Here is a 57,671-nt window from a genome sequence, read left to right as displayed (position 1 = left end):
GTGGAGAGTCTCGATAAAAGATTTGATATTAAATAAAGGCGTTCTCAATTCGTGAGAAACATTGCTGATAAAATTGCTTTTAGCCTCATTTAGTTCTACTTCGCGAGTAATGTCCTGCACTGTCATTGCAATGCCTTTGAGACTTTCTCGGTAATTTCCTGAACCTTGATGCTTGGAGGTTTGCTCGTAGAAAGTACACTCTACAGCTAGCGGGCGTTGTGGTTCGGTACAGGTATCTTCCTCATGGCGGATGCAGCTTTTGCACAGCGGTTCGGCACCGGGCGCTTTGTGCAGAATGACTGTAGTTAAAACAATGCGAATTGTACGGTTAACTGGTTCGCTCATCGAGATGCGAAATTCGCCGCCGTCGCGATCGCCCGCAGCTATTTCCTGCAAAGGTCTAGCCAACTCCTGCTGCACTTCCGAAGGCAAAATGTTGAGAACATTTACTCCGAGCGCATTTTTGCCTTCCCATCCAAAAATCCGCATCCCCGTCGGATTAACTAAAATCACCTGCAAATTTGCGTCTAATAAAAGCGCGCCATCAGCAATCGTTGATACCAAAGTTTCTAACTTAGCTTTTTCCGCTGTCAGTTCTTCAATATTTTGTTCTTCATAACTTTCGAGTTTCTGGGCCATTTCATTAAAACTGCCAATTAACTCGCCCAATTCTCCCCCTAAAGGCAGGTCAACTCGCTGCTTAAAATTCCCGCTGGCAATGTTTTTGACCCCGAAGACTAATTGTTTGATCGGCTGAGTAATTGTCAGGGCATTAAATACAGCTCCCAAAATTACCATTACCCAAATTGTCACAAATACTGCTAAAGTGACATCCCTAGTCAGATTTGAAGAGATAACTGCTGCGGGATTTGGGTTAATGCCGATCGCCAAAACTCCCAAATATTTGTCTTCATGAATTAACGGCACAAATACATCGGTAACTTCTCCATCTGGCGTCAAATGCTGCCGCACCAAAGGCAAAGAAGTTAAATTTCTCGCCTCAATATCGGCGACAAAATTATCGGGAAGTTTGATCTGGCGGCGCAGTGTCAGGGAAGTCTCCACCTCGGATTCCGAAAATGGTATCCCCAGGAAAATATCTCCCGCTTCGTCTGCGTAAAGCATATAGCGGACGCTGGAGGTGCTGCTGTAAAATTGGCGGGAAAAGCGGGCGACTTCGGAGCGATCGTTGTTGGCAATCAGCGGCGCCACATTTGCTGCCAACAGCAGGCCGAGGTCGCGGCCGTAACGAGTATCGTTAAGTCGGGCGTCTTGCTGGATAGTATTCACGGCCCAGAATGTCAGGCCACTCATAATTAACGACACTACGAGGGTAGCAGCGGCCATCAGGCGGGTCTGGAGGGTAAAATCCGACCACCAGCGGGCAATAATTTCTCCGATTTTGTTTAGTATGGCCAGCATTTCACCAGTTCACCCGTTCAATATTAAAAGCAAGATAAATTCAGTTGGCTTCAGATAAAATTTTCTGATGCGACTTGTCCGCTACCGCCACCGCAGAGATACCAAACTTCATTGTTACATTTCTACATTGAGATTGCTTGGCTTTCGGATGGCGGTCGATGTCGCAATTCCTAATTTTTATCGCCCAGAGCTCGGCGACCGATGTCCCGACGGCAGTAGACGCCTTCAAATTGGATGCAATCAACTGCTGCATAAGCTGTGGAGATAGCTTGTTCCAAAGTTTCTCCCGCTGCGGTGACGCCCAAAACCCGGCCGCCGTCGCTCACCAACTGCTGGTGCTTCAACTGGGTGCCGGCGTGAAAGACTTCTGCTCCTTTGGCTTCAGCTTCCTCGATACCTGTAATAACTTTGCCTTTTTGATAACTTCCAGGATAGCCCCCAGAAGCCAAAACTACGCAAACAGAGGCCCCCGACTTCCAGCGAATAGAAGATTCACCGAGACGCTGCTGACAGCAGGCGAGCACCAAATCTTCTAAAGGCGTTTCCAGCAGTGACAAAACCGCTTGAGTTTCGGGGTCTCCGAAACGGCAGTTGAATTCTAAGACTTTGGGTTCTCCGTCGGGGGTAATCATTAAACCTGCGTAGAGTACACCCCGGTAGTCGATTTTGCGTTTTTGCAGTGCGGAGAGGGTGGGTTCGAGAATTTCTTCTTGAATCCTTTCCATGAGTTCCGGGGTGACAATGGGCGCTGGGGCGTAGGCTCCCATACCGCCGGTGTTGGCTCCCTGGTCGCCTTCGCCGATCGCTTTGTGGTCTTGGGCCGGCAGCAAAGGTTCCACTGTGATGCCGTCGGTGAGGGCGAGAATCGAGACTTCTTGACCTGTTAAAAATTCTTCGACGACGACTCGGATGTTGTCGGTGCCGAATTCGCCTCGGAAAATGGTGTTGATGGCGCTGTGAGCCATTTTGACGGTGGTGGCAACGGTGACTCCTTTGCCTGATGCGAGTCCGTCTGCTTTAATGACTATTGGGGTTCCTTGTTCCAGAACGTATGCTTTGGCTGCTTCTGCGTCTGTAAATACGGCAGCTTTGGGTGTGGGGATGCCTGCTTCGAGCATCAGTTCTTTGGCCCAGGATTTGCTGGATTCAATTTGGGCGCCGGCTTTGGTGGGGCCGAAAATCATCATTTTTCGCTGTTGGAAATAGTCGGCGATGCCTAGCGATAGGGGCAATTCTGGGCCGACGATGACTAATCCGATGTTGTTGACCATCACAAAGCGTTCGATGCCTTGGAAGTCGTCGATGTTGAGCGACAGATTTTGACAGCCTGGGGTGGTAGCTGTGCCGCCGTTGCCCGGTACGCAGAATACTTGTTTAATCCGCGTAGATTCTAGCAGTTTTTTTGCGATCGCGTGTTCGCGACCTCCGTTTCCCACAACTAAAACTTTCACAGTATCCTCACCTATAAATTGTGTTCCCTGAATGTCTGATTTTCAGTGTTGGCGTCTGTCTATCTGCTTTTTGCAGTGCTGTCAATTATGCCATGCTTGGCGCTAGGGAATTGCTAGATGTGGCACTTTTCTGGAGGAGTGAGGTTCGACTGCGGTTTCTCAATGGCTGGGAGCGTGCAATAATTAAAGACTTTAGCCGTCCAATTTTTCTAGGTTCTGCCTCGATTTAATCCTGCAATTCAAACTATTTTTTGGCTTTTAACTCTGCAATTACTGTAATTGAACCAGGGCCAAATAGCGATAAGATAGGCAGGTTGACTCTGGGGAATTTTACTCACATGAAATCAAATAAAACCGCTGCTAGTTCGTCTGCCAAATTTAAGCGGGTGGGCGTTGTCGGTGGCGGCCAGCTAGCTTCGATGATGGGGGATGCTGCTAGGGGGATCGGTATTGAATTGGTAGTACAAACTCCCCATGCTACTGACCCGGCAGTTTCTGTTGCTGCTGGTGCTGTTTTGGCTGCTGTTGATGATGTTTTGGCTACGGCTCAATTGGCGGCTGGCTGCGATGTTATTACTTTTGAAAATGAGTTTGTGGATTTGGATGGTTTGCGGTCGCTAGAAGAGCAAGGTGTGTTATTTCAGCCGAGTTTGTCGTCGCTTTCTCCTTTGTTGGATAAGTACGTTCAGCGCTGTTATTTACAAGGTTTGGGTTTACCAACTCCGAGGTTTTGGGAATGGGATTGCAGCGCGGATTTGCCCCCAGAATTGTTTAAGGCGGTGACGATCGACTTTCCGGCAATTTCTGTTTCCGACAGCGTGCAGATTGCAGGAGACTCAGATGCTGGATCGATCGACTTTCCCTTTGTTGTCAAAGTTCGCCGCCACGGTTATGACGGCCAAGGTACTTTTATTGTTAAGGATCGGGGGAGTTTTGAGTCAATTCGTGCTAAACTCCAAGGTCAGTCTTTGCTAGTGGAAGAGTTTGTGCCGTTCGATCGCGAGTTGGCTGTGATTGCAGCTCGATCGGCAAATGGGGAAATTGCGATTTATCCGATCGTGGAAACTCAGCAACAAAATCAGGTTTGTCATCTGGTGATTGCGCCCGCTGATATTAGTTTAGAGGTGAAAAATGAAGCTTGTGCGATCGCCCGCACTCTCCTCAACAGTTTGCAAGCTGTCGGCGTATTCGGCATTGAATTATTTTTAACCGCCGATAATAAGCTGTTAGTCAATGAAATTGCACCCCGCACCCACAACTCGGGACATTTTACGATCGATGCTTGCGAAACTTCCCAATTTGAACAGCATTTGCGCGCAGTTTGTCAACTGCCTTTAGGTAATTCGGCTCTGAAATGTGCAGGCGCTGTCATGGTAAATTTGCTAGGCTACGAGTCTGCCCAGTCCGATTATTTAGCAAAAAGACAACAACTGGCACAAATTAGTGGTGCTTTTGTCCATTGGTATGGTAAGGAAGTATCGCGTCCGGGCCGCAAACTCGGTCACGTTACAGTTGTGCTCGACGCGGAGTTGGTGGCTCAGGGGCGATCGTCAGTAGAGGCGATCGCTCAAACCGTAGAATCCATCTGGTATGCAAGTTAAATTGCTCGAAGCTTGCCAAAATCGGGTTAGTTGGTATATATTTAATAAAGGTTCTACTGCGACGTTGGTGACTGCCAATAATGTTTTTTTGATCTATAACTCTTAACTCTCGGGAATCAAGATGTTTGGACAGCAGTAAACTGGGCTTGTACCCAGAAACTTTAAGTCCGAGCCAACGGTACCCACCTGGTAAAATACCAGGTCAAAAGCTGAGGTAAGACGGCGTTGCGGGGAACCATTAAAATTTGGATAGAGATAGGCGCTGTGAAATATGGCTAGCCTATTTTTTTTTGAGATAAGCTGTTGCATATTTAAACTATACAAGCATTACCCTTGTTTTTGATTTGGCGACCCCATTTAATTATTAATTGTCCTTCATTTAAGAGGATCTGCAATAAATACTCCAGCTCTTCAATAGATGTAAAAAGTCGATTTGCAATATATTTTATCGAAAAATAACGGATATGGAATGAGAATTAAATAACTTAGAATGCGTGATGGTTCTTGTGGGATGGGCGTCCCGCCCGCCCTGAATATACAATTTAAATGCGCCACAGCTTAGCAGTCTATTTGCAAATTTGAGATGTTCCCAATCATCTTGCGATCGCCCTATTAATAATTTCCACAAACTGATGCAGTAAAGCAGTCATTCTATTTTAGATTTGAGATTTTGGATTTTGGATTGAACCCACGGATAAATTCGGGGGCTTGAGGATTTTAGATTTTAGATTTTGGATTGATTCCACGGATAAATTACGTGGCGGGTACCACCTTTGAAATTCTTGGTCAACTCTCAGCAAAATCTCCGGCGTGGAATCGATCGCCCTTCCAATAAAAATATTTAACCAAGGTGGGCAAAAGCCCACCCTAATTCCTACTTCCCTACAGTGAAATACTCATTCTTAGCATACACGCTAATAATGCAATCTCCCAATTCAAAAAACATCCCCTCTTGCTCATCCTTAGAAAATTGCAAGTTGCCGTATTTAGAATTAATTTCCTCAGCAGTCGCCGCTTTTGCCTCCATTTCATCCGGGATAAGTCCGGTAGAACCGATATAGAAAACCAGCGGTGAAACTTTTTCCCTGTACGCTTTTTCAGCATAAGCTTCCAGTCGCTCATTCGCATTAGCTAAAGCAGCGACAAATTCGTCTCGCTTGACATCTTCTCCCTGCCATTTCGCTTGCAAAAGGCGCAGCAAACTATCTGCACCCACTTTGGCTAAAGTAGCGCTAACAATTCCGTTATCCTCCAACCCCAAAAACTCATCGAAAATCAGTTTCATCAAGTCGTCAACTTTGGTGATTTTTGTTCGGGATGACAGCGTTTTGTGGGCGAAGACAACAGGCTCATCTAATGTGATGTCAAATGTCGGTTTTGCTAGCTTTTCGCCCGTGTTTTTGTGGTAAACTTCATAAAGGCGATCGAGAAATTTGTTGGCCGAGTGCAACTTGCCGAAGTTGAGGATGTTTTTGCTGCCGATGTCGATTTTGTAGCTGACTCGCGAATCTACTGAACCGTTGGCGATCGCACTTTTTAAATCTGTGTATTCCGTCGTCGTCGGAAAGTTGATGTAAAGGCTTTTTGACAGATAATGCTGTTTCAATTCTTCCAATTGTTCCGCAGTGTAAGCCTCAGATTCCTCCTTCAAATGAGCCGAGAGAATGCTAGAGAGAATTTTGATTTCTGCTAGTTCCTCAAACACTCCGTCAAGGCTGCCGTAACGCCCGTCAAAAGGCACGAGGGGCAAAGTCTCTAACTTAATATCGTACTCGGAACGGAAGTCAAATTATTGCACGGGCGAACCGTCTTTTTCAAGGAGACCGCATTTTTTGAGCAAATCAAACACAGGTTTGCTGCTGATTTTGGTTCGCAGCGACTTAATATTAACTTCGCCGTCGCTGACAATGGTATAATTGTTGAAAGTATTGAGGTCTGTAACTAGAATTCCCGCCACTTCGGCGATTAAAGTTTCATCCTCAACTTTTACCAGCTTAGCTTTTCGGGTAATCAGCATATTGATGGTAGCGGTATTTTGATTGATGGCAAATGAACCCATTTGCACGTATTCGCCACCATCTAAGAATTCAGTTTTCAGCCAAGGCTTGACAAGGTTGCCGTTTTCGTCTCGCTTTTCTTCAATTCGCTTCAAACCTTTTCGCTGATAATTTTCTTGCAAGTGTTTCAAGTTGATGATGATGCTGTTGCTGTTTTCCTCCAATATCTTGATTAACTCCAGCAGGGAAATTTTATCGCTGACTTTTACCCGATCGCCAATTTCATGATTTTTCAACACATCAGGCGCAAAAACAGCCTCTTCCAAATCTTCCGTAAACTCGGCTATTTGGGCATTTGTCAAAGCTTTCGCGTGTTTTTCCGTCAAAGTAGCGTCGAAGGTGCTCGCCAGCGCATACTTAGCCGTATTTAAATTGCCGTCAGCGAGGTTAGCTTTCGCAAAAGCCAACACCGACCACGAATTTCAAAGGTGGTACCCGCCACGTGATTTATCCGTGGAATCAATCCCAAATCGAAAATCGAAAATCACTTATTGCCCCCGCATTTATCCCTGGGGTCAATCCAAAATCTAAAATCTAAAATCTAAAATCGAATGACTCATCAGTTTGAGCAACGGGAACATCTAATTTGTCATACTCATCTTTGGCGACTTTCTGATATTTGTAAAACAGTCCGCGATCGTCTGCTTTCAGCCCGCAGATTTTCAGCGTACTCGATGAACCGTTGATTTTCTTGCCACTTTTGGAAACAAAAACTTGATAATCATATTCCTTAATTAACGGTTCTTCCAGCGGCGGTGCAACGGAACTGCCTAACAGTTTTGTGCTGTCGTAAAGAGCATCATAAACCATTTTAACTTCGCCCGCGCGGATACAATTTCCCGATAATGTGTTAGCGATTTTGGAGAGAAGTTTGAAGTCAGCAGAGGCATAGGATATCGTGTTGGCAAACACATCCATGTCTTTGAGTTCTTCGCAAATTTCCCCTAGTTTTGCAGCTTCGGAATTGGCACTTGGGTCATTTGCATAGCCGTCGGTGTGCAAATTGATCGCTGTCATTTCTCCCGCTTTAACCAGAGATTTAGCGAGTTGCATCGACTGCGATATGCAGGTACTGCCAGCCGTGTGAATTTTTTGAATTTCTTTGATGTATGGAGAGTCAAACTTCAGCACTTCTTGAATGGGAATTCGCTGGAAATGACAAATTACGTCCCCATTGCTAGCGTAGGAAATGAGGCTGATAATTAGCTGGTAATTGTTGTATTCGTCTAAGGTCAAAAGCTTGATTAGGGTTTCTTTCAGCGGTTCTAAGTCATAATACATTGAGCCGGAACGATCGATGATGATGATGCTGTGAGCGACGGATTTTTCTGGGATATCGCCTGGTGTTCTCTCTAAATTAATGCGATCGACTAGATAGAATGCCTTTGCGTTTCCGGCAAAATTGTAGAGGGTAAATTTGGTGCGAGTATTGGAGGCTGCTTGGCTGCTGGAACTTTTGACTTGAGATGATTGTTTTGCTTGCCGTGCCATAGTTTTCACCTATGTTGACTTACTCATCAACTTAATCATGACACGCGCTTCTGTGGATGTCAAGGCCTGTCTGGAAAATTATCTGGGAGGCTGAATAAACATTAATATTGAGCGCTGCGGTGCAAGGGAAAACTGCGGCGGTAGGGTAAAGGTGGGCTTTTTTGGCAAAAGTAGTGGATCTGCGTAAATATTTAGTAAATATTTAGTAAATCATGCTTTATTTAGAAAATCCGCTGCTCAAACTTTATCTAAATCTAATCGGATGGGTGGCGTTGGGATTCATTCTCGGCCGCCTGCTACCAAGAAGCTATTCTACATATTTAGCGAAGTTTCTTTTCTTCTTTGGCACGCCATTGAGCATTGTTGCTTTTATCCGCAGCGCCAATTTGTCGGGCGCTATTTGGATGGCGCCGCTGATAGCTTGGGCGGCAATTCTAGCAGGTGGAGGACTCGCTGGGATTTTGATAAATTTCGGTGTTGGCGAGGAACGTTTCAAGACTCTTAATCCGATCGCCCAAAATAGCCCGGAACACACCAGCGCTTGGAGTTTGCCCACTCAAGGCAGCTTTTTATTGGCAACGATGCTGGGTAATACGGGTTTTTTAGGCATTCCCGTCACCTTGTCCTTATTAGGTTCGGAACACTTTGCCTGGGCGTTGTTTTACGACTTGCTAGGCACTACGATGGGAATGAATATACTGGGAGTTGCTATTGCTTCTCACTGCGGTAAAAGCGATCGCCGTCAGGGTTGGTTAACACCCCTGCAGGCAATCTTTCAGAATCCGGCACTGTGGGCTTTTGGTTTAGGATTTATCTCGCGCAGCTTGCCGCTGTCGGCACAAATCGCAGAATTGTTAACAACAGGCGCTTGGACTGTAATTACTTTAGCTTTAATTACGATCGGGATGCAGTTGAGCAAGTTGAATTCCTTGCACAACCTCAAACCAGTTTTGGCTTGTCTGGCGATTAAAATGCTGTTTATTCCCTTGGTAATTGGCACGGGATTAACGTTTTTTGGCATCGCGGGCGCGCCGCGACTCGTGCTAGTGCTGCAAATGGCGATGCCTCCTGCTTTTGGTACTACGTTGTTGGCAGAAGCTTTCAATCTCGATCGCGAATTAGCCGTAACAGCGATCGGTCTCGGCTGCGTTAGTTTATTATTCACTATTCCAATATGGATGAGGCTCTTTAATTTTTAATAAAAATAGGATTGGGTCAGTTTTAAAAGTGTATTTCAGTGATCCCCATCACAAATGTTGAGCGCTCTATGTCATATTAATTTAACAATCACTGGACTGGGAAACTGTATTGGCTTCTGCTAATGTGGAAATAGCCCGCTGAGGACGGGAAGAATCAAAGTATGGCAAGTATAAATTTTACATTGACAGGTTATCAAATTCTCGATCGCATTTACTCAGGAACTCGCACCCTAGTTTATCGAGCTTTCCGCACTAGCGATAAACAGCCCGTCGCCATCAAAGTCCTGCGGAATAATTATCCCAGCTTCAGCGAACTGGTGCAATTTCGTAATCAGTACACGATCGCCAAAAACCTCAACTTGCCCGGAATCATCGAAACCTACAGCTTGGAAACCTACCACAACAGCTATGCGTTGGTAATGGAAGACTTTGGGGGAATTTCTCTGAAGGAATGGAGGGAACAAGGAGAAACGGGGCCGACTCTGAATGAGTTTTTGCAAGTGGGAATCGACCTGAGCAATATATTAGATATACTCTACCGCCACCGGATAATTCACAAAGACATTAAACCCGCCAATATTTTAATTCATCCCCAAATAAAACAAGTCAAACTCATTGACTTTAGTATTGCATCTTTGCTACCAAGGGAAACTCAAACCCTGATGAATCCTAACCTGCTGGAAGGGACACTCGGCTATTTGTCTCCCGAACAAACGGGAAGGATGAATCGCGGCATTGACTACCGCAGTGACTTTTACTCTTTGGGCGTAACTTTTTACGAATTGCTGGCGGGACGATTGCCGTTTCAATCCAACGATGTGATGGAATTAGTACACTGTCATATTGCTAAGCAACCACCATCACTGCATCAAATCAATCCTGAAATCCCGCCCGTACTTTCGGAGATTGTCAGCAAATTAATGGGGAAAAATGCCGAAGACCGCTATCAGAGTGCGTTGGGGCTGAAATTCGATTTAGAATTTTGTTTGAAGCAACTTGAAGCAAACGGTAGGATAGAGAGTTTTACGATCGCGCTGAGGGATGTGGGCGATCGATTCACTATACCAGAAAAACTCTACGGTCGCGAAACAGAAGTAGAAACCCTACTCGAAGCCTTCGATCGCGTCAGTAGTGACCGAACTGAAATGATGCTAGTAGGTGGTTTTTCTGGAATTGGAAAAACGGCAGTTGTGAATGAAGTTCAAAAGCCAATTGTCCGCCAGCGCGGCTATTTTATCAAAGGTAAATTTGACCAATTTAATCGCAACATTCCTTTCTCAGCTTTTGTGCAAGCATTTCGAGACTTAATGGGACAATTGTTGAGCGAAAGTGACGAGGAGTTGAAAAAATGGCAAACTCAAATATTGCAAGCACTGGGTGATAACGGACAAGTCATTATTGAAGTAATTCCCGAACTCGAAAAAATTATTGGCCAACAATCACCCGCACTAGAATTATCAGGAACGGCGGCCCAAAATCGGTGGGATTTGCTGTTTCAAAATTTTATTAAGGTGTTCACAAAACCAGAACATCCCCTGGTGATGTTTTTGGATGACTTGCAGTGGGCCGATTCCGCCTCCCTGCGGTTAATGCAACTGCTGGTTTCCGAGTCAGCAACCGGCTATTTATTAGTAATTGGTGCCTACCGAGATAATGAAGTATTTGCAGCGCACCCGTTGATGCTGACACTGGATGCAGCCGTCAAAGCTGGGGCAACAGTGAATACTATTACGCTGGAACCGTTGACTTCAGAAAGTCTAAATCATTTGGTTGCTGATACGCTCAATTGCGATCCATCTTGGGCAAAACCTTTGGCGGATTTGGTGGCACAAAAAACCCAGGGAAATCCCTTTTTTGCAACACAGTTTCTCAAAGCACTGCATCAGGATGGGCTGATTGAGTTTGACCGGGTTGCTGGTTATTGGCAGTGCGATATTGTGCGAGTTCGGGAGGCAGCGCTGACGGATGATGTGGTCGAGTTTATGGCGTTGCAGTTGCAAAAATTGCCGCCAGCGACTCAGAATGTGTTGAAGTTGGCTGCTTGTGTTGGAAATCAGTTTGATTTGGGGACTTTGGCAGTTGTTTCCGAGCAATTGGAAACGGAAACGGCGGCGGATTTGTGGAAGGCTTTGCAAGAGGGGTTAATCCTGCCTGAAAGTGAAATATACAAGTTTTATATGGGGCGAGAAAGACGGGAGGAAACAGAAAATTCGGAGGTGGTGAATTACAAGTTTTTGCACGATCGCGTTCAGCAAGCCGCCTATTCTTTAATTCCCGAACAAGAGCGAGCGCGTGCTCACTATCAGATTGGACAATTGCTGATCCAGCAAATTTCACCCGCAGCTATAGAAGAGCAAATTTTTTCAGTCGTCAATCAGTTGAATTATGGTATTGCGCTGATTGAAGACCAAACAGAACGATCCCATCTGGCACAACTCAACCTCACGGCTTGCCGCAAAGCCAGATCCGCTACTGCTTATCAAGCTGCTCGCGATTATGCTGCGATCGGGCTAAATTTGCTTGGAGAGAGCGCTTGGCAACGACAGTACCAGATGACTTTGAACTTGTACGAAATAGCCGCAGAAGTGGCTTCACTCTGTGGCGAATTTGAGCAGATGAATCAGTGGATTGACACTGTGATTCATCATACCAGAACTCCCCTAGAGCGAGTGAGGGTTTACATCGTCAAAATTCAGGCATTATCGTCTCAGAACAAGTTTTTAGAAGCAATTGCTATCGGTTTGTTGAGTCTCAAAGAATTAGGAGTTGAATTGCCCGATAGCGCTACCTCAGAAGATATTCAGCAAGCAGTGCAGGAAGTTAATAGCTCGATCGGCGATCGACCTATTGAAGAGTTATTCGATCTGCCAGCGATGGTGGATGCCCAAAAGCTGGCTACCATGCAAGTGGCGGCAACTATGGTGTCAGTTTGTTATCTGGTTGGTTCGTCTTTGTTTGCGCTGGTGGCTGCCTTACAGGTAAATTTATCTATCCAATATGGCAACAGTCGTACTTCAGCTTTTAGCTATAGCTGCTATGGCATTTTTCTCAACAACTTTCTACAAAATGTGACGGTAGCCGCTCAATTTGGCCGATTAGCTTATCGTCTTGCCAGTGGCGCGGATGCCAAAAATATTCGCTCTGCAACTTTTTTTGCGATCGGAGTCTTTTTGTACCATCGCAAATCGCATTTGCGGGAAACCCTCCCCATTCTTCAGGCAGGCTATCAAGCCGGACTAGAAACAGGCCATCTAGAGTTTGTCGGGCATCATGGGCATGGATTTTGTCTAAATTCCTACTGCTGCGGTCAACCTTTGGCAGAACTTGAGCCCCAAATTCGGGCATACCGTCAGCAATTACTCGACCTCAACCAACTAGCGGCGGCAAATTATTGTTCGCTTTTTTTGGAAACAACGCTGTTTTTATTGGGTAATCCAAACAAGTTTGAGATTTCCTTTGAACAAAAGGGCGATGAGGAGAAGCTGGTTTCTGAGTCGCTTGCCACTAACGATTTGTACCGACTCTGCAGCTTCTATCTGTACAGGGCAACGTTGAGATTCCTGCTGGAAGACATTGCTCGGGCCTCCGTAGATATCGATCGAGCAAGACAGTATATAGCGGGAAGTGTAGGAAATACTTCCGAAGCTGGTTTATATTTCTATGACTCACTCATAGCCCTTGCCACTCCTGAGTCCGAGACGGAGTTAGAAACAGGGCTGTTTCCTTCTCACCAAAAACATGAATTTTGTAGGGGTAGTGCCCCCGTGCCTACCCCCGACCTAGACGATTCGATCGGCAGGTCAGACCAAGAGGGCCGGCACGGGGGCACGGCCCCTACGGATAATGAAACAGCCCTGGAGTTAGAAACTTCGTTGCAACGAGTTCAGGAAAATCAAAGGAAGTTGCAGCATTGGGCAGAACACGCCCCCATGAATTATTTGCATAAGTGGCAGTTGGTAGAAGCAGAGAAATACCGACTTGCCAGACAGAGGGCAGAAGCTATTGAAATGTACGATCGCGCTATTTCTGGAGCCAAAGAAAACGAATACATCCAAGAAGAAGCCCTCGCTAACGAACTAGCAGCTAAATTCTACCTCGACTGGGGCAAAGAAAAAGTGGCGCAAGCTTATATGCAAGAAGCCTACTACTGCTACGCTCGCTGGGGTGCGAAAGCCAAAATCGATGACTTAGAAAAACGCTATCCCCAACTTCTTGCTCCCATATTGCAGGCAAGAGAAAATCGTTTTGGAAGCAGCGAAACTCGCCTCCAAACAAGCAATAAATCGTCAATTTTACATCAAACTTGGCACACAACTCTATCTAGCAGTAGCAGTATTTACGAAGCCCTCGATTTCGCGACTATTCTCAAAGCCTCCCAAACTCTATCGAGTGAAATTCAATTAGAAAAATTGCTGGCTGGACTGATGTCTGTGGTGATGGAAAATGCCGGGGCAAAAAAAGCAGTTCTCCTGTTGCTTAAGGATGGGAATCTCGCGATCGAAGCTGTAGCCTCCTTCCATCAAGATGTCATCTCAATATCTGTACCGCTGTCAGCCAGCGACGAGGTTCCCGCTGCTGTGGTCAACTATGTTAAGCGGACTTGGAAAACTGTCGTTTTGGATAATGCAGCAGTACAAAACGATTTTATTGCCGATCAGTATTGGGTGCAGAAAAAGCCGAAAAGTGTGCTGTGCGCGCCAATTTTAAATCAGGGTAAATTACTTGGGTTGCTATATCTAGAAAATAACTTGACAATTGGTGCCTTTACAGAAGAGCGCACTGATGTCATTCAACTTTTGTGCGCCCAAGCGGCTATCTCTCTAGAAAATGCTCGATTGTACCAACAATCTCAAGCTTATGCACAAGAATTAGAGCGATCGCTCCTTGAGTTGCAGCAAGCACAGTTACAGATCGTGCAAAGCGAAAAAATGTCCACCTTGGGTAATCTCGTCACAGGAATAGCCCACGAAATCAATAATCCTGTGGGCTTTATTAGCGGCAATATTGAGGAAGCAACTACCACGATCAAAGATGTGATTGGTCACTTAAAATTATATCAAGAAAAACTGCCAAATCCCGGCGAGGAAATTGAAGAAGATGCTGAGAATATTGATTTAGAATATGCCTTAGAAGATTTGCCAAAGATGCTGTTGTCGATGAAAGTGGGGTGCGATCGCATTCGCGGCATTAGCACCAGCCTCCGCACCTTCTCCAGGGCCGATAAAGACTACAAAGTTCCCTTTAATATCCATGAGGGCATTGACAGTACCATCTTAATTTTGAAACATCGGCTGAAAGCCAACGAACACCATCCTGCGATCGAAGTCGTCACAGACTACGGCAATCTCCCCCAAATCGAATGCTTTCCCGGTCAACTGAACCAAGTCTTTATGAACCTGCTTGCTAACGCGATCGATGCTCTAGAAGAATCAAGCCAAGGAGGTAGTTTCGAGGCTCTGAAAGCCAATCCCCACTGTATCACAGTTCGTACCAGTCAGTCGGGCGATCGACACATCAAAATTCAGATTGCCGATAACGGGGCGGGCATGACCGAAGCAGTGAAACAGCGGATTTTTGACCATCTGTTCACAACGAAGGCAGTAGGAAAAGGCACTGGGTTAGGATTGGCGATCGCCCGCCAGATTGTAGTCGAAACCCACGGCGGAACAATTGAGGTGAATTCCCATCAGGGAGAGGGAACTCAATTTGAGATAGTGTTACCTGTTACCGAATAAAAGTTGACTGTTGACTAATGACTAATGACTAATGACTAATGACTGATGACTAATGACTGATGACTAATGACTGATGACTAATGACTAATGACTAATCGGGCATTATACCAGCCCCGATCGCAACTCCCGACAGGGGTAAAACGAACCGCGCCCAAGACCAGATTACCAAAATCTCAACTATGCTAACCTAGGCAAGCAGCAATCCCTTGTCACGAAGGTGATTAACTTGACAACTCCCCGCCGTAAAACGGCCGAGATTCTTCCTTCATCCAACGTTGCCTCTAAAAGCAGTGCCTTTAGATGGTCTTACACGTTGTCCAGAAGCGTTAGCGAGATGCCCTCCCGCCAAAAGTCGTAAACCTTCATCGCGGATATTCATCGCGGCGTTAATGTCTCTGTCATGTACCGTTTGACATTTGGGACATTGCCAGCTACGAATATCTAAACTCAGGTTATCTAGTTGATGTAAACAGTTACTACAAGTTTTTGAACTGGGGAAAAATCTATCGATTTCGATATAGATTCTTCCCTCCCACTCTGACTTATACTTCAACATGGTGCAAAATTGACCCCATCCAGCATCACTGATTGATTTAGCTACTTGGGAATTTTTTACCATGTTTCTAACTGCCAGATTTTCGACAATGATGACTTGGTTTTCGTCAACTAATTTACGACTTAGTTTTTGTAGAAAATCTTCACGACATCTGGTGATTTTTGAATGTACTTTAGCAACTTTAATCCGTGCTTTCTTACGATTGCTAGACTGTTTTTGTTTTCGACTAAGTTGCTTTTGTCTCTTGGCTAGTTTAACTTCATATTTACGGTAATATTTGGGGTTGCCATGCTTAGTCCCGTCGGACGTAATTGCATAATGATTTATCCCCATGTCTACACCAATAGCTTTTCCCTCTGACGATGAAACAGGCTTATCTTTACCATCATCATAGAGACAAGCGGCGTAGTATTCACCTGATGGATTTAGCGATACGGTAACAGATTTTAACTTCCCTTCGAGCAATCGAGATACTTTGCAGTAAACCTTACCTAGTTTTGGCAACGTGAGATAGTCGCCATCTAATTTAATTCCTTGTGGGAATCGGATAGATTGCTTTTGTCCCTTTTTCTTGAAATTTGGGTATTGAGCTCGTTTCTCAAAAAAGTTCAAAAAACCACTAGACAAATCCAATGCTACTTGCTGTAAACATTGTGAAGGTGGTTCTGTTAACCATTCATATTCTTTTTTTAGCGAAGGTAACAAATTAATGATGTCGTTTCGACTTAAACCCTTACCTGTTGCTTTGTAAGTTTCACTGGTTAGGTTAAGCGCAAAATTGTAAAACCACCGTACACATCCAAACGACTTACCAAGCAATATAGATTGCTCTTGATTCGGATAGATTCTGTACTTGCAGGCTTTTAACATTGCACTTACCAAACTATATTTGCTATGGTAAGCTAAAGTGAAACAAAAGTAAAGTCCCCCTAGAAGAGGGAGGTTTTAGATCCAATTTTTCGATAATTTCAAACAAGTTATTTGATTTAGGAGCGGTGTATCCCGTATGGCAAACCTGATCGGCACAGACAGCAACGACTTTATTCTAGGAACTCCGCTGAGCGATCGAATTCGCGGCTTAGATGGCGATGACACGGCCCTGGGTGCGGGAGGAGATGACACCCTAGAGGGCGACGGCGGCAACGACCAGCTTCTGGGAGGTGACGGAGCAGATTCGCTGATTGGCGGTGAAGGAAATGACGAACTTATTGGCAACCAAGGCCGCGATTTTGCTTCCGGCGGAAACGGCGACGACTCGATTCGTGGCGGTTTAGGCAACGACATCCTCGAAGGCAACGACGGGATAGACAGCGTGTTGGGAGACGCCGGGGACGACTTAGTTTTTGGCAACGGAGGCTTTGATGTGATTGCCGGCGGTACTGGTAACGACACCCTCACAGGGGGTGACGGCGACGATTCCGTGTTCGGCAATGCTGATGACGACTTTCTCTACGGGAATGCGGGGAACGATTCTCTCAACGGCGGCAGTGGTAGAGATCAAATGTTGGGCGCTGAGGGCAACGATTATTTGACTGGCGGCGACGGCGACGACACTTTGTACGGCAATGCCGACAACGATTCGCTTTTCGGAGATGCTGGTAATGACCAGATATTCGGCGGCAAGGCTGACGATACAGTTTTTGGTGGCAGCGGTTCCGATACCCTTCGCGGCGATGAAGCCGACGACTCGGTACTGGGAGATGAAGGCAATGACTTTTTGTTTGGTGGCAAAGGTAATGATGGTATCGACGGCGGTTTTGGCGATGACTCCTTGGCTGGAGGTATCGGCGACGATACAATTTTGGGCGGTTTCGGCAATGACAATTTATTTGGAGCAGAGGGTAATGATTCTTTAATCGGAGGCGAGGGTTCGGATACTCTGACTGGCGGCAGCGGCAGCGATGTTTTTGGATTGGGAGCCGGGCCTGGCAGTCTGGCTTTAATTACTGATTACAATGACACAGAGGATTTCTTTGGACTGCCGAACAATTTATCTTTCGCTCAACTGCTAGTTACCCAAGGCAACGGTGCAAATGTCAGGGATACAGTAATTACGACGCTCGACGGCAAGCTTTTAGCAATTTTGATCGACACTCCGGCGGCGCTAATCGAAGCGAATGATTTTATCGCTGTGACTGGGACGGCTACTCCCAGGCCAACCACCATTACCACTACAACTACAACTACAGTTACAAGCACAATTACAGATCCAACTCAACCTCAAACTTCAACTACAGAATCACTTCCAACTCCGTCTCCAACTCCCACGGAAGCACCGACTCCAACTCCCACGGAAGCACCGACTCCAACTCCCACGGACGAAGCGACGCCTACTCTCACGGAAGCACCGACTCCGACTCCCACGGAAGCACCGACTCCGACTCCCACAGCAGCGCCGACTCCGACTCCCACAGCAGCGCCGACTCCGACTCCCACAGCAGCACCGACTCCGACTCCCACAGCAGCACCGACTCCGACTCCCACGCCAACTGCTGCGAGGATTCCTACTGCACCGACAGTTAGCCCGCCTGATGATTCGCCTCTGGTGTCAATGAGTTCTCTGGCCCCGACTCCGACTCCCGGACTATTGCCAATGCCGGGCCAGACGCCGATATTCCCGACGGTGCCGAACCTGATACCTTTTCCTACACCTGTCCCTCCACCTTTCGGGTTGTAGGTGCGATCGCGCAGTTTAGTGATGAGTTATGAGTTAATGTAAAACTCACTAAACTCATAACTCAAAACTATTTAACGTCCTGGGGAGTTTCGGCCGAGTCTTCTGGCGACTCGGCTGGAGAATCTTCTAGGGGAGATAATTGTTGGCTATACTCCAAGAGCGATCGAAGTTTCATGCGGTGGATGTAAGGCCAGCCGCCATTGGCTTCAATATTCCTGAGCAGTTTGTAAAGTGCTTGGCGGTTGTCGGGAAAAGACGCTTGAAACAAACCGTCCCGAATTTCCCGGTGCGAAGCTTCCAGCCTCCGCAGCAGGGCCAAAAGCAGCAGACTGTCTCCCTGACAACTTTCGCCTAAAGTCCGAATCGCCTCTGTCAGCGATTGCATTTGAGACTGCAACTTTTCTGACTCTAAATCTTTGCCGTTGTCCATACTGCTGCTTCCTTTGAAATCTACAAGGCCTTTGTCCCCAGCCTTTTGGTCAACCGACTAATCGAGCTAGTCGCGATCGCCATTCGGGGTCATAAGCAAAGTAACTTAAGTAGGTTGACTTAAGCAATATTAATTTGCAGTCCAAGTCAGGAAAAGAGCACAACCCGTCGTACCATGTGTATTGGGCTGCGATCCGAACATGATTGAGAAATCATAAGTTCATGCTTATTTTCACGGCGCACTAGCTTGATTTTTTGAGTCAATGCCGGTCTCGGTGAAGCGAGGGATCAGGATCTAAATGCTACCCTAAGCGCTGGCCTAGCCTGCCGGCGGGCAATTATATTTTGCTCGAACTAGGGCTTTTTCTTAATATAATCCGATGTTGGATATTGAGGTTTGCAATGAAATATCGTGCTTTAATTGTTGCACTTTTAGCTTTTTGCATGAGTGCGCTGGTTGCTTGTTCTTCTGCTTCTGACACGACGGTGGCAACTACTGAGTTGCTCACCTACGACGAGATTAGAGGTACTGGCTTGGCTAATAACTGCCCTAGCTTGGCAGAAACTTCTCGGGGCTCGATCCCCATCGAAGCGGGCGCCACCTATAAACTGACTGGTTTGTGTTTGCAGCCCACAACTTATTTTGTGAAGGAAGAACCAGCAAACAAACGCCAAGAAGCGGAATTTGTGCCTGGTAAATTGCTGACCCGGTTCACGTCGAGCATTGACCAAGTTCAAGGTACGCTCAAGGTCGGTACTGATGGAACTCTGACTTTCACAGAAGAAGACGGCTTGGATTTTCAAGCTATTACGATTCAATTACCGGGCGGAGAGCAAGTACCTTTCTTGTTTACCATTAAACAGCTAGTGGCAAGTTCCGAACCCGGAGTGGTTGCTATCAATACTTCCACCGATTTGAGAGGGGAGTTTAACGTTCCTTCTTACCGCAGCGCAGGCTTTTTAGACCCTAAAGCTCGCGGGGTATCGACTGGCTACGACAATGCTGTAGCGCTTCCGGCTAGTGACAATTCCAAACGGGTGCGGGCTAATGTTAAGGTTGCTGACACTCGCACCAAGGCCGGCAAAATTTCTCTCCAAGTTGCTAAAGTCAACAGCGCCACAGGCGAAGTTGGCGGGATTTTTGAGAGCACGCAGCCTTCTGATACTGATTTGGGAGCTAGACCGGCTCTTGACGTGAAAATTCGGGGTTTGTTTTACGCTCGCATTGAGCCTTCTGTGTCATAAAATTGGCTTTCAGGATCGATCGAACTTGAGCAGTTTCTGACCGTAAAGCTCCTGCTCGCCCTTCATTAGCCAACAGTCTTGAGCAATATAACTTAGGACTGTTGACTAATGACTAAATTTATGGTTGAATTGTGGTCATTCGCAAGTTATTAAGTTGGGATTTTTAATTAATTAAAGTATTGTATTCAAACCGCTTTCAGATTATAATATACTTGGGAAAAATCCCTGTTTAATTCGGGCTTGTGTCGAAGGTCTTCTACCTGATAAAGTTCTGCCTTATGCGGAAAACCTTCGGATAATTCAGCTAAATCCCTGCACCTTCGGAAAGTTAAACGGGTGTGTCCGCTATCACACCGATTAAGTGCTAGGATTACACTACCTAAAAGTGAATTTTTTTAGACTAGATTGGAAACTAGATATAAAGCAACTTCAGTCCTCTGCTCTACCAACCCTTATGTCACCATGTCTACCACAGTGCCGAACGAGCTAAAAAGCGAAAATTTGCAATTGTTGCGCGAGTACCAACTTTCTGGATCGAATGAAATCCGCAATCAGTTAGTTAAACTGAATGTTGGACTGGTCAGAAAAGAAGTTTACCACTGGCTCAACCAGTGCGGTGAAAGCTACGACGATTTGCTGCAAGTCGGATGTATTGGGTTGATCAGGGCGATCGAGCGGTTTGATATCGCCAAGGGACACGCTTTTAGTTCCTTTGCAATTCCCTACATACGGGGCGAAATTCAACACTACTTGCGCGACAAAAGCCCTTCGGTGCGCTTTCCCCGCCACTGGCAGTCCCTGGAACGCAAATCAGTAGGAGCGATCAAGGATTTGCAGGTGCAGTTAAACCGCAAGCCTACGGATGCTGAAGTAGCAGCAGTCCTTGAGGTTTCTGTAGAAGAATGGCACGAAATTAAGCTGGCTCATCTGAACCGATCGCCTCTGAGTTTGGACGCGCCGATGCAAGATGAAGACGAGGGGGCGACTTGTCTGGGAGAATTGGTACCCGATAGCAAGTATCGGAGTTTTCAGTTGGCGCAAGAGGATCAAATTCGCGTACAGCAAGCTTTGGCTATGTTGGAACAACGGACTCGCGAGATATTGGAGTTTGTTTTTCTCTACGATTTGACTCAGAAGGAAACGGCTGAACGCTTGGGTATCAGTGCGGTGACAGTTTCTCGGCGAGTTAAGAAGGGGCTGGATTTGCTCAAAGAGATTATGACTAAACAGCTTTAGTTATTATTAGTCAGTTGTTGGTTGTCAGTTGTCAGTTGTTGGTTGTCAGTTGTGAACAGTTAACAGTTAACAGTCAACCGTTAACAGTTAACAGTTAACCGTTAACAGTCAACAGACTAATTTTTAGATGCTGCGGACAAATTTATCGAGCCTTTCTACGGCTTTTTTAATGGTGCCTAAATCGGTAGCGTAAGACAAGCGAATGTGGTCATCTGCGCCAAAAGCAATCCCCGGAATAACTGCTACTTGCTGCTGTTCTAAGAAAGCGTCGCAAAATTCCAAAGAATTCATTCCAGTCTTGCTGATGTTGACAAACATATAGAAAGCACCGTCTGGTTTGATGCAGCTAATTCCAGGGACAGCATCGAGTAATTCAAATATTACCTGACGCCTTTCGGCAAAAGCTAGACGCATTTTTTCGACAGATTCTTGGCTGCTTTCCAAAGCTGCGATCGCGCCGTACTGTGCAAAGGTACAGACATTTGAGGTACTGTGACCTTGAATGGTGTTGGTAGCTTTGATTAATTCGATCGGCCCGGCCAAATAACCGATTCGCCAGCCTGTCATCGAGTAAGCTTTAGCAAAACCGCTGCTGATCAGGGTGCGATCGAAGATTTCTTTGCCCAGGGAACCGATGCTGACGTGCTGGGCGTCGTCATATATAATTTTTTCGTAAATCTCGTCAGCAACGACTAAAATATCTCGATCGACTATCACCTCGGCCAATGCTTTGATTTCCGCCGGAGTATACACCATTCCCGTCGGATTAGAAGGCGAATTCAGTACAAATAACTTGGTTTTGGGAGTAATCGCTCGACTCAGTTGTTCCGGTGTAATTTTATATCCTGTAGAAGCATCAGTCCGTACAATTACTGGCTTGCCGCTAGCGAGTTTGACCATTTCTGGGTAGCTTAGCCAGTAGGGAGCCGGAATAATTACTTCCTCTCCCGGCTCGATCAGAGCCATCATCAGATTGTAGAGGGAATGCTTGCCGCCGTTGGTGACAATGATATTTTCTGGTTGATAGTGGAGATTGTTGTCGGATTGGAGTTTGCGGGCGATCGCAGCTTTTAACTGCGGTTCCCCAGCCACAGGGCCGTACTTAGTCTTCCCCGCGTCTAGAGCTTGTTTTGCCGCTGCTTTAATGTGTTCGGGGGTATCAAAGTCCGGTTCTCCCGTACTCAAACTACAGACATCAATCCCTTCGGCCTTCATGGCTTTAGCCTTAGCGGCGATCGCCAAGGTTATAGAAGGAGTAACCTCACCCACTCGTGCTGCCAACTTAATCATTGGATTTTAGATATTAGATTTTTGACTTTAGATCATAGGGCGACAAATCGTGATATTCAACCCTGTTGTTAGGGAATTATGACATTTGTTTACATAGTACGTAAAGGATTAAGCAATTAAAGAATAAAAATTAAAGAAGCTCTTAGTTTTAATTTTTATTTTTTAATTTTTAAATTTTGACGTTATTATTGTACCATTTTTGATGCCTCCTTACCCTCAACCCCGATCTGCAAGCTTATGGATCTCAAATCTCTAATTCGCGACATTCCTGATTTCCCCAAGCCGGGAATTATGTTTCGAGACATTACAACTTTGCTGCGCGACCCGCAAGGGCTGAGCTACACCATTGACAGCTTAGCCGAAAAATGCTCTGCAATGTCTGTTGACTATGTGGTGGGCATGGAATCGCGGGGCTTCATCTTTGGCGCGCCGTTGGCTTATAAAATGGGAATAGGCTTTATTCCTGTCCGCAAGCCGGGGAAACTGCCAGGTGCGGTTCATTTTGCTGAGTACGAATTGGAGTACGGTGTCGATCGACTGGAGATGCACCAAGATGCGATGACATCCGGCAGCCGGGTGCTGATTGTGGACGATTTAATCGCCACTGGCGGAACAGCGGCGGCGACGGCTAAATTGTTAGAGCAAGCTGGCTGCGAGCTTGTCGGTTTTGCTTTTATCATTGAATTGCAGGCCTTGGGCGGCAGGCAGAAATTGCCCGATGTGCCGATCGTCACGCTAGTGGAATATTAGTTAGTTAACTGTTGGCAGTTGACAGTTGACAGTTGACTGCTGACAGTTGAATAAAAACTCCTGACAAATAATATCCTTGACCTTTGCATCGCAATTATTTATTTCTCTCTTCTCTTTCTCTGCGTTCTCTGCGTTCTCTGTGGTTAAATCATTCCGATGCAACCGGCATTAATATCATTCACAATTCTTCAAATCTAAAATCTAAAATCTAAAATCTAAAATCCTATGACTTCTCTTAAATTGAATCAAAATTGGCGAGGGTTGAGTTCTCTGTTTAGCAGCGAGACATTTACTTATGTTTTCAAGCGACTGTTGCAGGCACTTTTAACCCTATTTTTGGCATCGATGCTTTGTTTTGCAATTATTGAGCTAGCACCGGGAAATTACTTGGATACATTGAGCCAAAATCCCAAGATTTCGCCGGAGACACTCAAGCAACTCGAACAGCAGTTCGGCTTAGATAAACCAGCGATTGTGCAGTATTGGCTGTGGCTGCAACAAATTGTGACGCGGGGGAATTTTGGCACGAGTTTTGTGTATCAGCGATCCGTAGCTTCGCTGCTGTGGGAACGGGTACCGGCGACGTTATTAATGGCGATCGCATCTTTGATTGTAACTTGGGCGATCGCGATTCCTTTGGGAATTGTCGCGGCCGTTAATCAAAACCGCACAGTCGATCGAGTTCTGCAAGTAGTCAGCTACACCGGACAAGGATTTCCCAGCTTTATCACAGCGTTGCTGCTGCTATTTTTTGCTCAGAATACTTCGCCTCTGTTTCCCGTCGGAGGAATGACAAGTATCGACCACGCAGACTTACCTTGGTGGGGTCAAATCCTCGATTACGGCTGGCACTTAATTTTGCCAACTGTCGCCCTCAGCCTTACTGGTTTTGCTGGTTTGCAAAGATTGATGCGCGGACAATTTTTGGACGTGCTGCGTCAAGATTATATCCGAACAGCAAGGGCTAAAGGTTTGCCGGACGATCGAGTAATTTACATTCATGCTTTGCGGAATGCTGTTAATCCGTTGATTACGCTGTTGGGTTTTGAGTTTGCTAGTTTGTTGAGCGGTGCGTTTATTGCGGAATTTTTCTTTAATTGGCCGGGTTTGGGAAAGCTGACTTTGGAGGCGGTGAACAATCAAGATTTGTATTTAGTAATGGCAAGTTTGATGATGGGTGCGACGATGTTGATTGTGGGGAATTTGTTGGCGGATTTGCTGCTGAAAGCTGTCGATCCTCGGATTAAGCTGGAAGATTTGAAATAGTAGAATTAGTCCTGGACGCACGCGGGGTGAAAAACCCTAACTTATAATTGGTGTTATAATTTGATAGTACCTCGATTTAACCTGATAAATTGCTTTAGATTATAATTTTGATTGGAATCCAGCCAAAGAAAAGCAAAATATTCGCAAACATCAATTAAATTTTCGTTTGGCATCAACTGTTTTCCGCGATCGTTCTCAATTAACAATCTATGATGAAGAACACAGTCAAGATGAAGATAGATGGATTACCATAGGTTTAGATGAAACAGGAATTTTAAGGGTTGTTGTCCATACCTTTGAACAAACCGATCGCACCTCCTGTGTAATTCGGATTATTTCAGCCCGCAAAGCTAATTCCACTGAAACCCAACCTTATCAAGAGAGGAAATTATGAAATCAGAGTATGAGTTTTCTTCATCAGAGCAAGGCAAGTTTTACCATCCTGATGCTACGTTTCATTATCCCATTTATCTCGAACCCGATGTCGAGGACTTTGTGACTAAAATTGCCGATCATAAAAAGATTGAGGTTCAAGCTTTGGTCAATGAATGGCTGAGAAATAACATGAAACTAATTCAAAGTGTTGAGTAGGTGAAAAACCCATTTTTTTCTCAAGTGGCTTGCCTGATAGTGTTCGATCGCGATCGACCGCAAAAGGAGATAGGAACTTACGCAGGGATAGTCAGCAACCGGGTTTTTCCCTTGAATACTTCGTTTCAGCTCGCAAATTAGATAAAAACCCGGTTTATTTGGCGGAGTCGATCCAAATAATGCTGATATCGAATATGTAGAGTAGATAAATGATGACTCAATCTCCTACGACAATATCCCTCGATCGCATTCTCGAACAAAATGCCGAATCTGTACTGATTTGGGCGAACAACATATTTTCAGGTCAAACCACCGAACCACAAGGGTTTAACTGGCTATTATTAGCCGATGTTGCCTCGGCTAAGGCTCGAAAAGGTCAAAATGGTTCCGGTTTGTGCGATCGCAAATGGGCAGAAGTAGCGATCGCAATTTACGATCGCAAGGCCGGTGATGCCGATCGGAAAAAACCAGGTAGTGGCGAGTCTTTTACGATTTCCTCAATGATGTTGCGGGCTGCGATGATAGAAAAAGAGGAAGTAATTTCCGATCATCCTGTTCTCGATGTTAACTTAATTTTAGAATGGTTTTGGGATAACATCAAAGAGTCGCAGGAAGATGTCGAAAAAAAGGTAGCTAATTGGCAAACGCTACCTATTACAGAAATTCGCGAGTTAAGAAAACTTAAAAATCGATTGAAAGTTATTGCAGCACTTTCTGATACGGATAAATATGTTTTAGATGAAAAACTCAACACTTGGCTTTTACTGCGCGATAAACTACCCTAAAAGTGCGATCGATATTCCCATGCCCCATGCCCATATACCATTCCCCATCTAGGAGTGCTTTATGTCAGAAAAACAACCAAACGAGCCAATGAGTTTTAGCAGCTTTGCCGACTGGTGCAGGCATATTGACAGTCTTTCAGAATGGGCAAGGCACACAGTTAAAGTGTTGTTAAAAAAGGCTGGCACTGATGACCCTGAAGCAGCCCAGCAGATACTTTCAAGCATGACAGAACTGAATCTGTGCGGCAATAGAATTACCGACATCAGCTTTCTCGGCTCGCTCACCAATCTGACAACACTGAATCTGTGCGGCAATCGAATTACCGATATCAGCTTCCTCGACTCGCTCACCAATCTGACAACACTGAATCTGGGCATCAATCAAATTACCGACTTCAGCTTTCTCGGCTCGCTCACCAATCTGACAAAACTGGATCTCAGCTACAATCAAATTAGCGACATCAGCTTCCTCGGCTCGCTCACTAATCTGACAAAACTGGATCTCAGCTACAATCAAATTAGCGACATCAGCTTCCTCGGCTCGCTCACCAATCTGACAACACTATCTCTCTGCACCAATCGAATTACCGACTTCAGCTTCCTCGGCTCGCTCACCAATCTGACAACACTGGATCTCTCCAACAATCGAATTACCGACATCAGCTTCCTCGGCTCGCTCACCAATCTGACAACACTGAATCTCAGCTTGAATCGAATTACCGACATCAGCTTCCTCGGCTCGCTCACCAATCTGACAACACTGCATCTCTACAACAATCAAATTACCGACTTCAGCTTCCTCGGCTCGCTCACCAATCTGACAACACTGGATCTGTGCGGCAATGAAATTACCGACATCAGCTTCCTCGGCTCGCTCACCAATCTGACAACACTGTATCTCAACTACAATGAAATTACCGACATCAGCTTCCTCGGCTCGCTCACCAATCTGACAACACTGTATCTGGGCGACAATGAAATTACCGACATCAGCTTCCTCGGCTCGCTCACCAATCTGACAACACTGCATCTGGACTACAATCAAATTACCGATATCAGCGCCTTGCGCTCGCTCACCAATCTGACAGAACTGAATCTCTACAACAATCAAATTACCGCTCTGTGCGTGTTAGGCGAACTCGCACAGAAACGTCTTACTCTCTCGACTAGACCAATTGATGGTCAAAAAGCCACAGAAGCCATCAAAGTTGCCTATGCCGCTATTGGCCTAGAAGAACCCGAAGTTATTATTTGCAGCAGTCCCCGCGACGCTTATCCCCAAATCTTCAACTTGCTCAAACGCGACCATTCACAAAACTGCTCAGACGAATACAGAAATAGATTGGGGAAAAATCTAGACCGGAAATGGATGTCCCCTGGGGGAGAATTTGCAAGTCCGGCGGTGTGGAAGTATGAGCTCGATAGCATGACGATGGAGTCCGAAGCAGACAGTACACTGAGTTCGCTAATGAACGAATTGGTTCACAGCTATGCGCGATCGGAACAAAGGATCGGGAATGTTTTTCCCGGTCTTTGGTTCCACCTGTCATTCCCTGAAACCCCCACGACTTTGTTTAAAGAAATCTATTTGACCCAATTGTATATATCTTCATTAGGCGTCAATCTTTCCCAAAAGGCACAAGAAATACTTCGCTGCCAAAAGCTGCTTTTCGAGCATTGCGGTTGGATATTTCCCTTTGAAAAGATTTGCGCGGTGTGCGATCGCCCCCGCCACCTGCGCTTTGACAGTGAAAACCGCTTGCACGCTGAAGAAGAACCTGCGATCGAGTTTGCGGATGGATGGAATTTTTACTATTATCACGGCGTCAGATTGCCGGAAAAATAGGGTCAACTCCACCCAACTCAATGGCAATCGCAATGGCTTTTAACAGAAGAGAATGCCGAACTTCGGCGAGTGTTAATTCAAGGAATTGGTTACGATCGCATTTGTCAAGAATTGGAAGCCAAACAAATAGATAGTTGGCAGGAATATGCACTATTACAAATAGATAACGCCGATGTCGAGCCGATTTGTTTGTTAAAAATGACTTGTCCGAGTACGGGATTCATTCACGCTTTGAGAGTGCCGCCAAATCTGGCATCAGCTAGGGAGGCAATTCGCTGGGTAAATGGGGGTATCGATCCAGAGGAATTTTCCGTGCAGACTTGATATATAGCCTTTCTGAGGTAAATTAGATGCTCGTGGCCATCGGGCATAGCAGATATAAAAGCGTTTGAATTTTTAATTTCAGAACGGGGCTGACAATTCAGGGAAGAACGGCTAGGCTAGTTGTAGAATTCTATTTCCATGCCAGGGATACACCGCATTAAATTTCTTTCACCCTCCAAACATGGCAAAACAACTAGCAATAGAAACTCGCGGGCTGACGAAACAATTCGATCGCCATATAGCCGTCAATGACATCGATTTGCAAGTAGCAGCAGGCGAAGTATGCGGACTGATCGGCCCCAACGGTGCCGGGAAAACTACTTTGCTGCGGATGTTGGCGGCGGCCCAGGAACCGACTACAGGGGAAATTTACATCAACGGCGATAGGTTATTGCGCGATCGATCGCACCCCATCCTCAAACAACGCATCGGCTTTCTTCCCGACGACTTTCCCCTCTACGACGACTTGACTGTTTGGGATTATTTAGACTATTTTGCCCGACTCTACAACCTCCAGCAACCGCGCCGCCGAGAGCGAATCAACTCCGTGTTAGAACTCGTGCAACTAACCAACAAGCGCAACAGCTTAATTTCCACCCTTTCGCGGGGAATGAAACAGCGCCTGAGTTTGGGGAGAACTATTATCCACGAACCGCTATTGTTGTTGTTAGACGAACCGGTTTCTGGCTTAGATCCGATCGCCCGAATGCAGTTCCGCGAAATTATCAAACTTTTGCAACAAGTGGGCATGACTGTAGTCATATCATCTCACGTCCTCAGCGACTTAGCCGAACTTTGTACCTGGGTTGGTATCATGGAACTCGGATATCTGGTCGAAAGCGCACCTTTACAAGAACTTTACAAACGCCTCAGCCGCCAGCAAATTTTGATGTCGGTTTTAGGAAATAAATTAGAAGCGCTAATATCCGAGTTAAAAAACTTTCCTTGGATAGAAAATTGGGCAATAATCCCGGAAACTCAACAGGTGTGCGTTGATTTTTCAGGAAGCCCGGAAGATGCAGCCAATTTATTACGCGAACTCGTCGCCGCCAACATTCCCCTAACCGAATTCCACTGCACTCAAGAAGACTTAGAAACCATCTTCCTCAAGATGGGACACCAGCAAGCATCTTAATTTAGTCGTTTCCATAATCAAATTAATTCTTTGTGGAACGGGCATCTTTCCCGTTATTGAAAATAATTCAACAGTGAGTTATAACTGAGTTATATTCTTTACGGTTGGACCGGAATTATTTAACCGCAGAGAGCGCAGAGGACACAGAGGAAGAGAAGAGAGAGAATTACCAATTACCAATAACTAATCAACCATGACACTCAACTTACTGGACAAAGTCGGCAACTGGAATCCCCAGTTATTTCGAGAAATCAAAGGCCGCTTGAATATTGGCAATATGGCGATCGCATCTGCTTTCTCGTTAGGGCCTCAACTGCTGCTGTTCATGTATTACAGCGCCCAGTTACCCGTTGCCCTTCGTAATGTCGATCGTACTGAACCGATTTATAACAGATTTTGTGTTTTAAAGACGACTACTAACACAAAACAAGGAACACAATGTCTCACAGATGCCTTGGGTAATATAGTAATTGATTGGCCCAAGTGGTGGGTAGAAATATTTATTTGGCTGAGTATATTTAGCGTGTTAGTCCTATTAGTAGCAGGGACTTATATGCTCGTCAGTGACTTAGACAAGGAGGAACGCCTGGGTACGCTCAACTTTATTCGCCTCAGTCCCCAATCTGCCAACACCATTTTTATTGGCAAAATTCTCGGTGTCCCTATTTTAGTGTATCTAGCAGCAATTCTGGCGATACCACTACATCTATACAGTGGATTAGCTGCTCAAATACCTTTGAATGAAATTTTATGCTTCTACATGGCGATCGCAGCCAGTTGTAGTTTATTCTACAGCACTGCGATGCTATTTGGATTGACAACCAGTTGGTTGGGAGGATTTCAACCTTGGTTGGCTAGCGGTATCGCTTTGTTTGTGTTTGTAATCTCTACCATGAAGTTAACAGTAACTGCTGGGGATTTAGGAACATTTGTATCTTCCATTGGCATCCTAAGATATCTAATTGTTGGAAGAATGGATAACTATGAATTTAATTCATTAGGTGCAGACATACACCAGTTACAATGGTTTTACTTGCCCATCGGTAAAAATATTGTAAGTGGCATTATTTTGTCTCTGTCAATTTGTAGTATCGGAACCTATTGGATGTGGCAGGGATGGCAGCGCCGTTTTCCCAATCCCACTACTACAGTTTTGAGCAAGCGACAAAGTTATTTTGCTGTTATCTGCTGTCAGCCCATTATCTTAGGCTTTGCACTCCAATCTGACCCCCTAGCCTACGGTAAAACTTTTCCTTTGCTAACATTGAATTTGGTGATGTTCTTAATTGTAATAGCATCTTTAACATCTGAGAGACAATCTTTGTATGATTGGGCAAGGTATCGGCAACAAATTGTTCCCAGCGGTCACAAGTTGTGGCGACGTTACCCACTACTCGATTTGGTTTGGAGCGAAAAAAGTCCGGCTGTAGTTGCGATCGCGATTAATCTTCTCAGCTCATCCTTCATTTTACTCAGCGGACTAATTTTAATAGATCGGGGCGAGTTTGAAAAGTCTCACACAAGCATATTTGGGAATGTAATTCTCGGTATCAATCTGATCCTCATCTACGCAACCATCACCCAACTATTCCTATTTCTCAAAACCCGAAATCAGGAAATTTGGGCCGTAGGTACTATCAGCGGTGCTATCTTGTTACCACCTGTGATTTTATCTATGCTCTTGCTCACTCCAGAAAAAAATCCTGTCTTCTGGCTATCTTCAACCTTTCCGATTTTTTGGTCTTTTTCGCCTGACATAGGATCTGGAACTACGATTTTGATTTCGATACTCAGTCAGTGGACTGTGTTGCTGTTGTTGAATCTCAAATTGCGATCGCAACTGAGACTCGCAGGGGAATCAGCTTCTAAAGCACTGCTGAAAGCTTGAAAAAGCAGGGGAAACTTGAAACTCCGATTCAGGCCGGGATTTAAACCCCTGCCTGAAACCTTAAGTCGTCTTCAGACGACTGTTCAACTAACTTAGGAGCGCGAATTAAATAACTTACAATTTTAATTGTTATTGTGGGATGGGCGTCCCGCCCGTCATGAGTGGACGGGCGGGACGCCCATCCCACTTTCAAGAGTGGAAGTTATTTAATTCTCATTCCTTATTATGCCAATTCCGCATTTATACTCGACTTTATATTAAGCGATAGCGGTCGCCGCTACATACAAAGCTCACCTTCGCAGGCTTTAAGATTAAAGTTGAAAAAAAAATCTGACTGTAAGCTGTTCGACATTTAAAGGACGATTGTAGGGGGCCCAGCGTACATAAGCGTTTCCCTTGTAAGCGTAAGTGTTCGCGAATGGCGCACCTTACCTGGTTCGTTAGTCGTTTAAATGCTCCACAGCTTACAGATCCAAAATTATAGAGTCAGCGTATATTACTAATGAACGCAGTACAAAATTTCATAGGTTCGCACCGCTAAAAATTTCAGCTTGCCTGTTTGGAGTTGAGTCGCGATTGCCCGCCAGCTACACACCCAACTATAAAATACGGCTAAGCGATCTGTCTTTAGGACTGGGTTTATTTGAATCCGGGGGCGGGTTTATATATCATTTTAGCTGCCTGTAATACTTGTATGGCAAGCCCCCCCCTACAGCCGAAAATCATAAAAACTATCCTAAAAGTGCGAATTTGTGATATTTTGACTGAGAATACCACCGCCGTTAGGCAACAGAAGTATCAAATTTAGAGGGTGATTAGAGCATGGCAGAAATTAGAGGCACCGCCCAAGCAGACTTGCTAGCAGGAACTCCAGAAGATGACCTGATTTTTGGTTTGATGGGCACTGACACCATTGCCGGAAACTCTGGTAATGACAGTATTTTTGGAGGTAAACAAAGCGATTTAATTGATGGCAATTCTGGTCAAGATTCGCTTTTTGGAGATTTAGATAACGACATTATTAACGGCGGCGAAGGTAACGATTTTTTAGTGGGCGGAAAAGGCAGCGATTCCATATCGGGCAACTCCGGCAATGATGTTTTGTCGGGCGATCGAGATACTGATATCCTGATAGGCGGAGACGGGGCAGACCTATTTGTTTTGAGGCGCTACGCTGAGGCTGACCCTTTCCGTACCAGTGGCGGTGTTAGTTTGGCAACTGCTGACCTGATCGCCGATTTTACACCCGGTACAGATTTAATCGGTTTGGGGGAAGGTCTCAGTTTTAGCGACTTAAATATTTTGGAAGCTGGAAACAATACTGTTATTCAAGACCGGGTAACAGGAGAATTTCTCGCTACTCTCCAAGGAGTGAGACAAAGTGCGATTAACCAGGCAAGTTTCACTAATAATATTAGCAGCGTTGTTCCCAATCCCCCGCCTCCAGCGCGGACAACGGCTTATGCTTTAACTCCTGCTAATCGGATTGTCGGTTTTAGTCTTTCCAATCCCGGAAGTGTCCTCACAGATTTGCCCGTAACTGGATTGCCAGCGGGAGAAAGTTTGCTGGGAATTGATTATCGGCCGGCTAATGGTGTGCTTTACGGTGTGGGTTCTAGCAATCGCTTGTATACTGTCAATCCGATGACTGGGGAAGCAAGTCCAGTCGGTAACGGGCAGTTTGCTGTTCCCCTAAATCCGGGGGCTGCAGGTTTTGATTTCAATCCGACAGTCGATCGAATTCGGTTTGTCAATGAAGGCGATCAAAACGCCCGCCTCAACCCGGATAACGGGGCACTTGTGGATTTTGACACGGTGGCGGGGGGAATTCAACTCGACGGGAATTTGGCTTATGTTGCGGGCGATCGCAATTTTGGGTCAAATCCGGCTGCTGCTGGGGCTGCGTACACGAATAACTTTGCCGGGGGAACTTCGACGACGCTGTTTGTAATTGACAGCAATTCAGACGTTTTGGTGCGACAAGATCCGCCGAATAATGGAGGGTTGAATACGATCGGATCTTTGGGAGTTGATGCTACTAGCGTTAACGGCTTTGATATCAGAAGTATTGGCGGCCGCGAGGTAGCGGTGGCGGCGCTGGAAGTTGCGGGCATTTCCGGCTTGTACAATATCAATTTAAGTAGCGGTCAAGCTTCCTTTGTCGGTCCAATTGCCGACGGGAGACAGATTAACGGTTTGGCTTTGCCTTTGCCTACAGCTTACGCTTTAACTGTCAGAAATGGCGCTGAAACAATTGTCGGTTTTAACGAGGCGGCACCGCGGGCGATTCTCAGCGACGCAGCAGTTACCGGGTTGCAGCCCGGAGAAAGTTTGCTGGGAATTGATTTTCGCCCCGCTAACGGTGTGCTATACGGTGTGGGTTCTAGCAATCGCTTGTACGCGATTAATCCAGTTACTGGGCAAGCCAGTGCCGTCGGTAGCGGGCAGTTTGCTGTTCCCTTAACTCCGGGGGCTGCGGGTTTTGATTTCAATCCGACAGTCGATCGAATTCGCTTTGTCAATCAAGCCGGTCAAAACGCCCGCCTCAACCCGGATACGGGGGCAATTGTCGATGTTGACACGCTGACGGGGGGAGTTCAACTCGACGGGAATTTGGCTTATGCTGCGGGCGATCGCAATTTTGGCAATCCCGGCGCGGCGGCGGCGGCTGCGTATGTGAATAACTTTGCAGGGGCAGCTTCGACAACGCTGTTTGCAATTGACACCAATTTAGACATTTTGGTGCGGCAAGATCCGCCGAATAATGGGGTGTTGAATACGATCGGATCTTTGGGAATTGATGCTGGTACCGTTCTCGGCTTTGATATCAGGAGTGTTGACGGTAACGAGACGGCTTTGGCTGCGATCGAGGTTGGCGGAGTTTCCAGTCTATACAATATCAATTTGACGACTGGTCAAGCTTCGATTGTCGGTCAAATTGGTGACGGGCAAGGGATTAAAGGCTTAGCACTAACTTTGATTTAAATAGGGTAAGGAAGAAGGAAGAAGGAAGAAGGAAGAAGGAAGAAGGAAGAAAAATAATTAAACTTTTTTAATTTGCCAATGCCCAATTCCCGATTCCCGATTCCCAATGCCCAATTTGAGTTAATCTATTATTTTGGCAACCAAGATAATATGTTATCTCAAGTTTTTTACTTGCTACGTTCCCGCAGTGACGGCAAATATCTGTCCGCGAATCCCAATCCAGATGCGGCAGTGAGTTACCTGCTGATGTTTCGCGAAGACTATGACGCTTTGAGCTATCTCAATGCCCACGCTGCTGAGGTTGCCGATCGATTCGGAGTAGAATCGATTTCCGGTTCTCAGGTAAAAAAGCTACTCGAACGTTGGGGCTTTAACGGCGTGGGGGTTGTTCAAGACCCGCTGTTACCGAATATTGAGTTTTTATTGACAAATAATTGACAATTGACAAGATTTGCGCTTCACCCGGTTTCTGGAAGAAATCGGGTTTTTTCGTCAAGTTTTGGGGCGATCGCCCGATCGAGCTTGTAGAGTTCTATGCCCCATATTTAGTGCAAATTGTCAAATATATTAACCTTTTACCCTAAATCTGAATCCTGTTGTATATTCGTAGTCTGTTGATTTATTCCGACACGTCAGTACACAACCTATGGTTAGAGAATTAGAGCGATCGAGTGCCAGCGAGAAACGCAACCTGTCCGATTTCCCCGAAACAGCACCCGCAGCCAATCCAGTATTTTTTAGGACTTACAGTCGCCGTACCGAGACGGGAAGGGAGACTTGGGCCGAAGTGTGCGATCGAACAGTCAAGGGGCTGCAAAAGCTGGGAAACCTCACCCCCGAAGAAACACAACTGCTGCACCGGATGCAAAACGAGCTCAAAACCCTCGCTTCAGGCCGCTGGCTGTGGGTAGGTGGCAGCAAATGGATCGAACAACCAGAGAATTTTTCCGGCGCATATAATTGCTCCTCAACAAATATTCTCGACTGGCGTTCCTTTGGTTTGTTAATGGATTTGGCAATGATGGGCTGCGGCACTGGGGCAGTCTTGGAACCACAATATATCAACCAACTGCCGCCGATTCGCAACCGTTTAACCCTAACCATGCAAGGCGAAATCGGCTCTACACCCGCCCAGTCGCGCCGTCAAGAAACAGAAGTAAAAATAGCAGAAAAAACCGCAACTATTTATGTCGGAGATTCTCGCCAAGGTTGGGTAAGCTCCTATCAAAGTTTGCTGGAATTATCCACAGATGAAAGATTTGCAGGAGAAGTTCAAGTTTTTATCGATTTGAGCGACGTTCGCCCGGTGGGAGAACCTTTAAAAGGTTTTGGCGGAGTAGCAAATCCGGTGAAATTGCCCGATCTTTATCAGCGCTGCGCCGCAATTTTGAATAAAGCTTTAGGGCGGCAGTTAAATTCAGTTGAATGCTGCGTGTTGATAGATGAAGCTGCGGTCACGATCGTCGCTGGAAATATTAGAAGATCGGCCGGAATGCGTCAGTTTTCTTTTGATGACGAACTGGGGGCAAATGCTAAAAATAATTTGTGGCAACAAGATGAAAGCGGCAACTGGAGAATAGATCCAGAACGCGATGCCCTTCGGATGGCAAACCATACGCGAGTTTTCCATACCAAACCTACACTAGAAGAATGTATTGATGCTGTCCGCAAACAGTATTATAGCGGCGAAGGTGCGATTCAATGGGCCGGGGAAGCTGTAGCTCGATCTAACGTTGATTTACTTTCAACACCGAGTCTTAGAAGTGAGTTTTTGAAAGCTTACGACGAAGGAAAAGCTAAAGAGTGGTTGCAGGAACGCCATCCTAATATGACTGCTGGCGAGTTAGAGCATCGGTTAGTCCGTGTGGGCTTAAACCCGTGTGGTAAGTAATTTTGCCTCACGTTAAAAACCTCGCAAAATCGGAGAAAACTGAGATGTTAACTCCGAGGTAAGTAAGGGAATTAAAAATCCTTTACCACCGTAGAGCGTACCGGGTGAACCTTCTTTTTTGAAGAATATAATCCTGGCAAGAGTGCGGGGCATTTACAACTAAAGTAGATGAAAAAGTACGCCGAGCTACAGGGAAAATGGAATCTGTAGAACTAGAGGATAAAAAGCCTTTAGGGTAACATAACTGGAAATCATCGGCTCTAACTTCCACTGCGTTTCAGGTGAAACGATGTTAATTACTCGTGATGGAATGCACCGCATTCAGGAGGTTGTCGGACAAGCTGTAGAAGTGTGGAATGGCCAGCGTTGGAGCAAAGTTGTACCGATGCTGACGGGGCAAAATCGTCAACTTTATCGCGTCTCTTTTGGTGATGGCACTTATTTAGATGTCACAGAAAAACATCGTTTTTTTGTGAAAGACCGCTTTGGCAACCAGTATGAAGAATTAACCACAGGGGCCCTCGCGGAACTCCTAAAAATCACCAAGTACAGCCTACACACTGAACCCTTCCAAATCTCTTATCGAGATGGCAAATTTGTAGAACCCATTTGGGCTTACACATTAGGTCAATTGGTGGGTGATGGTTCCCTTTGTCAGTCGAATGGCAAGCCACAATTACAACTGCGTCTGTACGGAGCTAAAAGCGACCAAGAGTTAGCTATTGCGGGCAAAACTAGCGGTAAAAAACGCTATTACACAGAATCCAAAGATGTTCCATGCTTGCTTTACGTGGGATTCCAAAAGGAGTTTGAGCCAGAACAGGTTCGCTCGCTCAAAAATACGGCCGCAGCTTTTGATGAAATTGCATCCTGGGATCGAGAATCGATTCTGAATTTCATTGCGGGTTTAGCAGATGCTGATGGTTCCATTGTTCCTAGTGGTGGCATTCGGATTTATTTGTCAGACTATGACCGCGCTTATCGAGTTTATTTACTATTGACTAAGTGTGGGATTCGTTCTTCCGTTAATCTCTTAGCAACTGCGGGAACTACTACTAACTTAGGCACTCGTAACCGTGACTTGTGGTATCTACAAATTACTGATTGTGCAGCGATTCCTTGTCAACGCTTGGATACCTCACGGGGTCATCAACCGAAAGCGAAAGGTAAATATCAGGTAATCCACTCCGTAGAAGTTTTACCGGGAAACCATGATACCTTCTGTTTCAACGAGCCAGAATTCCATAAAGGGGTGTTTGGTGGCACTCTAACTGGAAACTGCAATTTGGCTGAGGTTCACCTCAATCAACTTGACCCTTACAACTTCAAAGAACAGGAAGAAGCTTTCAGGGCTGCGGCTCTATCTGTCGCGGTACTTCTTAATCACAAATTTCTTGAACCCCGCTATCAATACAGCCGCGAACTAGACCCGATTGTCGGCGTATCTTTCACGGGATTGTTCGATTTCTTCGTTCACGCTTTTGGCGTTGAGTGGCTGCGCTGGTGGGTGGAAGGCCGCCCGCAAACTCCCCAAGGAATCGCTTTTAAACAGCGGGAAGAAGAGTATTTGAGTGGTTGGCGCGAGATTGTGAATCGGGTAGTATGGGATTATTGCGATCGTCATTCCTTAAAACGCCCAAATCGCTGCACAACCGTTCAACCATCGGGTACTAAATCTCTCCTGACAGGTGCTTCCCCCGGCTGGCATCCGCCGAAAGCCCAGCGTTTCATTCGCCGAATCACTTTCGGCAAAAACGACCCCGTAGCCCTCGCCTGCATCGACTACGGATACAACGTGATTCCGTCTCAATCTGACAAAGATGAAAACGGCAATTTGCTGAACAATCCCTTCGATGAACGCTGTACGGAATGGCTGGTAGAAATACCTGTAGCGGTAAGTTGGGCTGACTTGCCCGGTGCTGATGAAATTGACATTAACAAGTTCTCAGCGGCGGCACAAATGGACTTTTATATGCAGGTGCAAAAGTTCTATGTCAGACATAACACTTCGGCCACGATTGAACTGCGCGAAAATGAAGTGGAAAGTTTGGGCACTCGGATTTATGAAGCGATTCGCGATGATGAAGGCTACATTTCCGCAGCGCTTTTGGCTCGGTTTGATGCACTTGAAACTTTCCCGCGTTTGCCCTTTGAACCGATAAACAAGGAAACTTACACCAAGATGGTGGAAGAGAGTTTAGCGCGCCGCCAAATAGATGTTTTTCATGCGGCACTGAGTCGCTATGACTTGGGTGAAATGATGGATTCAGGGCCGGCGGGCTGCGATTCCGATAAGTGTTTGATGCCAGAGACTAAGGCTATGTAATAGCCAATAGCCAAATCCCCGACTTCTGAAATTACTTCGATATTTCACGAAAATAACCAGAAGAAGTCGGGGATTTTATTTCTCAACCGTTCACATAATAATCCCGCGTTCCCTTCGCATTCATCGCTTCTCCGAGTCGATTTAACCCGTACACGTAAGCAGCAGTTCTCATGGAAACTGACAATTCCTGAGATTTTTTCCAAATTGCCTCAGTTTCTTCGACCATTTTATGCTTCAACCGCTGGTTGACTTCCTCCAGCGTCCAATAAAGCCCGCTGCGGTTTTGCACCCACTCAAAATAACTAACCGTTACGCCTCCGGCATTGACTAAAATATCAGGAATTACCTGAATTCCCCTCGCTTCTAAAATCAAATCAGCAGCAGAATCAATCGGCCCGTTAGCTACTTCAAAAATAAACTTAGCCTTAACATCATTAACATTCGCTTCCGTTATTTGATTCTCCAAAGCTGCTGGAACCAGCACGTCTACATCTAATGCTAAAAGTTGCTCATTTGTCAATATTTCGTGTTCGATAATATTGCAAACTGAACCTTCGCAGTAAATAGCTTTGATACCTTTGTTAGAGTCTTTAAAGCCTCGAATACTGGGGATGTCCAGACCTTGTTTTGCATAAATTCCCCCTTGGGAATCGCTGACAGCAACAACTTTGTAACCTGCTTCCCAGAGCAGTTCTGCTATTTCTGCACCGGCATTACCAAAACCTTGTACTGCTACTGTTGTATCTTGAGGATTTAGCTCAAATTTGGGTAGAATAGTTTGTACTACAAAAAAAGCACCCATTGCTGTGGCGGTATCTCTGCCCAAGCTGCCGCCGATTGTAACTGGTTTTCCAGTCACTACCGCTGGAGAAAGCTGCCGCTTAATAATATTGTACTGATCCATCATCCAACCCATAATCATGGGATTGGTGTAGACATCCGGCGCGGGAATATCGACATCGGGGCCGATGAAATCTGCGATCGCATCGACATAGCCCCGGCTCAAACGTTCCAATTCCAGTTTGGACAATTCCTTGGGATTGAGAGTAATTCCGCCCTTGGCTCCTCCAAATGGCAAGTTCAAAACTGCACATTTAAACGTCATCCAAAATGCTAAGGATTGCACTTCATCAAGGGTTACTCCCGGATGATAGCGCACTCCTCCTTTAGACGGGCCTCTGGTATTGTCGTAGCGCACCCGATAACCTTGGAAAATTCGCAGGGAACCGTCGTCCATCCGCACGGGTATCGATACAATTAAACTGGATTTGGGGTGTTTCAGCCGTTCGATCGTATCCTCGGAAAGGGACACATATTTTAAGGCTCGTTCTAATCGGCGGCTGGCATCGGCAAATAATGATTCAGACATAATTGGAAGAAAGAAGGAAAGCACGACACGGATTTTGATACGGATACACGGATTAATTATTTAGTGTCCGTCAGATTTTGAAGTCAGAGGGAAGAAGCAAGAATAGCTGACATCTTAATTTTAAGTGTCTCGGCTGATCTACTGGTTTTCCTATACATTTTAATTTAATCACAATCCAGGTTGAATTCTGTCAACTGTCAATGGTTAACTGTTGACAAACTGCCTTGTGTCGATCGACAATATCGCAGTTTCAAGCAGGATTAAGCAGATACACTTACAATAGAGGGTGATATTTAAGCTCAAGCCTCAATTTGAGTTCGATCGCTCAAATCAGTGCCAGCCATCAGGGGAATTAAATTCTGAAATATATCGAGGCTTTAGCTGACGTTAGAAACTGAATTATTATTATTATGCTTGGACTCCTAGCCGCACTCTCTGCGTCTGCGGCAGGGGGTATGAGAATTGCCATGCCCCTGCTGTTAATTGGTTTGTTGCGGATTGACAAACTTTGGTCGGAAATACCTCTATTGTCTGGGCTTCACCCCCAGGTGGTGATAGCAATTTTAGTGAGTTGGTCGCTGTTAGAGTTATTTGCTTCTAAAACCTTTGTAGGACAGCGGGTACTGCAAATTGTGCAAATTATTTTCAGCCCTATTGTAGGAGCAATTATGGGAATTGCGATCGCTCAAGTAAGTTCGATCGACGAAATTATTGCTCACCCTTGGATGCTGTGGATAATTGGTATTGTCGGAGGTTTGTTGGCTTTAGTGCTGCAACTGGTACAAGCTGGATGGTTTTATCGGCTGCGGGGTTTGCCGATTTGGGTGATTTTCCTCCAAGATGTTCTGTGCATTTCCTTGGTTTTGTTTGCCTTTGACGCACCGCGGCAGGGAGGGTTAGTGGCGATGATGCTGCTGTGGCTGGCAATTCGCAGTTCAAAAGAGTGGTATCGATGGTATAAAAGTCAGGGAATACCGGGCGACAGGGGAAATCCCCGCCGCCACAAGCGCGATCCTGATTAATTAATGATTAGTTATTAGTTATTGGTTATTTAAGTAAAATTCAAAATATGTAGGTTGAGTTGAGGTAACGAACCCTACGCTTCGCTCCGCCCAACTCTTGGTTGAAAATAAGGTGTTGGGTTTCGCTATCGCTCAACCCAACCTACTTCTGTCAACTGTCAACTAACTATGAGCGATTTAAAGCAATCCGATCGAGTGTAGCGGGCCCTGACCCGTAATTAACTCCACCAATAGTGCCACAAAACCAATCATCGCCACACGACCGTTCCAGACTTCCGCCCCCGTGGTCAAACCCCACTCCCACTGCTCTTGAGGGTACATTTTCACTTTCTTGGAAGGGCGTATCACATCAGAGAATTTAACGCTGTCCGATTCGATCGACTCGATGACTAAATCGGCCAAGGCTTCAATAAACACCGGATGAGTATTCAGTGCCGGCACTCGGTAGAAATTTTCAATCCCCGATTCTTCTGCTAATTCTCGATACTCCATATCAATTTCTTGCAGAGTCTCGATGTGTTCGGAAACAAAACTAATCGGAACTACCAATAAATCTTGGACTCCATTTTCTGCCAATTCGGTAATGGCGTCTTCGGTGTAAGGCTTGAGCCATTCCACCGGGCCAACCCGACTTTGATAAGCTAGAGTGTGTTCGTTCGATCGATTCAAATGTTCCATAATCAGACGAGTGCAATCTTCAATCTCGCGCTGATAGGGGTCTCCAGCCTCTTCTACGTAGCTGAGGGGGACGCCGTGGGCGCTGAAAAAGATATGAACTCGATCGGGATTCGGATTGTGGTCTAGTTGTTGGGCTATCAATTCCGACATTGCCTGAATGTAACCAGGCCGCTGATACCAAGAAGGAATCGCGGTATATTGTATATCCTTGAGGGCAGGATCTTTGCCCCACATTTCTTCTAGCTGCCGGAAGCTAGAACCGCTGGTGCTGATCGAAAATTGAGGATACAGCGGCAAGATTGTCAAATGTTCGATGTGATCGCGCTTAATTTTGGCGATCGCCTCTTCGGTAAAAGGATGCCAGTAACGCATCCCCACGTATACTCGAGCATCCTGTCCCTTTTCTTGCAAGAGTTCTTGCAGGGAAGCGGCTTGTTCCTCGGTAATTCGCCGCAAAGGAGAGCCCCCACCGATTTGGCGGTAGTTTTCCTGGGATTTTTGAAAGCGCAGGGTCGAAATCAACCAGGCGAGAGGTTTTTGCATCCACGGAAACGGGATGCGAATGATTTCCGGGTCAGCAAACAAGTTGAACAGGAAAGGACGGACATCCTCGATTTGATCTGGCCCGCCCAAGTTTAATAGCAATACTCCCACACGACCCATAGCGCTTACAGCTCTCCCATCGTCTCAGTTCTGTTACTTATCTTTATCATTTGACACTCCCGGGCCTAAAGGCGTGGGGATTCTTAATTCAGCGACTGACCTTTAAGCGCTATGTCCTTGCGGCAATTCTTAAACCTTTCAACCGTAGAAAATACCACCAATTGACGAGTTCAACTCACAGCAACCCCAGAGGGTCTGTCTCCAAAAGCGTACTAGGATATAGCCTAGAGTTCGGGTATGCCCTACCCTACTTAACAAATGAACCAAATATTTGTTTCCTGGTAAAGAGAATACGTTGATTCTCTAGCTGTTTTAAGAGTTTTCGCTGCTCTGTGTCCAACCGTTTGTGCCTAAAAGTGTGTCTTAACTGTTTCACTTGAGGCAAAGGAGTTTAACCTTGACTATCGTAGTATACCACAAGTGCCAGCAATTCCCTGATTTTTGGGAATGGATTTAAGAAATTAAAGCCGTGCTAGAAGGACGGGGTTTTAAACCCAATTTCCCGATAATATCTTAAGTCGATAGCAAGGTATACATAATTTTGACTATGGCAACACTTTTTAGAGATTTAAGTTATCGGTATCAGTGTCTCTATCAGTGTCTCTAGGATTGCGATCGCGCGTCTGGCTGCTTTGAGCGTAGGCGGCAATGCTCGTTTGGGTGACAACGGCCAAGGAAAAATGTACCATCAGCCAATTATTCTTTAGAAGCTTTTGCCGACTGTCAGTTTGACAGGAGTACGCAGCAGCGTTGGGATGCACGAAATGCAACGGGCGCAATTGCGACAAATCTTTCAGGAAGTATACCGCGCGATCGAACCCGGTGGTCTATTCATTTTGGTAGATATTCATCGGCATACAAATTCGGTATGTAGGCCAGGGTTGGCTGTATTTTTGTGGTTGTTGGAGACTGAAACTGAGTTGGGGAGTTTGTTGGTAGAGGTGGGATTGCGATCGTACAATTCCGAAGGAACTCAACAACCCAAACTTTATGCTAGCGACAGCATTCAAGTAATCCAAGTTCAAAAGTCATTAGTCAGCAGTCATTAGTCAGCAGTCATTAGTCATTAGTAAGGGACGCGCCAATTATTGACTAAACACTGCTGAATTCTTACTTTTAAAATGAAGAATGTCTACTCATCGCTAAGCCTTCATGAGTAATGAGTAATGAGTAATGAGTAATGACTAATGACTAATGACTCCTAACTAAACAAACTTTTTCGCTTCTGCCAAAGCCGCCTCAAACTTGAGCAATACATCCTTTTCTGTGTGAATAGCTTTCTCTTGTTCCAGCAGCGGGCGGCCAAAGCGAAAAATGCCGTCCTGTTCAACGTGGTCTACATAAGGTAGCGTTTCTGGATGCGGCAAAAATTTTCTGCCGATTGGGTACGGCGTGTGGAAAGAAAAACTAAAATCGGGAAACTTGTCGCTTTTGATTTCGAGATAGTAAAGCGAGTAATAATCTTTGATTTCGGAGTACACGCATTCGCGACACTTATTTACCAATTTGCGGTTCTGATAGAAAAAGTCCCACTTATCCCAATAGTAGCCATCTTTCATCATTTCCTGGTGGTCGTCGCACAGTTCGAGATATAATTTGTCAGAATCCGCCGGACGGTAGAAGTAAAGCATGGCGTAGGGCATTTCAATCAGTAACTTGACTGCTTGATTTTTTCGCTGGTACCATTCCTGCTGCTGAGTTTCGTAGACTTCCTTATATTTATTAATTGCTTTAAAGCTGTTAAGCTGATTTTCTTTGGCCCAGCGCGACGCCCAAACTGTCCAGTAAGCTAGCTGGAAGGTTGCTGAAATTTCCGCCGAACCTTGTTCTTTCCAGTCGGCAATGATTTTTTCCCACTCGGAACTAAAAGCTAGTCGTGATTGTTCGTTTTCTTCAGGCTTTTCTGTATTGATTGGGGTGGGTATTTCGCGATTATTTTTAATCAGCCCTTTGGGTTCTTTGCGCCAATTATTAATATCGGTTGGCGTTAGACTTAAGATGAATCTTCGGTCGTGAACGGGATATTCTAGATGGATTCCTGATTTGCGGAAAGAGCGGTATTCTAAAATAGGGAGTTTGTCTTGTTCAATCCACTGCTGGCGTTCTGCTGGCGAACACTTGAGTATTTTTTCTAATTCTACCGGATCGACCGCTAATTCACTTTTGAATGTCTCCCAAAATCTTTCTTGTTCGGCTGGATTTTCTTCCAGGAGGGATACAATTCGGTTGACGAGATGATCGGTTTGGTCTGGGCAATTTTCGGGAAGTCCTAAGAAGTCGAGGAGTTTGGTCTTGAGTATTCGTCTGGCTGAGATTAGCTCGGCTAACATGAGAAGCTCCAGTAGAGTCATGACTTGCGCCCTTGAACTGGCAAGATTTATGCAAGTCTTATATATCTTAACTCAATTGGCGTAAGTCCTACGCTGTAATTGTCCTCTATTGGGCGTTGGGATATAAGCCAAGCAATGTCTATGAAATAATCAAAAATTTCCTGATTTATCACAAAAAGATGGTAAGATATAAGTGGTTGCGACCCACCCACTCGGCTGCAAACAACAGGTCACAGTAGCAGTAGTATGCTTACCAAGGATAACTGCGAGAGAAAGGGGGAAAAGACAGACCGCTGGTTATTGGGATACGTTCTAATGTGAAATACAATCCAAGTTTGTCATACGGAATAGTTTTTTGCCTTGGGAAACAGGGTTTCTGCGTGGGTTCCCTACAAAGGGATAAAGGCTGCAAAGCTTTCTTATGCTGTGTAAGACTTGGATCGTCTTAGGTGACGAATACCCAGTAATGGGATACCCAACAGAGCAACGGCAAATGAGACACGAAGCATACACTATACCGCAAGGTTAGTGTTAGGTATTTCACTAGATTCTCCTGGGTTGTCGGCAATTGAAAGGTGTGCGCGAGCGAAGCTATCCCATTGCGCCTGCGGGCCCGTTGCGGTAGGGAATCGCCGCACCTCGGCCCCATCCCTAAGCCAAAATACTCAAAACAAGGCCAAAAGACCGATCGACCTTTTGCCCTTTTTGGCTCAAACTCCTATGTTGCACGATTCTCAATTACTTGTTTGGGAACAGGCAAGATGCCTGTTCCACAATAAAATTTATATTTTGTGGAACAGGCATCTTGCCTGTTGCTGACAATGGTGCGAGATATCAGCTAAAATCGATAATTGCGATCGCGCACCCACAAACTCACAGGCACAGCATGGCCTGTTTTGTCAACCTTTACTTCTACCAAAAAAGATTGTCGCTGGTTCCTTTGAGCTTCGCTAATCTCCTGATTGACTTTTTCCCTTTCATCCTCTGGCATATAATAAGTTTCTAAGCCGTATTCCATCTGCCAACCGTTATATTTGCCCTTAATAGCGATTTGGTTGGCGGGCAAATTGGCGGGATTTTCCAGGCTGACGCGCACGGGTTTCCAAGCTTGGGGGCGACCGGGATTAGTGGGGGCTTTTGGCGCTTCTAAGATTACATAAAAACTGGTTTTTGCCTTAACACTCTGCGTATTTTGTGGACAAACAACTCCTGGCGAACAATATATTTTTTCCATCGGTAAATCTTTCCAGCCGGGGAGTTTTTGGAGATTTGTGCGAGCGGAAATATCATAGCTCAAAACTTGGTAATATCCCCGCAAAAAGTCGTAAGGGTCTACTGGTGCTGTTTGCAGGACAACTGTTTTTCCAGTAATAAAAGTGTAAACGGCGGTCGCTGGTACGGCGGCAATTAGTCCGATTTGCAGCAGCAAAGGAACCCACATTCGCCACGCGGGAAGGCGTTTTGCTTCCGGGGGAAGCTGAAACAGATTTGTTGTATCGGGATTGTTAACTAATAAGTCAATGTTGTTTGTGTTCATGTTATGTATGGGTTATATTGTTTACGGTGGTTTCGGAATGATTAAACCACAGAGAACGCAGAGGGCGCTGAGTGAGAGAAGAGAGAGATGAATAATTTCTATTCATCGGGGATTTTTGCGAAGTGGCGCTCGAACCACAAACCCGCAGCAATTACGCCTATTCCGCACAAAACAAATACAAAAGATTTCAGCAACAATCCTGTGTTATATTCAAAGACTCTGTTGATGATTTGCAGGGTGATTAATACCATGCCTCCCCAAAAACTCTGGCGGTTTCCTAACGCTAAACCTTCTCTGATTAAGCCGACGGCTAGCAGAAATGATAAAACATTGAACAGAAAAGTCGCTAATTCGGGAATCCGCATAAAATTCAAGTGGTAAAGCGGTATGAAAGCGGTGATGAGTATCAAAAGTGCGATCGCACTTGTAGTCAAATCCACTGCTTTTTGTTTTGGTCGCCGCAGTTCCAAACGTCCCAAACGCAGCCACTCAAACACCGTGAAACCGCCCAAAACAGCCACATTTGCCAGCAAAACCCAATCCGACTCCGTTGGCGCAGGATTCGGCGAATCTTGCCACAACCAGTGGAAAGAAAGAAAATAAAATAAACTGGCGAGAAACAGCAGTGCTAAACTGCGGGCGGTAGGTTGAAACAGCTTGCTGCGTACCTTCGGCCAGATTGCATCGTCGTATCCCCACAGCAAAGCGGGCGGTAGGGCGCAAAAAATTGCTGTACCCCAGGTTAGATTTAAGCCTTGGACGATAGAAACTTGTAGGGAAAAAATTATCGCGATCGCACTTATGGCAAAAATAGCACGCGATCGACACCAATAAGCCAACGGCACAAACATTATACTGGCTGCGATCGGCATTTGCCGCACCAAAACTTCCACCCAAGAAAACTCGACTTTGGAAGAGAAATCAAACACCGCCAGCCAATAGCCCAAACCGATCAAAAGTGCGGACAAAACGCCCAAGGAAGTCAACCGCAAACTGTAAGCCATTCCGAGCACGCCGATTCCCCAAGTGAGGTAAAGTCCGTAGGAAGAACCGCCAATGTGGAACATTTGCGCCATCAATGCCATATTTGCTCCTAAAATCAGAGCTCCTAACAGCAACAATCCTTGACCTAGGAGTTTGTTTCGCCCTTTTGTTGCGGGCATATTGGGAGGGGAGTTTTGGCTTCGGGATGGGGGAATTCGCCACAGATAGAAACCTGCTGCATTGACTGCTACGAAAAGACTTAGCAGCAGTGCAACTCTCACTTCGCGCGACCAAACTTGCCAGTTTGCCGCTACAAAGGTGATGACTCCTATACCGAGGAGAATGCCGCCGAGACTCATCAGAATACTGAGGAATCGGTTGCGGGAGGCGGTTTCGAGTGTGTTGAATTGGTAGCGTTCCGAAAGTTGTTGGTAGAATGAAGTGTCGATGAGTCCTTCTGCTTGCCAGAGTTTGGCTTGTTCTCGCAACTCGCGCCGAAATTTATCTGAAATCATTGTTTATATTCCAGAGGATTTGAACTGTGATAGTTTTTAATATGTCACTTGTGGGGCGATCGTCGATCGAGGCTGGGACACCTGCTGAACTTGCACAGCAGATTTGATTGATATCCTTCGGCTGTTGAAACCGTTTCTAGATAAACAAACTCCCAGCAGAAAGAAACGAATAAATCAAGGAATGTAATATTATGGTACAAGCTCAATCTAAAAAATTAACTTTTGACGAGTACCTTAATTCCTCAAATGATACGGGTCAACGCTATGAGTTAATTGATGGGGAGTTAATAGCTTTGCCGCCAGAATCTGAACCTAATAATTTCATTGCTAACTATCTATTTTTCTATCTGGCTAGCAGCGGGCTAGTGCCACTTAGACTGATTAAAACGCATAATTGCGAGGTTCAAGTTGCCGTTTTGCGATCGGGAGATGCGGCCAACCGCTACCCCGATTTGATAATTCTGGAACCTGAACACATTCCGCTGACAGCAAACAGGCTAACTATCACTTTCGATATGTTGCCTCCTCGGTTTGTTGTGGAGGTAGTGAGTCCGGGTAGACTGGGCAGGGATCGGGATTATGATCGCAAACGAGCTCAGTACGCAGCGCGGGGCATCGCAGAGTATTGGGTTATCGATCCAATTGAACAAGTCGTGACAGTTTTGCGGCTTGAGGAGGGGCAATATGTTGAGGTTGGGGTATTTCGGGATGGAGAGGCGATCGTATCTCCGATGTTTCCACAGTTAAGTTTGACGGTTCAACAGATTTTGAGTGGAGAGGTTTAAGGGCGGATCGATAGCTAAGTGGTTAGCATTCATCTAACCACCTACCGATTAGTGAAAATCTCCACCCTCAACCTGATTGAGGTCATGTTTCAATCCCTGATAGGGATTTAGGTTGATTGCAACCTGTAAGTTTCGCTAACAGTCACACCATTTTTAGATAGTGACGTGAGAATATCACCAACCTTACTTTGCTAAATAAATCTAGGCGGGGAAAATCACATTTCCCAGCCTAGAACCTGTAACCGTTAAAACCACATCAGGAAATCTATATTTTCTGATTTAGAGCCTCAAATAACACTAGGCGGGGGAAGTCAAGTTTTTCCTATAATTGAAAACTGATATCGCTTAGTTAATTGGTGTATGAGGAGAAGTCCCAGTTTATTGTTAGCTCTATGTTGTATGGAAGTCTTTACCTTCTTTATTAGTATCTAAAGTTAAAACACTATCAGAACAATTCTCATTAATTAACTGTAGTAGCTGAGCATATTCGGGGCGGTCTTCAATTTTTACCTTAACTAATAACCATTCATTTTTTAGCAATGCGGGTGTCTCAACAGTTTGTTGAAACAAATTTGTCATCATTGCTGGTACTTGAGTAGCTTGAAATATGCTATCGTTTTCACAAAAAGCCTTTAAAATGCTTTTTATTTCCTCGTTATTAAGCCAGCTTGTAACCAAGATAAGGTCAGTTGTGTAAGATGTTGGATTACCAAAGCCCTGATGACCATTTATAAACCTTTGGACTAAATAACTTGTGCAAGGTTGAATAATTTGTTGTAAAAAATCTTTATCATTTTTTAGTTTAGGGTTGTGTTTTGTTATAAAGTCGATAAATTCTGGTAATTTAAATTGAGGATAAGTTTTCACTTTTTCTAAAGCATAACTTTGAAATTCTTTAGTGGAATCTAGAGCATCTAAAAGCATTAAAATATCGTTACTTTTTTTAAATTCTATATTTTGAATAAAATTTTTAACTTGAATTTTTTGTTTGTCTTTCAAAAAATCCCATAGTTGCATACGACCTAAGTATCCAAACACTCTATGCCAGTCTTTATCATCAACTGATTCAATAATGTTAAGAAGTTTATCAGACATAATTTTTTGAAACTGCTCAAAATGAAGCTGGGAAATAGCCTCAAGAGCTGCATACATACGATCTTGTATTTTTGAGTCTACATTTTCATCAAATACAGCGTGCGTTAGTTCAATAACTACATCTTTAATTAAAGTTGCACGCGCACGGTTTAAGTAACTATCTTTAAGAATTTTAATTGCTTCCTCAGTATTTTCAGGAAATCCCGCAGATTCAATCATTCTTTTTACACGCTCAATAGCTACTCTTCCATGTACAGGTGGATATTGTAGTAAATGCGTTACTGCATTACGCAAATGATAACGTGCTAACTCTGGAGTAGGTTGAAATGGTTTTTCATCTGAAAGCATAGAAGGATGAGCGCAACGACTACGATCGTCGTGTAACCTTTTTAAATCAACTTCTTCTATAGATGAAATAAACTCAAAATCTTTTCTAGCGCATTCAGGAAGATTAAGTTCAAATTCCCATAGTTTAGTGTAATTATTTGAGGTTCTATAGGTGTGAAAGTTTTTCAAAACTTTTTGAGCTTGATTATCACCAGTTAGTTCAAGTTGACGTAATTTATTTAAATAATCAAAAACTACCGCGTTCCATGTAGAAACAATACATGAACGAAAAGCCCCTGCTTTGTAACAAGCAACGGCTTCTTTAATATATTCTTGTGTAATTTCTTCTTTGCAGCGAGTTATTAACTCATCTAAATCAATTAACCGTTCATTCATTTTATATATACTCCGTTAATTATTAAATGGTGACTAGCTCTGACTTAATTAGTATGCCCCATTAAGGGGAGGATTTATGATACACCAATCATAAGCAATACCATTAGGCATTTCCTTATTTGACTTTCATTATAACCATAAAAAGTAAGATGTCAAATAAAAGACATCAACAGTACATATAAACACCGCATAATTTAAAACCCAGTGCAATGTAGTTGTAGCGGGTTTTCTGGCGTTTTAGTAAGTTTACTTTTTAAAAATCAGACTGGTTTTCACTCGCAGCTATGACGCAAAAAAGCTAGACCGCTCCGACCGCTCCGACCGTGCCACCTTGCCACCGTGCCACCTTGCCAGCAGTGCAGCCGTGCAGCCGTGCAACCTTGCCAACTTACCCGACGTGCCAGCGCTGCGACTGTTGCGACTGTTGCGACTGTGCCATCCGTGCCATCGGTGCGAGTGCAAGTGCGAATGCAGCCGTGCCTATGCCAGCGCTGCGAGTGAAGCCGTGAGAGTCGATCGCCGTGCAGCCGTGAGAGTCGATCGCCGCGTTGCCTCGGAGTCATCCGATCGCCCTGTTGAATCTGGCAATTTGAAGGGGTAACGACAGCCGAAAAAAATCACCCCCTCAAAAAAACACCTACCCACAGGCGCAAATCTCAACCTTCAACCCGATTCAAATTCCAGTCGTAAGGCAAAAAAACGATCGCCCATCCATCACCCACAGCCGCCTCCGGCCCCAAATAACCGCCCACATACTCAGCCACCGAACCCGCCGCCTTGACAAAATCCTCGCCGTACCACTTAAAAATCTTGCTCAAATAAAGCGTCTTTTTCTGGGCATCATATCGCACCTTATCAGGATTGTGAATAAAACGGCTCGCATCCGCTTCTAGTTGAGTCCGTACCGACTCGGGGAAATAAGCCCCCCGGCGCAGCAGCGGGCACCCGACAGAAGCGCAAACTAATGCAAAATGGATGCGCGGTTCCGCAAATTCCGGCCGCAAAATTGCGTGTTCGATTTGATTGAGACTGTACTTTTTGCCGCCAATAATCGAATTTGAACGAGTGAAAAAATCCAAAAAACTCAGCCAGTTGGGAATTCCCAAAATTTTGGGACGGATGGACGCGATCGGATATACTTCCAGAACTTGAGAAATTGCGATCGCATTGTACGCATTCAGCCACAACGCCAGCCGCGCATCCGCATCAGTAAAATCCGCCAAATCCAAATCGGCCAAACTTTCCAGCCACGCCCTCAAAACATCCGCCCCCTCAGCTTTCCAGCGCCGATAATTGACGCGGCCCAAATCGTCAACGTAGCGTTGCAGCAACTCATCCCAAATCGTAAAGTCGATCGTACCGATCATTTATTACTATCCCTAATATAAGGCGGGCATTGCTTTAACTTCTGCTTTTATTTAATACTAGCCTCAACCCAAATAACACCTGCAACCTTAGCATTTTTTTGATTAACCCCCTCAAACGGACTCTGGATTAAATTAGCTTGAGTAAAATTAGGATCGTGGATTAAATAACTTCGTAGGTTGGGTTGAGGAACGAAACCCAACAATCAAGCGTGGCGTTGGGCGGAGTGAAACGCAGGGTTCGTCCCTCAACCCAACCTACAAAAAATGCAAGTTATTTAATTCTCATTCCTTAGCGCCTTGTCAATTAGCTTGCCGCCAAGCAGCCCCGCTCAAATTTGCCCCGGATAAATTAGCTTCCCTAAAATTTGCTTCTCTCAAATCTGCCCCTTGCAAATGGGCATTTGCTAAACTCGCGTACCGCAGGGGAATGCCGATCAAATCGCCGCCCGGACACTGGTTACTTTACCGCAACTAATTGATTTGCTGCGGGTTAGGTGCAATCACTGGTGTAGCCAACCCGAAAATCATTCCCCATGAAACTGCTCCCAAAGTTACAGATTTCCTGCTCTTTACATTCTACAATCTTAAAAGATTCTTACTTTCAATTTCAACGGGGATCGGTTTCTTCCGGCACAACACCAATCCCACTTTGATCTGCAATTTTTTAAATTTCCCTTACCTCCATAACACACTATGAGCGATCGAACCAACTTTTTCGATAAACTGTTAGCCGCTGTTGAAAGCAATCAAAGTTTGCTGTATTTAGCCCTCGATCCCGACCCAGAAACCTTGCCCCCGCAGGTTTCCATGACTGGGGAAGAAACTCAAAGTTTTGTAACTGATTTGTTTGCTAAGCTAAAAAGTGCGATCGACCAAACAGCCGATTTAATTTGTGCCTGCAAAATCACCCTCGGTTTTTACCAATCTCTCGGTATTCCCGGTTGGGCATTGCTGCAAGAACTTTTAACAATTATTCCCCCTCACCTGCCCGTAATTTTAGATGCCAAACACTGCGATTTAAATACCAGCACAGTCTTTGCCAAAATAGTATTTCAAGACTGGCGAGTTGACGCTATTACCTTAAGTCCCTATGCCGGATTCGACCAAGTAGCGCCATTTTTGTTATACGCCGGAAAAACTGTTTTTGTCCTCTGTGCCACCGCCAACCCGTCAGGGGCTGCTTTGCAAGAATATCCGACGCCAAACAACCCTTTTTACTTGCAATTAGTCCGACTCTCTCAAACTTGGGGCACTCCCGAAAAAGTCGGTTTAGAAGTAGGAGTAATGCCGGATATGTTAGCCCGCATCCGCAAAGAAGCTCCTGAACGCCTAATTTTAGTCGAAGGAGACATCGCCGAAGAAAATGACCTCACAGAAGAAAACGACCTCGCACAACTGCTGGCGGCCGGTTTAAGCAAGAATGGTGACGGTTTGCTGCTGCCAATCCCCCCAAGTTTATTAGCGGGGAAAGAGCCGCACCGAGAAATTGAGAAACTGCGGGATAGTATTAATAAACAGAGGCTGCGGGCGATCGAAGGTAGTCCCACTTGCGAACTGTGGCTGCCGGATGTTTGCTTTTTGCAACCGGAACCTCACCGCGATTTAATCTTGCAACTTTATGACATCGGCTGCGTAGTTTTTGGCGACCACGTACAAGCATCGGGCGCCGTATTTCCATATTACATCGACTTGCGGAAAATCATTTCAATTCCGCAGATTTTTCATCAAATTGTCAGCGCTTATGCAGACATTCTCAAGGATTTAAAATTCGATCGCATTGCGGGAATTCCCTACGGTTCTTTACCCACTGCAACCGGTTTAGCATTGCGGATGGAACGCCCGATGATTTTCCCGCGCAAGGAGGTGAAAACTTACGGTGCAGGCAAATTGATTGAGGGGCATTTTCAGGCAGGAGAAACGATTGTCGTAGTCGATGACATTTTGATTAGTGGCAAAAGCGTGATGGAAGGCGCGGCTAAGTTAAAATCGGCTGGCTTGAATGTGGAAGATATTGTGGTATTAATCGACCATGAACAGGGAGTCAAAGATAAGATGCAGGCCAACGGTTATCGCGCACATTCTGTGTTAGCGCTTTCGGAAATAGCTGAAGTTTTGTATCGAGCCAATCGCATTGATACCGAGCAATTCCATCTTTTGACAGCGGCACATTAAATTATAAAATTTCTAGTTACCAGGCTCTGCCTGGTAATTAATACCCGGAGGCTCTGCCTCCTTTATTTATGTCTCATTTGGCTTGTTTTAATGGAGGCAGAGCCTCATGAAATGCGTTACCAGGCAGAGCCTGGGAACGAGTAAGAACGAGTAAGAATTAATTGTCTAGTTTTCTAGTTACCAGGCTCTGCCTGGTAATTAATACCCGGAGGCTCTGCCTCCAAAATTCAGTCTAGTTTGCCTTGTTTTAGTGGAGGCAGAGCCTCATGAAATGCGTTCCCAGGCAGAGCCTGGGAACGAGTAAAGGTAAATAAATCAACCTTGCAGAACTTCAATTAAAGCATCGCCCATTGCCCGACAGCCGACGAGTTTCATGCCTTCCGACATGATATCACCAGTGCGATAACCTCGATCCAAAACTTCGACAACTGCTTGCTCGATTTTATTAGCAGCTTCCGGCTGATTTAAGGCGTAGCGCAGCATCATTGCCGCGCTTAAAACTTGGGCGATGGGATTTGCTTTATCTTGTCCGGCGATGTCTGGTGCGGAACCGTGCACGGGTTCAAAAACTCCCGGCCCGCTTGCTCCCAAACTAGCAGAAGGCAGCATCCCAATGCTACCAGTTAACATCGCCGCCGCATCGGAAAGAATGTCGCCGAATAAATTGCCGGTGACAATTGTATCGAACTGTTTCGGCCAGCGAATTAACTGCATGGCTGCGTTGTCAACGTAGAGGTGAGAAAGTTCGACATCAGGGTATTCTGAAGAAAGGGCAATAATACGATCGCGCCACAGTTGCGAAACGTCCAAAACATTCGCTTTATCAACGGAACACAGCCTTTTCCCCCGCTTCCTGGCCGTCTCAAAAGCGACTCGCCCGATTCGATCAATTTCCGACTCGGTGTAAGCCATCGTATTAACGCCGCGTTTTTCGCCTGTTTCCGTCTCAAAAATGCCTTTCGGTTTGCCGAAGTAAATGCCGCCTGTGAGTTCGCGGATGACCATAATATCCACGCCTTCGACAACTTCCCGTTTCAAACTAGAAGCATCAACCAATTGCGGTAAAATAGTCGCAGGACGCAAATTTGCAAACAATCCCAATCCGGCCCGCAGTCCTAATAATCCAGTTTCCGGGCGCTGTTCGCGGGGCAAATTATCCCACTTGTAACCGCCAATAGCTGCTAACAATACTGCATCGCAGTTGCGGCATTTTTCCAGTGTTTCTTCTGGCAGCGGATTGCCTGTTGCATCAATAGCAGCGCCGCCCATTAAAGCTTCTTGAAATTCAAAGCCGATGTCCAATTGTTTGCCGACAAGTTTCAGGACATCTACCGCCACAGCGATAATTTCAGGGCCGATGCCGTCTCCTGGTAAAAGAGTGATGCGGTAGTTTTGAGTCATATCGATTTTGGAGTTTTGATTGGAGATTTGAGATTGAGAGTTAATGGGAATTCTTTGGAAATGCAAGACATTCTCACAAGGTTATAATCATATCAGGATAAGCAACCTCAGAATTGATTATGACATTCCCGACTTACCCGCCTGCTCAAGCTGAACCGCCTTTAGACCCCCGGCAGAGTTTGCCAACAATGTATGATTTACCTAGCGAAGACCCAAAGGAGCCCGGTTTGCCAGATACATTTCATTTAGATCAGCCGCAACTCTTGGAATTCACGTTTTTGCCGCCGGGATGGGATGCGGAACAAGTCTTTACAGCCAGCGACCTAAATTTGTATTACGATGCAACACAACCGCGCTGGCATAAACGCCCGGATTGGTTTGCTGCGGTGGGTGTGCCAAGGCTTTATCAAGGGCGCGATATGCGTTTGAGTTATGTAGTTTGGCAAGAACGGGTAAATCCGTTTGTGGTGGTGGAATTGCTATCGCCGGGCACTGAAGATGAAGATTTAGGGCGGACTGTTCAGCAAGCTGGGGAACCGCCGACTAAGTGGCAAGTTTATGAACAAATTTTGCGGATTCCTTACTATTTTGTGTTCAGTCGCTACACGGATGAATTGCGAGCTTTTCATCTTGTAGGAGGCCACTATGAACCGGCAGAATTAATTGATGGGCGGTTATTTATTCCTGAGTTGCAGTTGAGTTTAGGTTGGTGGCAAGGCACTTATAAGAGTATGAATCGGTTGTGGTTGCGATGGTTTACGGCCCAAGGAGGGTTGATTTTGAGTCCGGGTGAAAGGGCGACGGCGGCGGAACGGCAACTGATAGAAGCTCAACAGCAAGTTCTAGAATCTCAACAGCAACTGACAGAATCTCAACAGCGAGAGGAAAGACTAGCGGCGCGGTTGCGGGAGTTAGGCATTGATCCTGAAGAGTTGGTTTAACTGAGATGTTGCACCATTCTCAATTACTTGTTTAGAAACAGGCTTTTCGGCCTGTTCCACAAGAAAATTCACTCTTTGTGGAACAGGCATCTTGCCTGTTCTTGAGAATGGTGCAAGATGTGAGTTTAATAGTTCTCGCACCCAGGCCTGGTGAAACCCGGTTTCAACTCCTCGAATCCGCGCAACAGGAGTGAAATAAGATAAAAACAGTTCGATCGCACGTACAAAAAAATCGGCAAGGAGTCGCACCAGTGGCAGAGGGCGAAGGCATACCAACATCAGCACAGATTGATTCTAGGGACTATTCTTGGGCATTTTGGCCAGTCGTCCCCCTCTATCCCTACAGCAAGCGGCGCACCATCCGCAAGGAAATTGTTAAGGATACAATCTGGACTTTTGACCAGCTACAAGGCATTTTCTACGTTGTCGTCCCGATTCGGATGACAGTAATTAAATTAGAACCCGAAGGCCTTCTCGTCTACGCCCCCGTGGCACCGACTCCTGAGTGCATCCGCTTGGTAAAGGAGTTAGTAGCAGAGCACGGCGAAGTGAAGTACATCCTGCTGACAACGGTTTCCGGCATCGAGCACAAAGTTTTTGTCGGCCCCTTTGCGAGGTGTTTTCCTGAAGCGCAGGTGTTTGTCGCCCCGCAGCAGTGGAGTTTCCCCGTGAATTTGCCGCTGAGTTGGCTGGGTATGCCCGCCAAACGCACCTCTGTACTGCCCTTTGACAGCAGCAACACGCCGTTAGCCGATCAATTTGACTGGGCAATTCTCGGCCCCCTGAACCTTGGTTTGGGCAAATTTGCAGAAGTTGCGTTATTTCACAGACGATCGCGCACGCTGATGTTAACAGATTCCGTGGTTTCCATTCCCGAAAATCCGCCCGCGATCGTCCAACTCGACTCGTACCCGCTGCTGTTTCACGCCAAAGACAGCGCCTCGGACATTGTGGCAGACACCCACGAAAATCGGCGCAAAGGGTGGCAGAGAATCGCCTTATTTGCCATGTATTTTAGCCCCAGCGTGCTGGAAGTGCCGCCGTGGTCGGAGGTATTTGCCAAGGCACGCCAAGCGCCAGAACGCTCTAGGAAAGCTTATTTCGGGTTGTATCCGTTCAAGTGGAAAACACATTGGGAGCGATCGTTTGAGGCTTTGCGGGGAGGAGGGCGGTTGTTTGTCGCGCCGATTTTGCAGACTTTGATTCTCAACCGCGCGCCGAGGGAAACTCTCGATTGGGTGGATAAAGTGGCGAGTTGGGACTTTGAAAAAATTGTACCTTGTCACTTCGATAGTGCGATCGACTCCCGGCAGCGTGAATTTCGCCAAGCATTCTCGTTTCTGGAAAAACACTCGCCTGTTAATTCCTTACCCGAAGATGATTTTAAATTACTCAGGCAGATTGATGCGGGTTTGAATAAAACTGGTTTGGTTCCGCCTGCGAAAGAAAAGGTTTAATCTTACATCTTGCACCTTTGTTAAGAACAGGCAAGATGCCTGTTCCACAAAACTCAATTTTCTTGTGGAACGGGCATCTTGCCCGTTGCTAAACAGCTAATTGAGAAAGGTTTAATCTTAGATATTGCACCATTGTTAAGAACAGGCAAGATGCCTGTTCCACAAAGAATGAATTTCTTTCTTGTGGAACGGGCATCTTGCCCGTTGCTAAACAGGTAATTAAGAATAGTGCAACATCTCAGTTTAATTTTACATCTTGCACCATTTTCAAGAACAGGCAAGATGCCTGTTCCACGATGAGTCCCTCGATCCCCCCTAGCCCCCCTTAATAAGGGGGGGACAAGAGTCCGATCGAAGTCCCCCTTCTTAAGGGGGATTTAGCAGGGTGGATTAATTGTCCCCAAGTAAATTATAATAGTCGAGCGCGAGCGGCTCGAGTCCGCTCGCGCTCGACTA

General features: G+C 45.6%; 43 protein-coding genes, 1 other RNA gene and 3 pseudogenes (1 of these 47 running past the window's edge). 27 read left to right on the top strand and 20 right to left on the bottom strand.

All coding sequences use genetic code 11. The features are described 5' to 3' along the window. Positions 1-1,422 carry the 5' portion of an ATP-binding protein gene (locus tag QUB20_RS09525; RefSeq protein WP_333247904.1) on the bottom strand. 744 nt of this gene lie to the left of the window's left edge, so only the first 1,422 of its 2,166 coding nucleotides appear in the window; it begins with the start codon at positions 1,420-1,422; the stop codon falls past the left edge of the window. Positions 1,423-1,592: 170 nt separating this feature from the next. Continuing rightward, positions 1,593-2,873, bottom strand: a complete 1,281-nt coding sequence (purD, locus tag QUB20_RS09520; RefSeq protein WP_333053696.1) for a phosphoribosylamine--glycine ligase — start codon at positions 2,871-2,873, stop codon at positions 1,593-1,595. Positions 2,874-3,211: 338 nt separating this feature from the next. Between purD and QUB20_RS09515 the strand changes: the two genes are divergently transcribed. Together QUB20_RS09515 and ssrS are read left to right on the top strand one after the other, a co-directional pair. Continuing rightward, a complete protein-coding gene (locus QUB20_RS09515) occupies positions 3,212-4,474 on the top strand; it encodes a 5-(carboxyamino)imidazole ribonucleotide synthase (protein ID WP_333247906.1) in 1,263 nt (420 codons plus the stop codon). 50 nt (positions 4,475-4,524) lie between these two features. After that, a non-coding RNA gene (gene ssrS / locus QUB20_RS09510) (6S RNA) lies at positions 4,525-4,712 on the top strand. A gap of 73 nt (positions 4,713-4,785) precedes the next feature. Here the strand turns inward: ssrS and QUB20_RS09505 are convergent. From QUB20_RS09505 to QUB20_RS09490, 4 genes and pseudogenes are all read right to left on the bottom strand, one after another. Further along, a pseudogene (locus QUB20_RS09505) lies at positions 4,786-4,920 on the bottom strand (IS630 family transposase); the annotation flags it as partial. A 428-nt stretch (positions 4,921-5,348) separates the two neighbouring features. Then, positions 5,349-6,224 carry a hypothetical protein gene (locus QUB20_RS09500; RefSeq protein WP_333247908.1) on the bottom strand — a complete coding sequence of 292 codons (876 nt, stop codon included), beginning with the start codon at positions 6,222-6,224 and terminating at the stop codon, positions 5,349-5,351. Positions 6,225-6,263: 39 nt separating this feature from the next. Continuing rightward, a complete protein-coding gene (locus tag QUB20_RS09495) occupies positions 6,264-6,941 on the bottom strand; it encodes a hypothetical protein (protein ID WP_333247910.1) in 678 nt (225 codons plus the stop codon). Between the two features lie 124 nt (positions 6,942-7,065). Next, on the bottom strand, positions 7,066-8,022 hold the full coding sequence (locus tag QUB20_RS09490) for a hypothetical protein (protein ID WP_333247912.1): 957 nt from the start codon (positions 8,020-8,022) through the stop codon (positions 7,066-7,068). Positions 8,023-8,234: 212 nt separating this feature from the next. Between QUB20_RS09490 and QUB20_RS09485 the strand changes: the two genes are divergently transcribed. Together QUB20_RS09485 and QUB20_RS09480 are read left to right on the top strand one after the other, a co-directional pair. Further along, positions 8,235-9,221, top strand: a complete 987-nt coding sequence (locus QUB20_RS09485; RefSeq protein ID WP_333247914.1) for an AEC family transporter — start codon at positions 8,235-8,237, stop codon at positions 9,219-9,221. A 161-nt stretch (positions 9,222-9,382) separates the two neighbouring features. Beyond that, positions 9,383-14,956, top strand: coding sequence for an AAA family ATPase (locus QUB20_RS09480; RefSeq protein ID WP_333247916.1), 5,574 nt, complete (start codon positions 9,383-9,385; stop codon positions 14,954-14,956). Positions 14,957-15,221: 265 nt separating this feature from the next. Here QUB20_RS09480 and QUB20_RS09475 read toward each other — a convergent pair whose 3' ends face one another. Next, positions 15,222-16,382: an RNA-guided endonuclease TnpB family protein gene (locus QUB20_RS09475; RefSeq protein WP_333247918.1), complete on the bottom strand. Its 1,161-nt coding sequence runs from the start codon at positions 16,380-16,382 to the stop codon at positions 15,222-15,224. A 136-nt stretch (positions 16,383-16,518) separates the two neighbouring features. Here QUB20_RS09475 and QUB20_RS09470 point away from each other — a divergent pair, with 136 nt between their 5' ends. After that, positions 16,519-18,189 carry a calcium-binding protein gene (locus QUB20_RS09470; RefSeq protein WP_333247920.1) on the top strand — a complete coding sequence of 557 codons (1,671 nt, stop codon included), beginning with the start codon at positions 16,519-16,521 and terminating at the stop codon, positions 18,187-18,189. A 67-nt stretch (positions 18,190-18,256) separates the two neighbouring features. Here QUB20_RS09470 and QUB20_RS09465 read toward each other — a convergent pair whose 3' ends face one another. Continuing rightward, positions 18,257-18,619 (bottom strand): hypothetical protein, encoded by a 363-nt coding sequence (locus QUB20_RS09465; RefSeq protein WP_333053688.1) that lies wholly within the window; start codon positions 18,617-18,619, stop codon positions 18,257-18,259. A gap of 401 nt (positions 18,620-19,020) precedes the next feature. On the opposite strand from QUB20_RS09465, the gene QUB20_RS09460 reads away from it, so the two are divergent. Next, complete coding sequence (locus tag QUB20_RS09460; protein ID WP_333137867.1) at positions 19,021-19,863, top strand: photosystem II manganese-stabilizing polypeptide; 843 nt, start codon at positions 19,021-19,023, stop codon at positions 19,861-19,863. Positions 19,864-20,325: 462 nt separating this feature from the next. Next, positions 20,326-21,099, top strand: coding sequence for an RNA polymerase sigma factor SigF (locus QUB20_RS09455; protein ID WP_333239986.1), 774 nt, complete (start codon positions 20,326-20,328; stop codon positions 21,097-21,099). 123 nt (positions 21,100-21,222) lie between these two features. Here the strand turns inward: QUB20_RS09455 and QUB20_RS09450 are convergent, their stop codons facing one another. Continuing rightward, positions 21,223-22,389 (bottom strand): pyridoxal phosphate-dependent aminotransferase, encoded by a 1,167-nt coding sequence (locus QUB20_RS09450; protein WP_333247922.1) that lies wholly within the window; start codon positions 22,387-22,389, stop codon positions 21,223-21,225. A gap of 237 nt (positions 22,390-22,626) precedes the next feature. On the opposite strand from QUB20_RS09450, the gene QUB20_RS09445 reads away from it, so the two are divergent. The 14 genes and pseudogenes from QUB20_RS09445 to nrdJ (QUB20_RS09385) all read left to right on the top strand — a co-directional run bounded on the left by QUB20_RS09445 (position 22,627) and on the right by nrdJ (QUB20_RS09385) (position 38,176). Then, on the top strand, positions 22,627-23,139 hold the full coding sequence (locus tag QUB20_RS09445; RefSeq protein WP_333247924.1) for an adenine phosphoribosyltransferase: 513 nt from the start codon (positions 22,627-22,629) through the stop codon (positions 23,137-23,139). A 225-nt stretch (positions 23,140-23,364) separates the two neighbouring features. Further along, a complete protein-coding gene (locus QUB20_RS09440; RefSeq protein ID WP_333247926.1) occupies positions 23,365-24,405 on the top strand; it encodes an ABC transporter permease in 1,041 nt (346 codons plus the stop codon). Between the two features lie 88 nt (positions 24,406-24,493). Next, entirely contained in the window at positions 24,494-24,799 is a 306-nt protein-coding gene (locus QUB20_RS09435) for a BrnT family toxin (protein ID WP_333247932.1), read from the top strand. Beyond that, positions 24,796-24,996 (top strand): hypothetical protein, encoded by a 201-nt coding sequence (locus QUB20_RS09430; protein WP_333208170.1) that lies wholly within the window; start codon positions 24,796-24,798, stop codon positions 24,994-24,996. The genes QUB20_RS09435 and QUB20_RS09430 overlap by 4 nt, the downstream gene beginning before the upstream one ends. Next, the gene (locus QUB20_RS09425; RefSeq protein WP_333208169.1) at positions 24,997-25,137 is read left to right on the top strand and encodes a hypothetical protein; all 141 of its coding nucleotides are present in this window, start codon (positions 24,997-24,999) and stop codon (positions 25,135-25,137) included. Positions 25,138-25,205: 68 nt separating this feature from the next. Further along, entirely contained in the window at positions 25,206-25,781 is a 576-nt protein-coding gene (locus QUB20_RS09420) for a hypothetical protein (protein WP_333247928.1), read from the top strand. A gap of 61 nt (positions 25,782-25,842) precedes the next feature. Beyond that, positions 25,843-26,850, top strand: a pseudogene (locus QUB20_RS28665) (leucine-rich repeat domain-containing protein); the annotation flags it as partial. A gap of 21 nt (positions 26,851-26,871) precedes the next feature. Then, positions 26,872-27,951: pseudogene (locus tag QUB20_RS28660) on the top strand (DUF6745 domain-containing protein). A gap of 181 nt (positions 27,952-28,132) precedes the next feature. Next, on the top strand, positions 28,133-29,086 hold the full coding sequence (locus tag QUB20_RS09410) for an ABC transporter ATP-binding protein (protein WP_333208165.1): 954 nt from the start codon (positions 28,133-28,135) through the stop codon (positions 29,084-29,086). A gap of 193 nt (positions 29,087-29,279) precedes the next feature. Continuing rightward, complete coding sequence (locus QUB20_RS09405) at positions 29,280-30,974, top strand: hypothetical protein (protein WP_333247930.1); 1,695 nt, start codon at positions 29,280-29,282, stop codon at positions 30,972-30,974. Between the two features lie 822 nt (positions 30,975-31,796). After that, positions 31,797-33,959: a DUF4394 domain-containing protein gene (locus QUB20_RS09400; RefSeq protein ID WP_333249585.1), complete on the top strand. Its 2,163-nt coding sequence runs from the start codon at positions 31,797-31,799 to the stop codon at positions 33,957-33,959. Positions 33,960-34,109: 150 nt separating this feature from the next. Continuing rightward, the gene (locus tag QUB20_RS09395) at positions 34,110-34,397 is read left to right on the top strand and encodes a hypothetical protein (protein WP_333249587.1); all 288 of its coding nucleotides are present in this window, start codon (positions 34,110-34,112) and stop codon (positions 34,395-34,397) included. 208 nt (positions 34,398-34,605) lie between these two features. Further along, positions 34,606-35,850 carry a ribonucleoside-triphosphate reductase, adenosylcobalamin-dependent gene (nrdJ, locus tag QUB20_RS09390; RefSeq protein WP_333249583.1) on the top strand — a complete coding sequence of 415 codons (1,245 nt, stop codon included), beginning with the start codon at positions 34,606-34,608 and terminating at the stop codon, positions 35,848-35,850. 289 nt (positions 35,851-36,139) lie between these two features. Then, entirely contained in the window at positions 36,140-38,176 is a 2,037-nt protein-coding gene (gene nrdJ / locus QUB20_RS09385) for a ribonucleoside-triphosphate reductase, adenosylcobalamin-dependent (RefSeq protein ID WP_333249581.1), read from the top strand. Positions 38,177-38,258: 82 nt separating this feature from the next. Here the strand turns inward: nrdJ (QUB20_RS09385) and QUB20_RS09380 are convergent, their stop codons facing one another. Next, a complete protein-coding gene (locus tag QUB20_RS09380) occupies positions 38,259-39,545 on the bottom strand; it encodes a Glu/Leu/Phe/Val dehydrogenase (RefSeq protein WP_333249579.1) in 1,287 nt (428 codons plus the stop codon). Positions 39,546-39,955: 410 nt separating this feature from the next. On the opposite strand from QUB20_RS09380, the gene QUB20_RS09375 reads away from it, so the two are divergent. Beyond that, positions 39,956-40,567, top strand: a complete 612-nt coding sequence (locus QUB20_RS09375) for a DUF4126 domain-containing protein (protein ID WP_333249577.1) — start codon at positions 39,956-39,958, stop codon at positions 40,565-40,567. A 177-nt stretch (positions 40,568-40,744) separates the two neighbouring features. On the opposite strand, the gene hemH is transcribed toward QUB20_RS09375, so the two are convergent. Together hemH and QUB20_RS09365 are read right to left on the bottom strand one after the other, a co-directional pair. Continuing rightward, entirely contained in the window at positions 40,745-41,908 is a 1,164-nt protein-coding gene (gene hemH / locus QUB20_RS09370; RefSeq protein WP_333249575.1) for a ferrochelatase, read from the bottom strand. Positions 41,909-42,468: 560 nt separating this feature from the next. After that, complete coding sequence (locus tag QUB20_RS09365; RefSeq protein WP_333249573.1) at positions 42,469-42,597, bottom strand: hypothetical protein; 129 nt, start codon at positions 42,595-42,597, stop codon at positions 42,469-42,471. A gap of 24 nt (positions 42,598-42,621) precedes the next feature. On the opposite strand from QUB20_RS09365, the gene QUB20_RS09360 reads away from it, so the two are divergent. Then, entirely contained in the window at positions 42,622-42,957 is a 336-nt protein-coding gene (locus QUB20_RS09360; protein WP_333249571.1) for a hypothetical protein, read from the top strand. 156 nt (positions 42,958-43,113) lie between these two features. Here the strand turns inward: QUB20_RS09360 and QUB20_RS09355 are convergent, their stop codons facing one another. The 3 genes from QUB20_RS09355 to QUB20_RS09345 form a co-directional block, all read right to left on the bottom strand. Next, entirely contained in the window at positions 43,114-44,259 is a 1,146-nt protein-coding gene (locus QUB20_RS09355) for a hypothetical protein (protein ID WP_333291307.1), read from the bottom strand. Positions 44,260-45,076: 817 nt separating this feature from the next. Then, positions 45,077-45,775 (bottom strand): GDYXXLXY domain-containing protein, encoded by a 699-nt coding sequence (locus QUB20_RS09350; protein ID WP_333249567.1) that lies wholly within the window; start codon positions 45,773-45,775, stop codon positions 45,077-45,079. 98 nt (positions 45,776-45,873) lie between these two features. After that, positions 45,874-47,274 carry a DUF2157 domain-containing protein gene (locus QUB20_RS09345; protein ID WP_333249565.1) on the bottom strand — a complete coding sequence of 467 codons (1,401 nt, stop codon included), beginning with the start codon at positions 47,272-47,274 and terminating at the stop codon, positions 45,874-45,876. A gap of 191 nt (positions 47,275-47,465) precedes the next feature. Here QUB20_RS09345 and QUB20_RS09340 point away from each other — a divergent pair, with 191 nt between their 5' ends. Then, the gene (locus QUB20_RS09340) at positions 47,466-48,059 is read left to right on the top strand and encodes a Uma2 family endonuclease (protein ID WP_333249563.1); all 594 of its coding nucleotides are present in this window, start codon (positions 47,466-47,468) and stop codon (positions 48,057-48,059) included. Between the two features lie 390 nt (positions 48,060-48,449). Here QUB20_RS09340 and QUB20_RS09335 read toward each other — a convergent pair whose 3' ends face one another. The 4 genes from QUB20_RS09335 to QUB20_RS09320 all read right to left on the bottom strand — a co-directional run bounded on the left by QUB20_RS09335 (position 48,450) and on the right by QUB20_RS09320 (position 51,682). Then, a complete protein-coding gene (locus tag QUB20_RS09335) occupies positions 48,450-49,877 on the bottom strand; it encodes a hypothetical protein (RefSeq protein WP_333249561.1) in 1,428 nt (475 codons plus the stop codon). Positions 49,878-50,149: 272 nt separating this feature from the next. Continuing rightward, positions 50,150-50,440 carry a hypothetical protein gene (locus QUB20_RS09330; RefSeq protein WP_333249559.1) on the bottom strand — a complete coding sequence of 97 codons (291 nt, stop codon included), beginning with the start codon at positions 50,438-50,440 and terminating at the stop codon, positions 50,150-50,152. Positions 50,441-50,533: 93 nt separating this feature from the next. Beyond that, complete coding sequence (locus tag QUB20_RS09325; RefSeq protein WP_333249557.1) at positions 50,534-51,244, bottom strand: DUF547 domain-containing protein; 711 nt, start codon at positions 51,242-51,244, stop codon at positions 50,534-50,536. A 300-nt stretch (positions 51,245-51,544) separates the two neighbouring features. Further along, positions 51,545-51,682, bottom strand: coding sequence for a pentapeptide repeat-containing protein (locus tag QUB20_RS09320; RefSeq protein WP_333249555.1), 138 nt, complete (start codon positions 51,680-51,682; stop codon positions 51,545-51,547). 255 nt (positions 51,683-51,937) lie between these two features. On the opposite strand from QUB20_RS09320, the gene QUB20_RS09315 reads away from it, so the two are divergent. Next, positions 51,938-53,416, top strand: coding sequence for a bifunctional orotidine-5'-phosphate decarboxylase/orotate phosphoribosyltransferase (locus tag QUB20_RS09315; RefSeq protein ID WP_333249553.1), 1,479 nt, complete (start codon positions 51,938-51,940; stop codon positions 53,414-53,416). A gap of 315 nt (positions 53,417-53,731) precedes the next feature. Here QUB20_RS09315 and leuB read toward each other — a convergent pair whose 3' ends face one another. Continuing rightward, positions 53,732-54,817, bottom strand: coding sequence for a 3-isopropylmalate dehydrogenase (gene leuB / locus QUB20_RS09310; protein WP_333208150.1), 1,086 nt, complete (start codon positions 54,815-54,817; stop codon positions 53,732-53,734). Positions 54,818-54,936: 119 nt separating this feature from the next. Here leuB and QUB20_RS09305 point away from each other — a divergent pair, with 119 nt between their 5' ends. Both QUB20_RS09305 and QUB20_RS09300 read left to right on the top strand, forming a co-directional pair. Next, positions 54,937-55,758 carry a Uma2 family endonuclease gene (locus QUB20_RS09305; RefSeq protein ID WP_333249551.1) on the top strand — a complete coding sequence of 274 codons (822 nt, stop codon included), beginning with the start codon at positions 54,937-54,939 and terminating at the stop codon, positions 55,756-55,758. Between the two features lie 251 nt (positions 55,759-56,009). After that, a complete protein-coding gene (locus tag QUB20_RS09300; protein ID WP_333249549.1) occupies positions 56,010-57,215 on the top strand; it encodes a DUF4336 domain-containing protein in 1,206 nt (401 codons plus the stop codon). The last annotated feature ends 456 nt before the right edge of the window (positions 57,216-57,671 follow it).

This window comes from Microcoleus sp. B4-C2, from assembly GCF_036705265.1.
GTDB lineage: Bacteria > Cyanobacteriota > Cyanobacteriia > Cyanobacteriales > Microcoleaceae > Microcoleus.
Note: the sequence above shows the minus strand (reverse complement) of the source record. Positions and strands in the feature narration are given on the sequence as shown.

Coding starts and splice junctions, on each gene's coding strand:
- QUB20_RS09515 (WP_333247906.1), top strand. CDS start 3,212: ATGAAATCAAATAAAACCGCTGCTAGTTCGTCTGCCAAATTTAAGCGG.
- QUB20_RS09490 (WP_333247912.1), bottom strand. CDS start 8,022: ATGGCACGGCAAGCAAAACAATCATCTCAAGTCAAAAGTTCCAGCAGC.
- QUB20_RS09485 (WP_333247914.1), top strand. CDS start 8,235: ATGCTTTATTTAGAAAATCCGCTGCTCAAACTTTATCTAAATCTAATC.
- QUB20_RS09480 (WP_333247916.1), top strand. CDS start 9,383: ATGGCAAGTATAAATTTTACATTGACAGGTTATCAAATTCTCGATCGC.
- QUB20_RS09475 (WP_333247918.1), bottom strand. CDS start 16,382: ATGTTAAAAGCCTGCAAGTACAGAATCTATCCGAATCAAGAGCAATCT.
- QUB20_RS09470 (WP_333247920.1), top strand. CDS start 16,519: ATGGCAAACCTGATCGGCACAGACAGCAACGACTTTATTCTAGGAACT.
- QUB20_RS09465 (WP_333053688.1), bottom strand. CDS start 18,619: ATGGACAACGGCAAAGATTTAGAGTCAGAAAAGTTGCAGTCTCAAATG.
- QUB20_RS09460 (WP_333137867.1), top strand. CDS start 19,021: ATGAAATATCGTGCTTTAATTGTTGCACTTTTAGCTTTTTGCATGAGT.
- QUB20_RS09455 (WP_333239986.1), top strand. CDS start 20,326: ATGTCTACCACAGTGCCGAACGAGCTAAAAAGCGAAAATTTGCAATTG.
- QUB20_RS09450 (WP_333247922.1), bottom strand. CDS start 22,389: ATGATTAAGTTGGCAGCACGAGTGGGTGAGGTTACTCCTTCTATAACC.
- QUB20_RS09445 (WP_333247924.1), top strand. CDS start 22,627: ATGGATCTCAAATCTCTAATTCGCGACATTCCTGATTTCCCCAAGCCG.
- QUB20_RS09440 (WP_333247926.1), top strand. CDS start 23,365: ATGACTTCTCTTAAATTGAATCAAAATTGGCGAGGGTTGAGTTCTCTG.
- QUB20_RS09430 (WP_333208170.1), top strand. CDS start 24,796: ATGAAATCAGAGTATGAGTTTTCTTCATCAGAGCAAGGCAAGTTTTAC.
- QUB20_RS09420 (WP_333247928.1), top strand. CDS start 25,206: ATGATGACTCAATCTCCTACGACAATATCCCTCGATCGCATTCTCGAA.
- QUB20_RS09410 (WP_333208165.1), top strand. CDS start 28,133: ATGGCAAAACAACTAGCAATAGAAACTCGCGGGCTGACGAAACAATTC.
- QUB20_RS09405 (WP_333247930.1), top strand. CDS start 29,280: ATGACACTCAACTTACTGGACAAAGTCGGCAACTGGAATCCCCAGTTA.
- QUB20_RS09400 (WP_333249585.1), top strand. CDS start 31,797: ATGGCAGAAATTAGAGGCACCGCCCAAGCAGACTTGCTAGCAGGAACT.
- QUB20_RS09395 (WP_333249587.1), top strand. CDS start 34,110: ATGTTATCTCAAGTTTTTTACTTGCTACGTTCCCGCAGTGACGGCAAA.
- nrdJ (WP_333249583.1), top strand. CDS start 34,606: ATGGTTAGAGAATTAGAGCGATCGAGTGCCAGCGAGAAACGCAACCTG.
- nrdJ (WP_333249581.1), top strand. CDS start 36,140: ATGTTAATTACTCGTGATGGAATGCACCGCATTCAGGAGGTTGTCGGA.
- QUB20_RS09380 (WP_333249579.1), bottom strand. CDS start 39,545: ATGTCTGAATCATTATTTGCCGATGCCAGCCGCCGATTAGAACGAGCC.
- QUB20_RS09375 (WP_333249577.1), top strand. CDS start 39,956: ATGCTTGGACTCCTAGCCGCACTCTCTGCGTCTGCGGCAGGGGGTATG.
- hemH (WP_333249575.1), bottom strand. CDS start 41,908: ATGGGTCGTGTGGGAGTATTGCTATTAAACTTGGGCGGGCCAGATCAA.
- QUB20_RS09365 (WP_333249573.1), bottom strand. CDS start 42,597: ATGGTACATTTTTCCTTGGCCGTTGTCACCCAAACGAGCATTGCCGCC.
- QUB20_RS09355 (WP_333291307.1), bottom strand. CDS start 44,259: ATGACTCTACTGGAGCTTCTCATGTTAGCCGAGCTAATCTCAGCCAGA.
- QUB20_RS09350 (WP_333249567.1), bottom strand. CDS start 45,775: ATGAACACAAACAACATTGACTTATTAGTTAACAATCCCGATACAACA.
- QUB20_RS09345 (WP_333249565.1), bottom strand. CDS start 47,274: ATGATTTCAGATAAATTTCGGCGCGAGTTGCGAGAACAAGCCAAACTC.
- QUB20_RS09340 (WP_333249563.1), top strand. CDS start 47,466: ATGGTACAAGCTCAATCTAAAAAATTAACTTTTGACGAGTACCTTAAT.
- QUB20_RS09335 (WP_333249561.1), bottom strand. CDS start 49,877: ATGAATGAACGGTTAATTGATTTAGATGAGTTAATAACTCGCTGCAAA.
- QUB20_RS09330 (WP_333249559.1), bottom strand. CDS start 50,440: ATGACTCCGAGGCAACGCGGCGATCGACTCTCACGGCTGCACGGCGAT.
- QUB20_RS09325 (WP_333249557.1), bottom strand. CDS start 51,244: ATGATCGGTACGATCGACTTTACGATTTGGGATGAGTTGCTGCAACGC.
- QUB20_RS09315 (WP_333249553.1), top strand. CDS start 51,938: ATGAGCGATCGAACCAACTTTTTCGATAAACTGTTAGCCGCTGTTGAA.
- leuB (WP_333208150.1), bottom strand. CDS start 54,817: ATGACTCAAAACTACCGCATCACTCTTTTACCAGGAGACGGCATCGGC.
- QUB20_RS09305 (WP_333249551.1), top strand. CDS start 54,937: ATGACATTCCCGACTTACCCGCCTGCTCAAGCTGAACCGCCTTTAGAC.